The sequence below is a fragment of the Neobacillus terrae genome, assembly GCF_011393025.1.
Lineage (GTDB): Bacteria > Bacillota > Bacilli > Bacillales > Cytobacillaceae > Neobacillus_A > Neobacillus_A terrae.
This window is the reverse complement of the sequence record NZ_JAAOEO010000015.1, coordinates 57672-98304: the sequence shown is the minus strand read 5'-3', so window position 1 is coordinate 98304 and position 40633 is coordinate 57672. Positions and strand designations below refer to the sequence as shown.

Here is a 40633-nt window from a genome sequence, read left to right as displayed (position 1 = left end):
GCGTTCGTCCTGAGCCAGGATCAAACTCTCCGATAAAGAGTATGAGTTTAGCTCATAAAGTTACGTTGGCTGATGAAACAAGTTCATCATGTTATTGTTTGTTTGTTCACGCTTTGTTTGTTTAGTTTTCAAAGAGCAAGGCAACTTCTTTGATTCAACCTCTTTGCAGCCTTGCGACGAGCGGAACATATTCTTCATTGAATAAGCGCTGGCGCAGGAGCAATCATAAGGTAGCATCGCAAAGTATTTTATTTAGCCGCCCAAAAGCGACTTCCTAAATATATCATCCACCGAGCGAGTTGTCAACAATGTTTTTTACTTTTTTCTTGCTGGCTAACTTGCTTCCTGAGGACGAGATTAAATATAACACGGATAAATTATGTTTGCAATATAATTTTTAAAAAAACCTTAATAAATTTTACTCCTTATTTATTAACATGTTTTTACTAATAGTAGATAATAAAATTATTCACAATGTTATCCACATGAAGTTAATAACTCGTCCTTAATATAGTAGGGTATTAAGAGCTTATTAACAAATTGTGGACAAATCCTCATATATTATCCACAGGGTTTGCCCACTTATTCAATTATAAAAAGACCTTAACGTTCGAATAGTAATTTTTTAGAACATTTTATTTCAGCTCAATTTCTTCATAATACTGATTCACTATTATAATTTATTCTCTACTCACATATACCAGATTAAACGATTCAAATACAACTGTTCAAATATCCTATAAAAGTTTCCTGCAAAAACTAAATAAACAGCTCAAAACTCTTTTGCTGATTTCGCATTACCTTCCGGATTCTCATCTCTCTAACTCTCAACTGGACCTGTTTCTCTCTTTTTTAATTGTTCATCTATAACAAAGAGCAAAATACCTCCTATTACAATGAATCCCCCAATAAATTGTGTAGGAATTACTTTTTCATTTAATAAGAAATAAGCAAGTATAGTTGCACCAACCGGTTCAAACAGGATGGCCATAGATATCAATGATGTACTTAGCCACTTTAATGACCAATTAAAAAGTGTATGCCCAAGTAATGTTGGAATAAGTGCCAGGAGAATAAAATAGATCCAATCACTATTATGCCTAGGAACTATAGGTTCCCGATTCGCAGTAATGTATATAAATAATGTAATGGAACTGATCATATATACGATAAAGGTATAGGTAACAAGCGATAATCTTTTACGTACAGTTTGTCCTACCAGCAGATAAGCTGTTACAAGGCCACAGGCAATCAACGCAAGAATATCTCCCCATAATGCAGTACCGCTAATTTTAAAATCACCCCAGCTGATAATGACGCTCCCCGTAATTGCTATAACACCGCTTAAAATAGCTTTAGCTGACAATCTTTCTTTAAAAAAGAAATAGGTACCTATAAAGGCAAACAAGGGCTGAAGGGTTACAAGGACGGTAGAGCTTGCCACCGAGGTGAAGTTTAAAGACTCGAACCAGAGGATAAAATGAAACGCCAGAAATATACCTGATATTAAAGAAAAAAACCAGTCCTTTACTGTAATTAGTTTAAGTTCCGCTTTATACTTTCCTATAAATATAGGCACCATAATCAAAACTGAGAAAAAGAGGCGGTAAAAAGCAATAACAGCAGAAGGGGCATAACAATACTTTACAAAAATGGCTGATGCAGATACAGCTACTACTCCAACAATTAAAGCTGCATAAGGATTAATTTTTGGCTCCATGTGATTAACTCCTTAAAAACTCTTATGTAAAGCTATAATAGCTAATGTATAAATTAAATTATAAACATTAAAACATCTTTATGTTATTTTTTTGGCCTTATAAAAGTATTATTAAATCTAAAACGGACGTGAATGCAATGGACAATATGGAATTGGAAATTTTATTTAAATTAGGGCTTTCAGCTGTACTTGGTCTTGTGATCGGCCTAGAGAGAGAATTGAAACGAAAACCGGTAGGATTAAAAACAAGTCTTGTCATTTCTATTGTTAGCTGTTTATTAACAATAGTGTCTATACAATCTGCTTACACTTTTCCCCAACCCGGGAATGTTAATATACAAATGGACCCACTACGGCTCGCAGCACAAATTGTTTCAGGTATAGGTTTCCTAGGTGCAGGGGTAATTTTAAGGAGGGGAAACGACAGTATCTCCGGTCTTACCACAGCTGCTATGATTTGGGGAGCAGCTGGTATCGGAATTGCTGTTGGGGCTGGCTTTTATATAGAAGCTTTCGCTGGAGTAGCCCTTCTAATTTTAAGTGTAGAATTTGTTCCTTTTATAATGAAAGCAGTTGGCCCAAAACAATTGCGTGAAAAAGAGATTATGCTGAATTTAAACATAAGAGAAAAAGAACAAATTGAAAAAGTTGTAAACTTTATTATGGAGAAGAAATATAACATCAGAAGAATACGTATTAAAGATTTAGATAATGGAATGCATCATGTTCAAGTTCTAGTAACAGTTGATTTCCGTAATAAAACCACTGATGTATATTACATTATTTCAGAATTGCATGGAGTAGAAAGAGTAGATATAGAAAGCATTAGCTGAATTTTTTTTGAATATCTCTTGCAAGGAAGCAATCCACCCGTTATAATCATTCATGTACCACTATTCCGGGGGATTAGCTCAGCTGGGAGAGCGCTTGCATGGCATGCAAGAGGTCAGGGGTTCGAGCCCCCTATTCTCCATAAAAACACCTGCAAAATTGCAGGTGTTTTTTTATTGTGCTGTTATCACCTTGTTCTCGGATCCCTTCTTGGTCCTCTCGACCAAATTCGATAGGCTATACTGATTACTGCAGCTAAAGCAAAGGCTGCATAAAAGCCCATTCGAAAATCATGTACCTTCAAACTGATCACAAACAAAAATAGAATAGCAATAATCGAGCCGTAGGCTCCAGGCCTTCCCCAAATCAGCTTCGATTCATATGTTTCATTTTCACCTCTTCTTTTTTTCCATATTACATACACAATAAGGTTGATTGTCCAGTTTAAAAATGTAAAGTAAGAAGATGCAGATACCAAATAATTATAAAGTGTTGAAGGGAGCAAAAAGCTTATCCCCACCACAATAAGAACTCCAGCTGCAACTGCAATCCACGCATTACGATAAAAGCCGTTTCTAGAATGCTGAAGAAAAAAACGCGGCCCTTTTTTCACTACAGATAAAGAAACAATCATCTGAATGGAAGCATAGTAAGCAGCTGCCATGACGGAAAAAGCTGCAAGCAGGACAACTATATTTAAGGCCGCTGCACCCCATTCTAACCCTATAACATCAAAAGCATGAACAAAAGGACTTTTCTTAAGAGATACTGAATGCCATGGTGTAATCATTACTAATACGAGCATTGAAATTGCATACAGGCCTATAGAACCAAAAGACATGATCCTTGATGCCTCGGGAATTTCAATCCTTGGCCGGTTTACTTCTCTTGCAGCCATGGCTACTGCACCTATACCGGAATAAGAAAAGATCACCACCAGCATAGACTGAAGTATCCCTGAAACGCCCATAGGAAAAAAGGAATGCCATCCAGATAAGGGACTAGGGACCTGGGGAGCACCCCTTGTTACAAGCACATAGCATCCGACAATAATAAATGCTAGAAGGGCAAGAACTTTTACAGCTGCCATACCGGCTTCAATTCGTCCAAAAAAGCGCATATTCATCATATTAAGCAAAATAATAATGACCGTGAATGATGTAGCCAAAACTGGCAGAGGAAGGTGCGGAAGCCAAAGGTGAACAAAAACACCCATCGCAATCGCTTCCGATCCAATTCCCAGAATACTTGAGGTAAACATCACCCATCCAAGGAGAAAACCAGTATAAGGTCCGAGAAATTGTTCAGCATATACACGGAAAGAACCTGGCTGAAGCCGGTTAACATTTATACTAGCCATGGCACCAAGTACCTGCATCATGATTAGGCCGCCCAACAAAAATGCTAATGAGACTGCTGGGCCCGCTTCACGCACTGCGAGTCCCGATCCAAGAAAAAACCCTGCTCCAATTACTCCTCCAATACCAATACCGGAAAGACTAAAGGCATTTAATCCCCCTTTTGGTTCCTCTTCGATACGTTCCCTGCGAGGCAGGACGATACCCGTCCGTGCAGATTTTAAAATAACCAACACCCTCTTTCTGTATATTTATCTACCTTTTATAATGCCGGAAGCAGTTAAAAACGATTCAATAACTGCCAAAGTATTCACTGCAGAACGTATACCCTCCGTACCCAAATGCTTTTTTCTCAGCAAGTCCTATTCCCCTTTTCATTAGCATAGACTGTACAAGCTGATTATTTTGGAAAGTGGAGTGAAGTCTCATGAGCATGAGTCTCCTTTGCAGTTATATCTTTTTAGGATTAACGCTGGCAGCGCCTATTGGGCCAGTTAATTCAGCAAGGCTTGATAAGGGAATTAAAAATGGTTTTTGGCATGCATGGGTAGTTGGGGCTGGCTCGATGATTGCCGATGCCATTTTTATGCTGATGGTATATCTAGGTGTTGCACGTTTTGTCGATATACCAATTGTTCAGATATTTTTATGGGTGTTTGGGGGATTTGTTCTACTTTACTCCGGTGTCGAAGGAATCATCTCAGCAAAGGATATTACTTTAAATTTCAGCCGTTCAAAAGAATCCCTGCTGCGATGTTTTATAACGGGTTTTATGATGTCAATTACAAGTCCTCTATCCATTCTCTTTTGGCTGGGAATTTACGGATCTGTTTTAGCTAAGACCTCGCAAAACTATGGAACTGAACAGCTTCTGATATATAGCAGCATGATTTTTATCGGCCTATCCCTTTGGGATCTTTTTGTTGCTTCATTAACAACCGGTTTCCGCAGATTTTTGACAAATAAAAGCTTATTTGCAATATCGCTTATTTCCGGTCTTTCTTTAATCGGATTTGGAGTTTATTTTGGATATCAGGGTCTGAATGCTCTGTCTAAATACTCATAATTCTCCTTTTAAAAAAGTACTTTTCTTGCGGGAGGTACTTTTTTCGTTTTGATTCCATTAATTTAACATTATTACATTTCATAATTCCCCCCCTTCTACCAAATAATAATCCAATATAAAGGAGGTATTGGATTGGCAAAAGCAAATTGCAGTCCTGGCGGTAATAACCAAAACCAGGGAAACAGCAAAGGAAATATGAAGTGGTGGCAGCTTTCACTTGTAGGTGTTGGGTGTACCATAGGAACTGGATATTTTCTCGGATCCACTATTGGGATTGAAGTAACTGGTCCATCAATTGTCTTTTCTTTTATACTAGCAGCTATTGGAACCTATGTTGTTTTTAATCTGCTCGCTAAAATGACAGCCCAGGACCCTCAGGAAGGCTCTTTCTGCTACTATGCAAAAAAAGCATACGGCAAATGGGCAGGATTTAGCTGCGGATGGAATTACTGGTGCTCCAATATTCTAATAATGGGGAGCCAGCTAACCGCACTTTCCATTCTTTCAAGATTCTGGTTTCCGAAAGTCCCATTATGGATTTTTGCAGCAGGCTATGCTGTATTGGCTATTTTAGTTGTTCTGATGGGAACAAAGGGATTTGATAAAGTCGAAAACATTCTTGCGATTATAAAAACCGCTGCAATAGTTATGTTTATTATTCTTGCAGCCGCCGCTGTCTTTGGCTGGATACATGGTGATAACGGGCATATTAATTTTCCTGGTTCGATGGGAGAGATCTTTCCTAAAGGAGTAAAGGGATTTTGGACATCATTGATTTACGCCTTTTATGCATATGGAGGTATAGAGGTAATCGGCCTTATGGCCATGCAGCTTAAAAACAAGGATGATGCCCCGAAAGCAGGAAAAATTATGCTTTTCCTTCTCTTGACCATTTATGTACTATCCCTGGGATTTGCTGTAACAATGGCTTCCCTCCATGCATTTAACGAAAAGGAAAGCCCATTTGTAACTGCCTTAGAAAATCATCATTTACCGTTCTTCCCCCATGTATTTAATGGTGCCATAATTGTAGCAGGCTTTTCAACCATGACTGCCTCACTATTCGGAGTAACAACACTTCTGGTCACTCTTGCGAATGATGGAGATGCTCCCGCATTTTTTTCCAAAAAAATTAAAAAGTTTAAGGACTTGCCGCTGCCATCATTGGGACTTGGCGCTATTGGTTTATCCGCTTCCATTGTCACTGCTCTGCTGCTGCCTGGAAAAATATACGAGTATATAACAACAGCAGCAGGAATTTTACTGTTATTGAATTGGTCCTTTATTGTCCTTTCCGCCCTAAAGCTTCTTAAAGTAAAAGCAATTGATAAGACACTTGCAATAATTGGACTTGTCCTAATCGCAGCCGCTATATCAGGTACGGTTATGGAAAAAAATATAAGTTACGGGCTTTTAGTAAGCCTGCTTTTTGTGGCAATAATCGGGATAGTCGCTTATATTATGCAGAAAAAGGTCTGGTCAAAGAGCGAAAATAAATTTGGATAAAAGTTGTTTAAAACCCATCTTATTCGTATATAGCAATCAAGAAAAATGGGGTGGTACTAATTCAATACCTTGATGTAGTGAAAGCAGTTAGGGAAAAGGCTCTGAAATTAACTGATTACCATGATCTTGATTCTATCGTGGATGCAATTGGAAATTCAAAATACGTTCTTATTGGCGAGGCAACTCACGGCACATCAGAGTTTTATACCATTAGGGCGGAATTATCCAAAAAGTTAATTCAGAAAAAAGGATTCTCCTTTGTAGCAGTAGAAGGTGACTGGCCTTCATGCTACAGTGTTAATCGATATTGTAAAGGCTACAGTGATGCTAAAACGGATATCTCCTCCCTTTTAAAAAACAATTTTAAACGCTGGCCGACATGGATGTGGTCGAACACGGTTGTGGAGCAGTTTATAAAATGGCTCAGGGATTATAATACGACCGTCGAAAAAAAGGTTGGTTTTTACGGAATTGATATGTACAGCCTGTTTGAATCGATGGAGGAAATAATTAATTATTTGGAAAAAACGGGTTCAGATGAAGTAGTTGCAGCTAAAAAGGCTTTTTCCTGTTTTAATCCATTTGAAAAAGATGAACAGGACTATGAATGGCTGCGGCCTACTTGTCAGAAAGCTGTGAAGAAGAAGTTCTAAAGCTGCTGATGGACATTCAATCAAAACGGATTATAGAAACAACTGACGAAGAGGAATCTTTAAGTCTCGAACTTAATGCACTAGTCGCCGCAAGTGCTGAGCTTTATTATCGTTCCATGATAAAAGGTGATGCGGAAACTTGGAATATAAGGGACCGTCATATGGCAGAAACCATCGAAAGGCTGTCTGGGTTTTATGGACCTGATGCTAAAGTAATTGTATGGGAACATAACACGCATATTGGAGATGCACGCGCCACAGACATGGCTCAAGAAGGGATGGTCAATGTCGGCCAGCTCATGCGCGAAAAGCATGGATTAGAAGTATTTGCAGTAGGATTTGGAACCTCCGAGGGAACAGTCATTGCCGGATCTTCATGGGGATCACCATTAGAAACACTGCAGGTTCCTCCAGCCAGCAAGAAAACCTGGGAAGAGGTTCTTCATAGGGCTGGTCACTTTGACCAAATTTTGCTTCCAGACCTGCTCCACACACCACTTTTTGATACGATTGCCGGCCACCGTGCCATAGGGGTCGTTTATGACCCCGCCTATGAACATTACGGAAATTATGTACCCACTAATCTGGCTAAAAGATATGACTGTTTTGTTTTTATAGACAAAACCAGCGCTTTGACTCCTATTTAAGCATTAATCCCGCCTTCCCGCGGGATTTATTTTGTAAAAAACCGTTTTCGAGCATAATTTAACTAGAAATTTCTGAGGCGGAAAAGATGGCTGGTAATAAGTAAAATGAATTCAATCAGACAATAAAAATTTATTTTAATGATTTTTTTATCATTATGAACAGCCATAAATCATCCCAGTTATATTTACGTTTTAATGCATATCTTTAAAAAATGGCCGCTTCTTGAGGAAGAGGCCATTTTCCACTTATGCAGCCACATCCCGCTTTTTGAAAACAGCGAAGGCCAAAACCTGAAACATGATAAAATAGGAAACCAGCATTGCTAAAGAAAAGTGAAAAGTCATTCCTTCAACCATAGGTACCCCATCAAAATATTGTGACAGATCTGTATTCGCGAACAGTATATACTTTGCCCAGTGGAACTTTGAAGCCAGGAGCATGGTGAGTTCGCTGCCAGTAAACATAAGGAAAATGGAAATTCCTATTGCAAGTGAGCTGTTTCTGAATACAGCGGATATCATAAAGGCCATTGTAGAAAGCATCAGCATGGTTACTGATCTCATACCATAAAAAACGACCAGATGAGAGATCATACTTTGTTCGGCTACTTTTCCATTCACATATTTCAAATACGGTACTACAGTTTCTGGGGTACCGAATAAAAGATACCCAGTAATTAGAGAGAAGATAAATAAAATAACCAGCATGGTCAGAGCAAACAAAATGGTGGTTATATATTTCGATAGAAGCAATCTTCCCCTGCTAATTGGCCGGATCAATAATAGCTTAATTGTCCCCCAGTTGAATTCCTGGGCCACAATTCCAGCCGCAATAATAATCGTGAAAAGACCTGCAAGCTGAATTAGCCCTGAACCATCAGAAACAAAATCCCACATCGAATACTTTTGATTAGGATTTAAATTATGCTTAATTTGATACTGATTTAGTGCAATACTTCTTTTTATAGATGGAACCCTAACCTTTGAAACCTTTTCCAGCTGCTGCTTCGATTGATCCACCTGTTGTTGAAGGTCTGCCTTCCAGTTAATCTGCTTTTGGACAGTGGTCTGATTTTGCTGATATTTGATAACAGAGCCTGTTATCATCACCATTAATAGAAGTAATCCCACCATTACCAGTGTTCCAGGTCTCCTGAAAATTTTCATCCATTCATTTTGTATCAGCATAAGCATATAAAGCTTCCCCCTTTTTCTCGGTAACCTCAAGGAACCGGTCTTCTAGTGTTCTTGATTGCTCCCTTACATTAAAAATATCTATGTTTGCTATCACCATTTCTCTGACTAATAACGGAACCTGTTCTTTGCTTAACGGGATAATGATTCCCTTCTCCCTTACCTGAACTTTTATCTCTGGAAAATGATGTTTTAATAATTTTATTGCAGCTTCTCTCGGGGAAACTTTTATCTCAATAAATTTTTCCGGGCCATTTACAAAATCGTTCACCAGCTGAACGTCTATAAGCTTTCCACGCTGAATAATTCCAATCCTGTCACACATCATTTCCATTTCGGATAATAAATGGCTTGAAACTATTACTGCCATATCCCTTTCTTTTGCAAGCATTCTTAAATGGTCCCTCATTTCACGAATACCAGCTGGGTCAAGCCCATTTGTTGGTTCATCCAAAATAAGGACCTTAGGATCATGAAGCAGTGCCTGCGCAAGGCCAAGCCTTTGCCTCATACCGAGAGAATAAGTTTTTACCTTATCATGAATTCTTTCTGATAAACCGACAAGCCGGACTGCCTCCTGAATTTGTGTTTGCTTGATTCCCTTTGACATCCTTGCATAATGCAAAAGATTTTGGTAGCCTGTAAGGAATTTATACATTTCCGGATTCTCAACTATACCTCCCACCTGGCTTATTGCTTTTTCAAAATCTTTTTTTATACTGTAGCCTGAAATCTTAATATCCCCTGATGTGATGCTAATAAGGCCAACCATCATTCGAATAGTAGTGGTCTTGCCTGCTCCATTTGGACCCAGGAAGCCAAACACCTCTCCTTTTTTTACATTAAAATTTAAAGAGTCAATAATGGTTTTACCCTTGATCTTCTTTGTAACATTTTGAATCTCAACAACTGCTGACATATCATTTCTCCTTTCTCTTTCTATTAAAATGATATCGCTGGCAGCTATTTTGAAAAACAATCCTGGGATTTATTTCAAAATAAGACCTGAGGCTTAGAGAGCAAAAGACTTATATTAGAAAAACTTGGCATTCGCCAAGTCCATTTGGCGGATGACCTAGTTTTTCTTATACGTTCAGAATTTACAGATATAAATTCTGATTAGCTAAAAAAAAACCCCGGGTCTAGAAGCCCGAAGTTCTTACTGATCTTTTATTCAGGATCAGTTTCCTGACCGGTTTTTAAATCTATTACTTTGACAGTATCCTTAGGAGATGGCACAAACTTACTTTGAGGCGCCTGTTTCTTATTCTCTACCCAATCAACCATTAAATCAAATGCCTGATGGGCATAAGGCAGCAGCGGCTGAAGTGTTTGATCAGCATCAGATCCTTTGCTCCAAACAAGGCTATCAACGTGGTTACCATTATTAATTGTGTAAAGGCGGTGAAGGTCACCTTTTCCTGCTTCTTTTACAAGCTTATCGTAGCCATCAGCATGAATACTCGGGAAGATCAGGGAATCCAGAGAACCAGTCAAGCTGATTAAAGGAACGTCAATATTGCCAGTATTGGATATTTCTTTGATTTTGTCCTTAACGCTCTTTGGTCGTGTAACATATTTATAATCCTCAAAAATATTATCATATTGGCGGTCTCTTACACCATTTACGAAGTTAAGATAGTTAGGCCATTGAATCCTGCCTGGTGCGTTAGGGTCAAAATGATCACGATATATATTCAAAGAAATAAACCAATAAACCTGATCATGGTAAGGCCAAAGCTTCTCGGACCCTTTTGGCAGTCCAGCCTTATACATCTCTTTAACTGCCTTTTCCTTCTCCTTACCGCTTCCGTAAATTGCCTGTTCTGCATTATTGACAACTGGAGTCAAAGAACTAATCAGGTTTGGAGTTTTTTCTGTCCATAAAACACCTTCCCAATCCACGCCTCCATCAAAAAGACGTGGCTCCCCTGTCTTTTTCTTTCCATCGTGTTCCAATGCAAAACGAACCACATATCCACCATTTGAAATACCCATAGCGTATGTAGGAACTTGATGATTTTTCTTAACTAAATCCCTAGCGGGATTAGCAGAATCGGATGATTTAATTAGCTTATCAGCATAATTTTCAACCAGATAGTTTTGTGCTGCTTTAGTTACCTGGCGGAAGCGCATATTCCATTCAGCTACACTGTCATCTTCATGAACTAAAGCATCTTTGACTTTTGCAAAAGGATCCCCAGGTGCTTCGCTTGCGTCACCCTGTGTTCCTTTATCGATAGCAGCAAACGCATAGCCTTTAGCAAGGACAAAGTCACTGAATAAAAGGTCCGTAGAAGTTTCATTACGGGTAGCTGGAATTCCGGAAACAACGAGTTTACCATTCCAATTATCAGGAACCCTGATTAAAAACTGAGCATCGTTAAAAACTCCGTTAACCTGCGTTCCTGTAATTCCTGCAGGCTTATTCATCTGGTACCAGCCTGTCCCAGCAGTTGCATCTCCCCAGTTGTAAGGTGTAAGACCGATATTACCGAAGAGTGTTGCCTGCTGATATTGCTGCGGGTTTTTAGTGGTAAGCCAGTTGCTGTTTTCACCATTATAATAGGTTACTTTTACATCGTGTGCCCCTGGTATTACTGCTGCAGCCTCAGCAGCTTTTGTATGATTCTGCATTCCCGTTCCTAAATAGTATGGTAGTAACAAAGATGAGGTTAGTGTAAGCGCTAACAGTTTTTTCTTCAGATCAATCACTCCCTTTTAAGAATATTCAAACATACTAATCTTACCCTTTTTCCTGTTAACTAACATGGTGCTTTTAGCATATTTTCCCTTTGAGATTCTTCACCGTTTAATTTTGTATACACATAAAAACCGGTTTAAAAGTCGAAAATACATTTTAAATGTAGGAGGATTATGGAGATAAAGCATCATCCGCAGTTGACTGCCTCTGAACTGTCTGTCCTATGGAATACATATATGGCGAATACTATAGGCTTATGATACTTCAGCATTTCAACCATACAAGCTGAGGACGAAAAAACGAAGAGTATTTTAGAGTTTGCACTTCAAACAGCCGTGGACCATATCACAACTATTACTGAATTAATTAACAAGGAATCTTTGCCTATTACAAAGGTTTTGGTAATGATGATGTGAATCTGGACGCTCCCCGTCTATTTTCCGATACTTTTTACCTGCGCTATCTTGAGCATATGGGACGTACCGGTTTAACTACCTATGCCTAGCAAAAAGTGATTTCCACTCGAAAAGATAGTCGAAACCTTTTTAGTAGGTGGTATTCGCAAACAGAACAATTATTTGATCTTGCAAGTGATTTGGCTTTGGAAAATGGAACATATGTTAGGCCCCCATATATCGATACCGCAAGGACTGAAAAGTGCAGGATATAAACAGAAAAAAGCGCAGAAGAACATCCTCTGCGCCTTTTTCTGTTTATACTATTATTTTGCAAATTTATGGTTGCCAATTTTTACTGTTGTATGACGTGAAAAGATCCATTTGCTTGTTGAAATTCTAGGGTTATAAAAATATAATGATCCGTTTCCTTTACCGCTAAAAGCAAGTGCCTCATTTACTGCCTTTCTTGATGCTGCATCGGCAGGCTTATTGATCTGTCCATTTTGAACTGGTGTAAATGCATAGTGGCCTTTAGTATTTTGATAAACTACACCTTTTACAGTGTTTGGGAACTTAGTGCTTTTTACCCTGTTTAAAATAACTGTTGCTACTGCAACCTTTCCTGCATAAGGCTCACCTTTCGCTTCTGCATGTACAAGGCGTGCAATCAGTTCCTTTTCTGAATTTGAAATAGCTGAATAAGGTACTGCCATTCTTTGGCCTGGATAAAGCATGCTGCCATTTCTATTATTAATAGACTTTATCTGATTTACAGGTACACCGTACTTAATAGCAATTTTCCAATATGTCTCACCCTTGCCCACATTATGAGTTCTAGTGGCTGCTTCGGATTGCTTTCCAAAAAAGAATGGTGACATTGAAATTAATAAAGCCGATGCAATTACTAGTTTTTTAATTTTTTTCATTCTATAACCTCCTAGTAGTTTTGCTCGTTTCTCTACTACTAGGCTAGCAGTTGTAATACTTTTATTCATGGACCAATATATCCCAGCTAGCAGGCTAGCTGCCTCTTCCTATGGGACTATAGGCCTCATCTTAAACGCGGAATTTTTAACCAAACAAATTTCATCTCCTTTAATAACCTATAAAGGAGAATTTAGGATGAAATTTTACACTATATTTCAATTATGTAACAGAACGCTTAGCCTTACTTTTCAAAATTAATTTAAAAAACCACTTTAGCATTGGGGGAACAACAAAAAAGATAAAAAACAGGCGAAATAATTGATATCCAGCCACAATAGACAAGTCAGCATCTACCTCATGGGCAATGATTCCCATTTGATCCATTCCGCCCGGTGCAAGACTCAGCGCGCTTGTAGCAAAAGAAAAACCATGTGTTGTTTTTAACAGGGTGCTTAAACCAAAGGAGCCTAGCAGCAAACATATCCCGCTTACCAAGGCAAAGGAGAATAACTTCCTTTTATTATTCAAATTCTCGGTCTTTAGGAGAAGACCTACATAGGAACCAATCATAAATTGAGAAAGGTCCATAACCACTGACGGAAGGCGAGGGCCGGCAAATCCCGCTAAAATTAAAACAGTAGTTCCTAGAATGGGGCCAACCAAATAGGCTGTCGGAAGCTTAATTTTTCTCCCGACAATTGCACAAACAACCGAAACGGCAGCAAACAAAAGGATATCAGGAAAAAGAGTATTCCATTCTGAATTCCCTGCATGAACAAGCTGTGAGTTAACACTGCTTTTGTCTATACCAAAAAACGGATTAAAGATAATCAAAGGTACAAATACAACAATCATCATTAGGCGGGTAACCTGCATGAATGTAACAATTGTTATATCAATAGAAGGGATTTCTTCTGCAAGGGTAATCATTTGGGAAAGTCCTCCCGGAATGCTCCCTGTCAGAATCGTTGGAAAATCAATTCCTGTCCATTTGGCTATAAAAAAAGCGATTATGGAGCAGAAAAGAATTAGAAGAACGGTCATTAAAAAAATCGATGGGAGCTGGACCAGGATTTCAGCTACTGCTTTTCTTGTGAAGGATAAACCAATTGAATACCCAACAATAATTAAAGCGATATCCCGAATTCTCACCGGCCAATATAATTTACCTGTTTTCTTAGATCTGGAGGCTGCAAATACAGCAAACATCGGACCTAACAGCCAGGGAATTGGGAGATGGACCAAACTAAATACACTACCGCCGATTAAGGCTATGATAGCTGTCTTCAAGATTTGAGGCAGCCTTGAATTTTGCGTTTCAGAAGTCATATTTTTGCCTAACCTTCTTTTTAAAAATTTAATTTCTAAAATCAGTATGATATTGTCATTTTCCTTTTTCCAGCACTATGCTTTAAAACTTCATTTTGGTAATTTTGAAATAACAAGAGTATTATAATTCTTACTTAGACTAAAAGGAGAATATTGGATGACTTCAATCAGGAGAATGGCACAGGCTGCCTTCTTTATTATATTGTTTAACGCACTACTATTCTATATTGGCTGGAATGGCTGGGAATGGTTAAATGTAGGATTTGGGTTTAAACATCCTATTTTTTACACGGTTGTATTACTGATCCTTTCCTATTCCTTTATTTTAAGCAGAGTTTCCAAATTCTTTTCTGCTTACAGAACTGTCGGGTATGTATGGTTTGCTATTATACAGTACTGCCTTCTGCTACTGCCGCTTGCAAATATTATTTTACTAATCCTAAAGATGGCATCTGTGGACCTTTCTGCTTCTGCTTTTCGTCTTTCCGGGTTTATTGTAATAGCTCTTTTAACTATTATCCTTTTATACGGATTATATAATGCATATAGTCCGGTTGTTAGAAAGTACGAAATTACCGTGCCTAAAAAGAAGGGAAAAAGATCCTCATTAAGAATTGCAATGGCATCAGATATGCATTTCGGGAGATTATCCGGAGTATCGCATGCGAAGAGATTGAAGGAGAAAATCAATGAGTTAACCCCTGATATAATTCTTTTGCCGGGAGATATAATTGATGATGAACCTGGGCCGTTTGTTGAAAAAAATATGGGTGATATTCTCGGACAATTAAAGGCTCCACTTGGCATCTTTGGCGTATTGGGAAATCATGAATACTACGGTGGTCAGATACCTCAATTTATTGAAGAAATGAATAGAATAAATATAAAGATCTTGATGGATGAGGTCCTTACTATTGATGAAAGCTTTTATTTAGCCGGCCGGAAGGACAAAACCGATAAAAGAAGACAAAGCTTTACAGAACTGTTGGAGGGAATAGACGAAACATACCCTATTATTGCAATGGACCATCAGCCCTTTGAGCTAAAACAGGCTCAGGAAAATAGTGTGGATGTATTATTGTCCGGCCATACACACCGCGGTCAGATGGCTCCAAATCATTTAATTACCAAAAGAATGTATGAACTGGATTGGGGTTATTTGCAAAAACAGCAAATGCATGCCTTTGTCTCTTCTGGTTATGGATTTTGGGGGCCTCCCTTCCGAATTGGAAGCAGATCGGAAATACTCCAAATTGATATAAAGTTTATTTGATTTTATAAAGGCTGACTGGAAATCTACTCATATAGAGCTTCCAGCCAGCTCCTTAAGAATGAAATCACTATTATTTTGATAATTTTCAACTAGCTGGGCAAGTTTTTCCCATGCTCCAATCTCCTCCAAAAACTGTTTTCTTTCAGTAGGTACACCGTGGGATTCTATAAAGATTTCTGCATTAAATTGATGCATTATCGACATCAACTTTAAAAAACCTGAAGAGGTATATTTCCGCGGACCTCCATAAACGGATGGGGCCAATGCATCCCCCAGAAATAGAACACTGTCCTCGTTAACATATACAAAGCAGGAATCTGATGCATGGTCTCCTCCAACATGAAGTACCTCACATGTTACTCCTCCTAATTCGATCAACAGATTATTTTGAAAAAGAACATCAGGAACTGCAATCTCAATACTGCTTGGGTCCCCGTATTCTTTTAATATGTGGCCCATAGATTCATCATTAATAATTTCATCTTTAGAAAGAAATTCTAATGCAGCAACTGTCCATTCTATTTTCTTCAAGTCAGTAAGAACCTTTGCGGTTTCTGAATGTGAAATTATCGGAATATTCCAGGCGTGCACTCCAATAGAATGGTCCCAGTGCCAATGTGTTAGAACAACAAGATCTGGCAGTCTGACTCCTTGAGCCACTAGATATTCTTTAAACTGCTGGGCATGTAATGCTGAATTCCCACCATCCAACATCAATGTCCGCCTTTCTCCTGCAATAGCAGCAATTATCGGTCGATCTGTATCATGTTCAGCATGCATGATCCAAATATGCTCACTGATTTTTTCAAATTGCCCCACACTCATCCCACCTTTTAACCTTGTTTAAAATCGGTTTCCGCAAATATTAAGAGATGAAAAAAAGATTTTTTCTAATTCAATGGTTTCAAGATACCTTCCAAAACCATTTCTTCCTTTAAGTGATCCGGATACAGTTTAACCAATTCTTTATATTGGCTGATTCTCCTGAAAGAGGAATCCAAGCCCGAATAGAAGTATGGACGTTGCTTTTCAATATGTATGTTACCTTCCTCGATGATTTGCCTGATAAATTTCTCCATTATTGTCTTTAAAAAACTGCTTACTTTTATTTTAATACTATTTATTTCGTAATCTTCTGCCCCTTCCTCAAAAGGATGATAAGACCCTACGATTATTATCTGTTGGAGGTGTATCCCGAAACACATACAATTCAATATCCGAATTGGCGTCGTTTTTCTTTCTGGCAAGCTATCCTGCCAGCATAACAGTATTCGACTTTTATTTTCTCCGAGTATATTGAAGCAACTTCTTTTAGGAGAGAAGAAGACCTTGTGTTTATTGTGTTAAGAGGGGGTGCGGGAGTTACTTCCTGGGAGTTTAGTTTTTGGCACTCGAAACAGGCAAAGTATCCAGTTAGCAACAATTGATAAATTAAGTGCAGTTAATTACCACCATTGCAGCCTATTATCTTTTTTGGAGAAAAACTCAGCCTCTTAAAATGAATAGGATGAGTTTTAATTACAATAGGATTTTTTTAAACTGCTAACTAGATTTTCTTTGAAGTCTCCAATTTGGAGGCTTTTTCCTTTTATTTATAAATTTTAAGCGTTTTCATATTATTCAACTATAATATTCCATAAGTAGAATAATTTACTAGTCGTGTAATCTAATAGTAATATTCTAGTTATATTAATGTTAAGTTTTTATAGTAAAGTAGGTTTATCAACATGACGTAGGGGGAAAACAACAATGTTAAAGAAAATTTTAGCTTTCACAATTCTTGCCACTTCCATCGCCACTTCTGCCGTTTTGCCACATAAAAGTGAAGCAGCTTATTATCATACAAAAGCAGTTTCTGTTGCTAAATCATACTTAGGTGTTCATTATAGATGGGGCGGAATGACTCCTTCAGGCTTCGACTGCTCCGGTCTTGTAAAGTATTCTTACGGAAGAGCAGGTAAAGTTCTGCCAAGAACAGCTTCACAAATGTATTACACAAAAGGTTATAAAGTAAGATCTCTAGCATTCGGTGACCTAATGTTCTTTGCTCCAAACAAAGCTTCAAGACCAACTCATGTATCTATCTATATTGGCGGCGGTAAAATGATCCAGGCTGCTACTTCAAAAGGTGTATCAATTGCATCTACAAGCAACTCTTACTGGAAGCCACGTTTCGTCGGCGCTAAAAGAATATAAATCAATTAATATAAAAAACGAGCATCCCAGAGGGATGCTCGTTTTTTATGTAATCATTCCCCGCCTTTAATGTGACCATCATGGAAATCTTATTAATTTTCTTCCGACTCAATGCCTTAGAAAGTTCATAAGTAAGATATATGATCATAGACCCTATTAATACCTAGGAATACTTTATGGTTCCCGAAAAGGCAAAGTTCATACTGTCTGCCAATGAATTAAACATTGCTTTTTAAAATAAGCATTCTGCATCTCATTCTAGGAAGCACCCAACATGAACTGAGAAGTCCTTTGTCTCCTTTTCCAGGAGATTATTGAGAAGCTTTGACCGCCCCGCTCCTATATCCGTTTTTTCTCAAGATGCTTATTGAGAACTTTTAGAGCCGGTTTCCATTAATTAATTCCCAAGAGGGGAGATTACAAGATTCTCCGCATAAAAAAAACGGTCCCACTTTTGAGACCGGTTAATCATTTTTATCTTAGAAAAACTGCACCATAGCCCAAGGCGACCAGGATAACGAGCGCAGGATGTACTTTTATTTTCTCCATCAGAATATAGCTGGCGGCTGCTAAAAATAATGTCTGCCATAAACCAATATCCAATGAGGAATCCCTTAAAAATTGATAGGCAATGACTCCCAGCATAACTGCTATTGCGGGTCTTACGTAGGTAGTCATCTTTTTAACCCTCGGAGAATCCTTATATTTGTACAACAGACTCAAAAGGGCAATCATTAAAATAAGGGAAGGGGCAACTGAAGCAAACACACCAACAATTGCTCCCAGAATTCCACCCTCCTGATAACCGATATAGCCAGCCATCTTTGTAGCAATCGGTCCTGGGAGCGAGTTAGCAAGAGCTAAAACCTCACTAAACCCTTTGGTCGAAAGCCAGCCATAACGGTCCACAACCTCATTTTCAATAAGAGGAATGGAAGATGGACCGCCACCGTACCCAAGGATCCCCGGAATGAAAAAAGCGAGAAATATTTTCCAATAAAGCATTACTATACCGCCTTCCCTTTCGATCCAGCAGCTTCTTTAATCTGAACCTTTTGCTTTTTTTTTTCAGGTCCTGCCACTGCAAGAATCAGCAAGGCAGCAATCAAAATCCCTGGATGAATATTTAGAAATTTCATGACAATCAGACTTACCGCCACGAGAAGAAGGTTTCCTTTCCATCCCATAGCTTTCCGTCCGTTTTGATAAAACTGCCAGGTTAACACTGCCAGCATTACTCCTACAACTGGGACTACCGCTTTGGTCATCCCCAGAACCCAAGGCTGTTCCTTTGAAGATGTTAGTGTTGTCATGAATAAAATCATTAACAATATTGTTGGTAAAACCGATGCCAGTACGGCATTTATTAACCCTATTGGTCCGCCAATACGGTATCCTATATATCCGGCAAGTTTTGTGGCAATCGGTCCTGGAAGCATATTTGCTAATGCCAGTACATCTCCAAACTCCTCATCGCTCATCCATTTGTATTTTCCCACAACTTCCTTATGGACAAGCGGTATAGAGGAAGGTCCTCCCCCATACCCAAGTATGCCCGGCCTAAAAAATGCCAGAAAAAGATGCCATTGTTTCATTTCTATCAGATCCTTTTATTGACGTCATTTTCTTCTTACCAGGATGCTATCGATCCGTCTGTTCTTGGTTCTGTTCCTCCGTAAAGGACTCCTGTTTCCGGGTCGCGCCAGATGATTTGACCACGTCCGAAGCCTCCAGAATCCACTGTAACCTTGATGTCATGTCCTCTTCTGGCAAGCGCCTCTGCAATATGAGCTGGAAGTGATCTTTCTACTTCAACTGTTTTCCCTGCCACCCATTGCCATCTTGGCGCATCAAGAGCTGATTGAGGATTCAAATGGAAATCTACTGTGTTCATCACAACCTGTACATGGCCCTGCGGCTGCATATATCCGCCCATTACTCCAAATGGCCCCACAGGCTGGTCGCCTTTAGTCAGGAAGCCCGGTATGATGGTATGATATGTCTTTTTGCCTGGTTCAAGTCTGTTTGCATCCTCTGGATTAAGGGAGAAATCATGGCCACGATTTTGCAGCCCGATTCCTGTACCAGGAACGACAATACCAGAACCAAATCCCATATAGTTTGATTGAATAAAGGAAACCATATTTCCTTCTCCGTCTGCAGTAGCGAGATAAACGGTACCTCCTGATGGCGGAGTTCCCGGTTCCGGAATAAGTGCTTCTTCACCAATCAGATTGCCGCGGAGTTTTCCATATTCACTGTTAAGAAGCTGTTCGGTATCTACAGCCATTTTGTCTCTTTGTGTAATGTACTTCTTTCCATCAGCAAAGGCAAGTTTCATCGCTTCGATTTGTTTATGATATGTATCTGCGGAATCCTTCTCAGCAAAATCGAAGTTCTTAAGGGTATTTAATGCCATTAGGGCAACAAGTCCCTGACCATTCGGCGGAATTTCCCATACATCGTATCCACGGTAATTCACACGGATAGGTTTTACCCACTCTGGACGGAAAGCAGCCAGATCTTCTTTGCGTAAAAATCCTCCATGCTGGCGTGAGAACTCATCTATTTTATTAGCAAGGCTTCCGCGGTAAAAGGATTCTGCACCAGTTTCCCCGATTTCTCGAAGAGTAGCCGCATGTTCAGGAGAACTCCACATCTCCCCGATTTCCGGAGCTTTTCCTTCTTTTGTAAATGTTTTAAACCAATTCTCAAATTCTTCCCCTTTAAGACGAGTCTTAAAGATTTGCGCAGCTCTTTTCCAATACTTGCCCAGTATCGGAGAAATAGGGTAACCATTTTCAGCATACTGAATAGCAGGTTCAAGAACTTCTCTAAGTGGCAGCTTACCAAACCGTTCAGACAGAGCAGCCCATGCGCTTGGTGCACCTGGCACGGTAACTGGAAGCCACCCAAAAGTAGGCATGGATTCATGTCCAAGTTCTTTAACCGCTTCAATGTTAAGTCCCTGTGGAGCAGGCCCGCTTGCATTTAATCCATGTAATTCACCTTTTGTCCAAACTAAAGCAAATGCATCGCCGCCTATACCATTAGAAGTTGGCTCTACTACTGTTAGACAAGCAGCAGTTGCAATAGCTGCGTCAATGGCATTTCCGCCCTTTTTTAAAATATCCAGCCCTGCCTGGGCAGCAAGTGGCTGTGATGTTGCTACCATTCCTTTTCTTGCAATAGACATCATACGCTGAGAAGCATACGGATAAGTTAGTGCATCAAAATTTGGCATAGTCGTCTCCTCGTCTCAATTCTATTTTTCTTTTTAACCAGGATACATATAATAGAAGATTCACGGTATTTCTTCCCCAGAACCTTCGACTTCCGTATAATATTTATTTTAGCGGTCAAATGTCCTTCTGCATAGAAGTCCATATTGCAAATTTTCTTTTTTATTAAAAAATTATATGGCAGGCAATAAAGTGTCATGTTTATTTTGCCTCCACTCCTGCTTTTTCTAATGTAACGCGTTCAGATGCAATAGGACAGCGGGTGTGGAAAGGACAGCCGGCCGGTGGATCAGCCGGACTTGGCAAATTACCCTGCTGACAGATTCTATCTTTATTTCCCTTTTCAACAAGTAATTACTTTTAAAATATATTAATAGGACAATCCCCTTAACTCCCACTCCTTTCCAACTGTTGGAACCACATCGTTATAACTTACGTTTGTTAAGCTTAATTTACATTGACATTAACAAACGTAATAATTATTAAATTATTTTTGATTTTAATTTAAATTCTGATAATTGTCTAGATATTTTATATATAATTTAATCTAAATTGGTAGGTTGCTTAACTACAAAAAAAAAATCCCCTTAAAGAATATAGTCTCCCAGGGATTTAGAATCGTTTATTTATAGCTTTAGTCCTGTCCGGCTTTTGAATCTTCTCAGCATGATTTGGCTTTCGACCCGATCGATGCCTTCAACTGCATATAACTCATTATTAATAAATTTTTCAAGCGAAGCAAAATCCTCCACCAGAACATGCATATGGAGAGTACTAGGCCCCGTCATTTGATAACAGCTTGCAACATTTGGGTTGTTTGCCAGACTCTCAGCAACTGAGACAAGGTATTGGGGCTCACAGTCCACTTCAAAAAAAGCCGAAACATTTTTACCCACTGCCTCTGAATTAATAACCACACTAAACTTTTCTATTATCCCGCTTTCTTCCATTCGATTTACTCTCTCACGAACAGCTACACGAGATAAATTTAGTTCTTTCCCAATATCGGCAAAGGAAATTCTCCCATTTTCAGTGAGAAGGTTAAGTATTTTTCTGTCAGTATCATCCATTTTCAAAAAAAAATCACCACGCATCTCTTTTATCTCTGTAAATCATATTCTAACGATATTAAGATAAGTGTTCAATACTATTTACTTTATAGTACCTTTACCTAGTAGTTTATTCCTATTAAAAAAGTCTCTATCCTGAAATAACTGCGGATAACTGTTATTTCATTCATTTATGTACAATTTTTTTGCCATGCTATCGGTTAAAGCCCATTGTTGATCTTTCCTTAATTTGATTGAAGCAAAAGGCGCGAGACTCCTCGGAAACGCTATCGCATTTCCTTCGTGCGTGGGCGATTTCAAGGGAGCTATTCAATGTCCTGCGGGAATAGCAGTCCAAGGGAGACCCCGCAGGTGCATAGCGCCGAGGAGGCTCCCGGACCGCCCGCGGAAAGCGAGCGCCGGGATCGGAAATCAACATGCAAGATTAACAAAGCCTAAAAAAAAACCAGTCCTTTTTAGCAGGACTGGTTTCGGGTAATAAGTCTTATAACCCCTTGTAAGCAAGGCGGTAGATCTCAGCAAGTTCTGTTACAAGAGGCAATTTCGGATTAGCCGTTGTGCATTGGTCTTCAAAGGCACGTTCAGCCAAGAATTCGACTCTGCTTTCAAATAATGAATTTTCAACTCCATTTGATTCAATGCTCATAGGAATATCAAGTTCTTTGGCTAACTTTATAATGGCTTGAACTAGGCTCTCTACTCCTTCTTCAGCTGTTGCTGCCGGAAGGCCCAGTACTTTTGCAATTTCAGCATAACGCTTATCCGCAACAAAATGATTGTATTTTGGGAATGCGGTAAACTTCTTTGGTTTAGAAGCATTATAACGGATGACATGCGGCAAAAGAATAGAATTTGCACGTCCGTGCGCGATATGGAATTCCGACCCAAGCTTATGTGCAAGGCTGTGGTTAATTCCAAGGAAAGCATTTGCAAACGCCATTCCCGCAATAGTTGATGCATTATGAAGCTTTTCGCGTGCCAATTCATCATTACCATTTTTATAAGCTCATGGCAGATATTCAAACACTAGTTGGATAGCTTTCATTGCCAGCCCATCTGTAAAATCATTGGCCATACAGGACACGTAGGCCTCAATTGCGTGAGTTAGTACATCCATACCTGTATCAGCGGTGATATGTTTAGGAACTGTCATAACAAACTGTGGATCGATAATTGCTACATCCGGTGTTAGTTCATAATCTGCCAGAGGATATTTTATGTTTGCTTCCTTATCGGTAATAACTGAGAATGACGTGACTTCTGAACCAGTGCCAGAAGTTGTCGGTATAGCAACGAACTGAGCCTTTTCTCCCAAGTGCGGATACTTCACAATTCGTTTTCTAATATCCAAAAACTTCTGCTTCAAACCGAAGAATTCAGAATCCGGATACTCGTAAAATAGCCACATTCCTTTAGCAGCATCTATTGCAGATCCGCCGCCAAGAGCAATAATGACATCTGGCTGGAATTTGTCCATCATCTCGGCACCCTTACGAACCGTTTCTATAGATGGATCAGGTTCTACGTCAGAGAAAACTTCACAATGCACATAGTCCGGGCGTTTGCGCAAATAGTAAAGAATACGATCAACATAACCCAATTTCACCATGCCAGGGTCTGTTACAATAAAGGCTTTAGAGATATTTGGCATCTTCGCGAGATATTGAGTGGAATTTTTCTCAAAATAAATCTTGGAAGGAACTTTAAACCACTGCATGTTAACATTCCTTTTTGCTACTTTTTTTACGTTAATCAAGTGGATAGCACCTACGTTTGTTGAAACAGAGTTCCCTCCATACGTACCACAGCCAAGTGTCAAAGAAGGCATATAGGCATTATAAATATCTCCGATTGCTCCCTGGGATGACGGAGCGTTGACTATAATTCGTCCTGCTTTCATTCTGAGACCGAATGCCTCTATTGCTTTATCATCTTTTGTATGGATTACAGCTGAATGGCCCAAACCGCCAAACTCCAGCATTTCTTCCGCTCTCTTTAGTCCTTCTTCAAGTCCGTTAACCTTATAACAGGCGAGAACAGGGCTAAGCTTTTCCCTGGAAAGAGGATATTGAGGTCCAACACCTTTTAATTCAGCTACCAAAATTTTAGTGGATTCAGGTACTGTTACACCTGCCATCTCTGCAATTTTCCAAGCTGGCATACCAACAATCTCTGCATTAACTGCACATGATTGCTCATCAATAACAAGCCTTTCAACAAGCTGCTTTTCTTCTTCCTTTAAGAAATAGCAGCTATTGCTGCTCATTTCTTTTTTTACCTCTGTATAAATCTCCTTATCTATGATAACAGCCTGTTCGGAAGCACAAATCATTCCGTTATCAAACGTACTAGAAAGGATTAAATCGTTTACCGCCTCCTGAAGGTTAGCCGATTTTTCGATATAACAAGGAACATTTCCGGGACCTACCCCGAGGGCTGGCTTTCCAGAACTGTATGCTGATTTAACCATTCCAGCTCCCCCAGTAGCCAAGATAAGCGATATCCTTGAATGGTTCATTAGGGCCTGTGTTGCTTCAAGGGAAGGCTTTTCAATCCATTGGATACAATTTTTGGGCGCTCCGGCTTTAACCGCTGCGTCTCTCAGAACTCTTGCTGCTTCGCTGCTGCATTTCTGGGCAGAGGGGTGGAAAGCAAAAATAATCGGGTTTCTGGTTTTTATGGCTATGAGTGCCTTGAACATTGTGGTGGATGTTGGATTTGTTACAGGAGTCACTCCTGCTACAACCCCTACAGGCTCTGCAATTTCAAGTATCCCTTCGTGTTCATTTTCATTGATTATGCCAACTGTCTTATTGTATTTGATATTATGGTATACATATTCTGTTGCGAACATATTTTTGATAATCTTATCCTCATATACGCCCCGCTTGGTTTCCTCAACGGCCAGCTTAGCCAAAGGCATATGCTGATCAAGTCCTGCTAATGCCATCTGCTGAACAATTTCATCAATCATTTCCTGATCAAACTCACGGAATTCACTCAATACTTTTAGACCATTATCTACTAACCTATCAACCATCTCAGAAACATTTTCTTTTCTTATTGTTGTTATTGGGGCAGCTATTATAAACCCTCCATAAAAATTATTTGTGAATGCTTTCACATGATAATTTAGAAAAAAAGTTCATTTTTCTTTTTCATCAACTATACTATTCGCAGACTGGATTACGAGGTATTTTTTCAAAATAAATATCGGTAAACACTTTTGAGCATCTCTTTACAATAACCACAAAATTTACGGTCCAGATGTAGGCTGGAATTTCTTCACTTTCTTTAAACATCATCGCCTCAAATTCATCACCAATTACATCTTCAAAGGTATCAAGTGTAAATATCTCAGAGTCAGTGCTAAAGGTTTTCCATTCACAAAGCATCATTTAAATCACTCCTTGTTCCTTTATGGTTTCATCATATCACGGTTAAGGAATAATTGATTGTGAAATATTGAACAAACAATGAAATGTTATATAAACTTATAAATCAAATTAAAGCCAATAAAATAAGCGTTTTTATTTATTTGAAAAACACACATCCACGACCAAAGAAAACGTTTACAAACTTAGAGTTATATTGATATAACGATTCACCTGCGTTTCTTAATGTAGAAGGATCTATCCTGCTCTATTAAGATTTTTCGAGTAAAGAATCGCTGCCCAGGAAACAATAATTTAAAGCCATTTGAAAGAAGGTTAGTATATTGACTGGTATTTTATTAGCCCTAATACCCGCTGTTTGCTGGGGAAGTATTGTTTTGGTAAGTGTTAAGCTGGGTGGCGATGCATACAGTCAAACATTCGGAATTACGATTGGGGCCCTTATTTTTTCTGTTGTTTTGTATCTTTTTGTCCATCCTCATCTATCAGCATCAATCATGATAGTTGGTTTTCTTTCAGGAATTTTCTGGGCTGTAGGACAACGGAACCAGCTTGGGGCTGTAAAGTATCTGGGTGTTTCCAAAACGGTTCCGCTTTCAACAGGAATGCAGCTTGTCGCTACAACTCTCTTTGGAGTTTTAGTATTTAAAGAATGGACAACTAAGACTGTTATTATTTTAGGGATTATCGCCATTCTTCTGATCATTACTGGAGTTATCTTTACTGCGATAAGGGATAAGGATAATGCTAAAGAAAATAAAGGCAATACGAAAAAGGGAATCGTGGTACTCCTCATTTCCACAGCCGGTTTCCTTGCATATGTCTTAATAATCCGTTGGTTTAATTTTAACGGGTGGGCTGTTCTCCTTCCTCAGGCAACAGGAATGATGGTTGGAGCCTTTGTATTAACCTACCGCCACAAACCTTTTAATAAGTATGCGGTTCGCAATATTATTACGGGATTAATATGGGGAGCAGGAAATTTGGGACTCCTGCTTTCGCTTCCCAGGATTGGAGTAGCAACAAGCTTTTCACTTTCCCAGACAGGGATTATTATTTCTACTCTTGGCGGTATCTTTTTACTTCATGAAAAGAAATCCAAAAGACAAATCATCTTTGTCATCATCGGCTGCATTCTCGTTATTTTAGGTGGCGTTTTACTTGGATTCACGAAAAAATAAGGAGGTTGTTTTTATATGTACCCTGAACTAAAAGATAAAGTGGTTATCATAACCGGAGCCTCAACTGGACTTGGAAAAGCAATGGCTATTCGGTTCGGAAAAGAAAAATCTAAAATTGTCATCAATTATTTTAAAAAGGATGATCCTGCAGTTGAAGGAATCATTCAACAGATCAACGAACTTGGAGGAGATGCAATAGCAGTCCAAGGTGATGTAACAAAGGAACAAGATGTAAAAAAACTAGTCCAGGAAGCTGTTTCAAAGTTTGGACGATTAGATGTCATGATTAATAATGCTGGAATGGAAAACGAAGTTCCTTCCGAAGATTTAACCTTAGATGATTGGAATAAAGTCATTGCAACCAATTTAACCGGAGCTTTTCTGGGATGCAGAGAAGCAATTGATTATATGATTGCAAATGATATTAAAGGATCTGTCATTAATATGTCGAGTGTTCATGAAATGATCCCATGGCCACATTTTGTGCATTATGCTGCCAGTAAAGGTGGAATCAAACTTATGTCTGAAACCCTGGCTCTTGAATTTGCTCCAAAAGGTATAAGAGTAAATAGTATTGGCCCAGGGGCAATTGATACACCGATTAACGCGGAAAAATTTGCAGATCCTAAACTCAAGGCAGGCGTAGAAGAACTTATTCCGATGGGTTACATCGGCAAGCCGGAACAAATAGCAGCTGCTGCTGCCTGGCTGGCATCAGATGAAGCCAGTTATGTTACCGGAATTACCCTTTTTGCAGATGGCGGAATGACCAAATACCCAGGCTTTCAGGCAGGCAGGGGCTAATAAAAATCTAAAGGCTGTAGACATTTTTGCGGCCCTTTTAATTTTAATGAAGAAAACTAAAGAAACTTAAGCTTTCTTTAGTAAAACAAATCACTGATGGAATTAATGTAGTTCGCTCCGCTGGAGATGCATTTTCAAAAATTCAGGATGTTGTACATGCTGTTGAAGCGCAAATTACAGAAGTAAATAGTTCTGTAGGAGAAATGGCCGAGAATGCAGTTCAGATTTTAACCTCGGTTGATTCCATCAAAAACGTTGCTGAGGAAACAGCTGCTGCCACTCAAAAAGTCTCGGCGTCCAGGGAAGAACAGTTAGCTTCTCTTGAGGAAGTAACAGCAAATGCTGAAGTTTTAGCCAGTACAGCTGAACATCTGGAACAGCTTCTCAAAAAATTCTCTCTATAAAACAACAAAGGCTGCCTATCCTGGCAGCCTTTTGTTATTTCTTTATTTCACATCAAACATAATAACATTATGCTCGTGCAGTTCTCCCTTTTTTACATGGACTTGCACATGGAACATTCCTGTATTGGAAAAAGTCTTGTTAATGCTGTATTTACCATTTCCGTCCTCTTTGGCATCGATCCATTCATGCTTCTGTTCTTCTCCGCGCCAAACTTCAAATGTAATATTTGCACCTGTTAATGGTACATCCTTTTGCTTAATTAAGGCGGTCATAGTTACTTCCTTATTTAAAGGGAATACCTTGTTTCCCTCAAGTGCAATAGAAATGTCGGTGTCCGAATGATGGTCATGGTCATCATGGTGCTCTGCTTCTTCGCCACTCGTCATTCCCACTGTAACCTGCTTGGTAGGCATGGAGTGCATATCACGCGCTGTAACATGAGAGGTGATGGAATAAGTTCCACTTTCTTTAAAGGTATAAGCCGCAGAATAGACACCTTTACCCTCATTTTTTCCTGAAGTCATGGTATGGTTTTCAGTACCATTTTTCCAAATTTCAAACTTAACTTCTTTGGCGTCATCTACCTTATCCTTTCCTTGGGTAACTTCAGCCTTTATTTGAACCTCTTCATTTGGACTTATTTTATCCGGTGTAATAACAGTAACTTCAATTGGCTCTAAAGGTTTGGTATTTCCGTTTTTTTCCTGTTCGTTACCTCCGGCACATCCTGCAAGCATTCCGGCGACAAGAGCTAGTCCAAGAAATATCTTTTTCAAATAACTCACTTCTTCCATTTTTATATTAATTTGTTAAATCAACCTCATTGTAAACTTTTTTTAAAATAAATAAAATCTCTTATCCCTATTTCCTTAATTTAAGAATCTTTTAAAAATTTATTTGACTAGGTCCTTTATACTGTATAACATAGTAATATGAACCTATATCCCATGTGCCTGGAGTGTTAATTTTGAAAATTGAAAGTATGATTCTTCTTGCTAATCGCATGTCCGTACAGCGAAAATTTCCCGAACTTCGCCAATTGATCCTAAGGGAATGGGAACGAATAATCGAGACGAAAAACTATCAAATGCTAAATGATAATGCGAAACAATTTGTTAAGATTATTCAACAGGAAAAAGAAACAGGTATAGGCATTAATAATACCCTTACAAACACTGAAAAGAAGATCATTCAGTTAATCAACGAATCGATAAATGAAGTTAAGCTCCCCTTTGCCAAGCGTTTGTTTCTCCAGCATAGAAGCCTCTTTGAAAAACAGGAAGCCCAATACTGGCTAACCGCAAATTCCAAATTTGTTTGTAATGCATGGTGCCATGAAGAGCCCGCGGACCAGGAACAAGAGTCTTTTTCGGAAAACGAAGCTGAATTAATTTAATTAACATTAGAAAAACTAGGAATCCGCCAAGTTCTTTTTGGCGGATTCCTAAGTTTTGCTTATGCTTTCAGAATTTATGGATATAAATTCTGATTAAGCCAAAATAAACCGGCTTTTTACGGCGGGTTTTTGGTTTACTTATTCCTTGCAACCAGAAGTTCTGGTTTTCCTACATGAGCAGGTTTTTTTTCCTTTTTGGAATATAAATCCGTTTGTATGGCGTATTTCGGCCTGCCTTTTACTTCACTAAAAATTTTACCGATGTATTCCCCAATTACGCCAATACCTATTAATTGTAAACCTCCAATGAGCCAGATGGATATGATTAGGGATGTCCATCCGGATTCTGTATGTCCTAATATTTTTTCAATGATAGCATAGCATCCTGCCATAATACTAAATAGGAATACACCAAAGCCAATCAGAGTAACGATGCGTATAGGAGCAACACTAAAGGATGTAATTCCATCAAGCGCAAAGGCAAGCATCTTCTTTAAGGGATATTTCGATTCCCCGGCCAATCTCTCCTTGCGGTCATAATAAACTTCAGCAGAAGAAAATCCAATTAGTGGAATAATACCCCTTAAAAATAAATTTTTTTCCTGGTATTTCTCCAATTCTTCAAGCGCCCTCTTGCTCATCAGGCGGAAATCGGCATGATTTGGCACAAGGTTAATTCCTAATTTTTTCATAAACCTGTAATATCCCAAAGCCGTATTCCTTTTAAAAAATGTATCTGTATCTCTTTTATCACGTACTCCATACACAATATCGTTTCCTTGCCAGTATTTCTCTACAAATGTCCGTATAACAGAGATGTCATCCTGCAGGTCAGCATCGATCGATACTGTACAGTCGGATTGTTCCTTTGCAGCCATTAAACCCGCAAGCAATGCATTCTGATGACCAGCATTTCTTGCAAGATTCAATCCTTTAACATAACTATTTTTTTGATTTTCAGTTTCGATAATCTCCCAAGTTCTGTCCCGGCTGCCGTCATCTACAAAAAGAAGGCTGCTTTTATAGGATACGAGTTTATCTTCAATTAAATCTTGTAACAACTGAGATAGCTGTTTTATTGTCTCTGGTAAAACTTCCTCTTCGTTATAGCATGGAACTACAATTGTTAATACTGGTCTAGTTTTATCTATCATTTGCTTTCAACCCTTTTTTACAGAATAGAGATAGATTTTCCATGCAGAGTCCTTATCGTTAAAAGTCCTCACAAGCACCAAATTATTATCTCTGCTGTTTAAAATAGGAACAGCGGAAAAAATATATCTTCCACCCATCTTTTTAAATTGATTAATATTTAACTGAAGATGCTTAATTGTTTTTCTTGAGCCTTTTTCAAAGTCATAGATTTCCCCAAGTTCATTAACAAAAAAATAGCATCTGCCTCCCCAATCATCAAAATAAGTCTTCAAGTCTGCGTTTTTGTCTAATTCTTTGCTTATGATTTTTCTAAACTTGCGTTTGTAGCTCAAAAGATAATAATTGTTGTATGTATCAAGGGTGTAAAAAACCATTATATTGTGCAATGGCTGGATGCAATCCTATGGATGCTACACGATAGGAAGACTGTGGTTTTCCAATGAAATTCTTGATCTCTTCAAATTGATGAACAGCATAAAACTCCTAAAATGATGGAGTTCCTGCTATACGATAATAGATTTCAGGGTTACAGCCAAATAAGATTAATAGCTGCAGAACCAGGAACCACTTTACAGCCTTCCTCCATCCCTGCCCCAACTGATAAAGAATAAATGCCCCGTCAGCAAATAACAGATAAATAATCATTGGGCTGAGAAAGTGAAAACGTGAAAAGTTAAAAGTTCTTAGTATAGAAACCTGCTCTTTAATAGGTTCCCAGCCTTTATAAAACCAAAAAGCATACCAACCCGATAAAATAAAGTTCAATATAAAAAGTGGTACAAAGTAACTGTTTTTCACTTCCCGTTTGGAACTACAGAACTTCCACAAAGCTATGAAGCTCAATGGGACAATGACAAAGGTATGCACTGTCATAACATGGGTGTGTCCCCAAAAATAGTTTTTAAAAACAAGGAGAAAAGTCTCAACTAAATTGTTCTTGGATTCTCTAAAATCGTCTCTGCTTGTCGGTTCTTCAGGAATCACAAGTGAGTATACCAGCCGATATTCAATTATTAAATACATAAGAATCATTAGCCCAATGCTCAATAAGAATGGCCAATTCCACTTTTTTCTGACAAGCAGGTCCCTAAGCCACAGAAGCCCCATCCCTGTCAAAAATAAGAAAAATCCCAATACAAAGCTTGAATAAAGCGGGAGAAGAAGGAGAGTTAGCCATTCTTTCTTGCTTGCCCTGGCCATTCCTTATATTTAAAAAAGCCCAAAGCGCAAGCGGCATTCCTAAAGTGCTTAACATTCCGGATGGCCAGAAAGGGGTTATAGCAAAAGCAAGTGATACCCAGACACGAATTAGGTATGCGTCCGATTCTTTGATAAAATGTTTTTTTAACAGTACATACATACCAATGAAGGCAAATACTCTTGTAATTGCCTGGCTGATTGAGTATGCAAGCATCGAAGGGAAAATTTCATGCAGCCACTCGATTCCGCTGAATTCGGTTCCGAACTCATTGGCGGAAGACCATTAACAATTTGCGGGAGAGTACTGTTCATAGGAGAAAATAACTCCCCTGTATCCTTAAGAACTTTATACCAGGCAATATTAGAGTCGAGATTGTCATGTACTCTAATGTGGGAATTTTCCCCAAGAATAAACATAGGAGAAAGATAAACTGCTAATAGGACCCAAGCGATCCACAAATGCTTTTTTTCCTTGTTAAGACTTCTCCCATACACCATACTCATACACCTTTAACTTCCACCATTATGAAATAAGTAATTACTCTACTGCTGCCCTACTATACCCATTAATTATTAATTCAATATTAAAATTCCATTAATTTTTTTCTGAAATAGGATTACTAACAGTATGAGGGTCATATCTCATTGAGGACAAACTGATAGAAAAAGAGATTGGGTTTGTCTTTAATGCGCCCATTTGAGGACAATCTCATAGAATGATTGCGATTGAATGTCTTTAAGCACTCAAAACTAATAGTAAAAAAGTGTAATTTGATCTTTATTTAACCTTGTTGAAGACAAACAAAAAGAAAAAAAGCCCCTATATGTCTTTAATAAGCCTTCTTAAGGACAAATTGAAAAGAAACAGGTGGGTAATTGTCTTTAATAAAGTTTGAAGCAGGATCAGTTTATAATTCAAATTCCATATTGGTCCCAAGTTTCTACAGAAAAAATAACCGGCTGGAAATCTTCCCAGCCGATTATTGATTATTCATATCGTAATGCTTGAATCGGATTTAATTTTGAAGCTTTATTGGCTGGAAAGACACCAAAGACGACCCCAACAATAAGTGAAAACAGGAACGAGAACATCACGACTGAGCTTGAGAAGGTAACAGTCATTTGCAATGTAGAGCCTAATATCTTTCCAACACCAAGGCCTAATAAAATACCGATAATGCCTCCCATTGCACTTAAGACTACAGATTCAATTAAAAATTGAAGCAGAATATCACGCCTTTTTGCACCAATCGCTTTCCGGATGCCAATCTCTTTTGTCCTTTCGGAAACAGATACAAGCATGATATTCATGATGCCAATGCCGCCTACTAACAGGGAGATACTTGCAATTCCGCCAAGCATCATGGTCATTGTGTTGGAAACAGAGCTCATCGTATTCATTAAATCCTGCTGGTTCATGATACTATAGCTGTCCGTTTTATTAGGATACATGTTTGCCATCGCATTTTGTACCTCAGCCATAACAAGATTCATATCCTGCTTTTCTTTTCCCTGAAGATAGACTTGATTAATGCTTGTTGTCTTGGTCAAACGTTCAGCAGTGCTTAACGGAACGATGACAACATCATCACCGCTTTGCCCCATTGAGCTTCCTTTAGAAGCAAGGACACCAACCACCTTAAAGGATGTTCCATTTACCTGAATGTATTGCCCTACCGGGTTATCTGATCCAAAGAAGGTTTCAGCAGTTGTTGCCCCAAGTACTGCTATTTTTTGTCTGTATTCGTTATCTAAATCGGTAAGAAATCTTCCTTGGCTAACATTTGTATTACGGACCGTTCCATATGCGGAATTAGTTCCAGTGAGTGTAGTCTGGGCTGAAGTTTTCTCTTTTTTCACTGTTACCCGACCTGACACAACAGGTGATAAAGCCTTCACACCATCTAATTTTCCCAGTTTGTCAATCTTGTCTTCGGTTAAGGAAAGTTCTGTACCAAAAGTGTTGAGGGTTATTAGGTTTGTGCCCAAATTATTGATTTGGCTTGTCACATTTGAAGTCGAACCCTGGGCAATTGAAATAAGAACAATCACAGAGGAAACACCGATAATAATACCAAGCATTGTCAGGGCTGAACGTAGTTTATTACCCTTTATACTGCGAAGGGCCATTTTAATAGATTGCAAAATTGCCAATTTGTTCACCCTCATTCTCAAACAGTTGTCCATCCTGGATGCGAACCATTCTTTTTGCCTGCTTTGCAATGGACAAATCATGCGTGATTAATATAATGGTATGACCCAATTCATTCAGGCCCTGCATCAGCTGAAGTATTTCTGCGCTTGTTTTACTATCAAGTGCTCCAGTCGGTTCATCGGCCAATAGTATAGAAGGATTTCCGACTAGTGCCCTGGCAATTGCCACCCGCTGCTGCTGTCCGCCTGAAAGCTGGGTGGGCAAATGGCCTGACCTGTCTTTCAAACCCACTTTCGTTAATGATTGTAGTGCCATCTCCCGCCGCTCTTTTGCAGATACCCCGCTGTAGATAAGCGGCAGTTCAACATTCTCAAGAGCTGTAAGCTTAGTCAGCAAATTAAAGTTTTGAAAAATAAAACCAATTTTTTGGTTGCGAATTGTCGCTAGATCATTATCGTTCATCTTTCCGATTGCTTTCCCGTCAAGAAGATACTCTCCTGAATCTGGGCGGTCAAGACAGCCAATCATATTCATCAGGGTAGACTTTCCAGATCCCGACGGACCAATAATAGCTAAAAACTCACCTTTATCAATGTTAAGTGAGACATTGTTCAAAGCATGAACAGTCTCTCCCCCAAGTTTATAGGATTTCATTAGACTGGAAATCTGGATCAGGGGCGTGCTCATTAATTACCACTCCTTCCACCTGAATTTCCTCCTCCACTACGATTGCGGTTACCCATGCCGCCACCAAAACCACTCCGATTCATGCCGCCCATACCGCCAAACATCATTCCTCTTCCGCTTCCAAATTGACCGGATGTGCTGCTGGACGCGAGATTCGGCAGGCGGACAGTTTGCCCTTCTGTTAAACCCTGGGTAATTTCTACATAGTCCTCATTTGCCAGGCCGGTTTTAACCATAACTCGATTTCTGGAGAAGTTTTGTCCCGTTCCCTGATTATTTGATTGAGTCTGATCAGGATTTTCTGCAGCCAACATTACAAATTTCTGCCCATTTACTGTATGTACGGCATCAAGAGGTACATAGAGAGCATCATTTTTACTGGCTGTTAAAATACTTGTTTCCGTACTCATGCCCACTTTTAAATTTTTAGGATTATCAATTGAGACGGTGACATCAAAGCTGGAAACACCATTTGTTGATGTCCCTTCATTGGCAATCGCAGTAACTTTCCCTGTAAAAGTTTGATCAGGAAGGGCATTTACTTTTATTGTTGCAGGTTGGCCTGCCTGAACTTTTGGAATATCAAGCTCATCAATGGAAGCTATTGTTTTCAAAAAGTTATAGTTTGTCAGATGGGCAACAACTTGTCCTGACTGGACCCGTTCCCCATTTGAGACTGCAATGGTAGTAATGACCCCATCTGCCGGTGCAGTAATCGGGTCACTTCCGTCTGTGAAAGTAATTAATTCCTCACCGCTTTTTACAGATTCGCCAGCTGAAACTAAAACTTCGTCAATTTCATTATTGTTAATGGCTGACTTAATATCTTCAGATGTAACCGGCTGAATTGTACCTGTACCACTCACTTTCACCTCAAACTTCCCTTTTTGAACGTTTGTTGTTCTGTTTTGTATCATCGTCTGCTGCTGGTTGTTACTCGATTTGGAAGCATAATATTTGTAACCTCCATAACCGATAATAAGAATAACAACAATAATAAAAATCCACTTTTTCATCTTCTCTGCTCCTTTGTCTCCATGGATTCCATATCCACAATGTTGGGATAAGCAGATTATGATGATGTTTCCTTAACTTTTCCTTAATTAATTCTTTAAAAATGAAGTCCAGAGTCTGTTCCCTTTCCGCATGAGTTTTAGAATCATAGAAAAAGCCGGCCGCATTGCTGCCGACTTTCTGCTATTAACTAATATCTGTTGCTTCTTGCTCAGGTATGGCCTTAAAGACAAACCATCTTTGTCCTAAATAATTTAATATTGTATATAAACCGGTTCCTGAGAGCACAGCCAATTCTTTTATATATGAGGAGTGCAAGCCAAGCACGGATTCGAGTAACCATGAAGAAATTCTTAGACCAATCGAGTAGGATATGAAATAACATATTCCAATTACTAACATAAATCGAAATAAACTTCCTAAAACAGAGTTCGAGCTTTTAAAGGTAAATTTTCGATTTAATAAATAACTTACTCCTGCTCCTATTGTATTCCCTGTGAAAGTAGATACCCAATAAGAATTTGTAATGTAGAGAATAAGATACATAACACTTAATCCAACACATGTATTTATAACTCCTACGATTAAAAATCTAAAAAAAGAGTTTTGCATGTTCTGCTTCCTTTACTAAATAATTTTTCTTTTTTTCATTCACCATTATTATGACCGTTACTTTTTCGTTTATTATTATAAATATACTTTATTAGAGTCCTTAAGGGAAAATTAAGAATAACATCAGATAATGATATTACTATTAAAACCAGTTAATCGAGGAGATAAATCATGCGCTTATTAGTTGTTGAAGATCATTTGCCCCTTTTAAAATCTATTGTTGAATTATTATCAGACGAGTTTACAGTAGACCAGGCTGAGAACGGTGATGATGGTTTATTTTTTGCACGCCAAAACATATATGATGCTATTATTTTGGATGTCATGATGCCGGGAATGGATGGTTTCGAGGTTCTTAAGGCTTTAAGAAAAGAGGATATTAAGACTCCAGTTTTATTTTTAACTGCAAAAGATTCTCTTGAAGACCGAGTCAAGGGACTGGACTCAGGAGGCGATGATTATATCACTAAACCCTTCCAGGCAGCAGAATTAAAGGCGAGAATCCGCGCCCTTTTGCGCAGAAGCGGCAGTTTGACAATGAATCAAACCCTCCAGTACAGAGGAATTGAAATGCTTGGAAAAGATCGTGATATTATTGTGGACGGAAAGCCTATGAAATTAACTCTAAAACAGTATGAATTACTAGAGTACCTTATTCAAAACCGTGGTGCCATTTTGACCAAGGAACAAATTTATGACAGAGTTTGGGGATTTGACTCAGACACGACTATTGCAATAGTGGAAGTATTCATGCATCATTTAAGAAAAAAACTTGAGCCTTCCGGTTATCATTCAGATATCAAAACCGTTCGAGGGGTAGGTTATATTTTGAAAGAAGCATAAGGAGAACACTATGTTTCGTAAAACTTTATTCAGGCTAACTGTAATGAATTCCATAGTTTTTGCCATTTTAATCAGCTCTTTGGGAAGTATTCTTTATTTCTATACAGAGCATCGATTGTACGAGGATGTAAACAGGTCTCTGCTTGAAGCTGCAGGGCGAAAAGATTTTCCGCACGAAAGAACCAGAGATGATGATAGAAGGCACAGAGAAATGGGTTTTACGGATCCTCGTATCATTGTTTTACAATGGAATGAGAAAAATAAATTGTCTTCCGATCAAAACCCTGAAGCCGAAAGGTTCCAAGAGCTTGAAAAGAACGTTCGTCCCAAGAATTTAAATAAACTAGACGACGTTACTATCGGAGATTTTACCTTTCGCTACTATGCAGTAAAAGCCGAAGTGCCATTTGAAGGTACGTTGACCTTTCAGTTTTTGCGAAATATAAATTCGGAAAAAGAGTTCTTGGGGAAATTGCTGCTTATTATCACAACTGGATGTGGAATTGCAATGGCGGCAGCAATCTTTTTCAGCTACTTTTTAGCAAACCGTTCCCTGATCCCAATTCAGAAGGCTTGGAATAAACAACAGCAATTTGTTTCGGATGCATCACATGAATTGCGAACACCGCTTGCAGTTATTCAGACCAAAACGGATTTGTTGTTTCGCTCTCCTTCCGCAACAATAGAAGATAGAATTCTTGATATTTCAGCTATTTCCAATGAATCTAGAAGGTTATCAAAGTTAGTAACGAATTTGCTTACACTGGCTAGGTCCGACTCCAATCAAATAGAGGTATTAAAACAGCCTTTTCAGCTTGACCGGCTGCTTAAAGAGCTTGCCAGCCATTATGAAGAAATTATTTCTTATCAGGAAAAAGAACTGCTGCTGGATATACCGGAGCCTGTTACTTTTACAGGTGATAAGGAGAGGATTCACCAGCTCATTGTCATCCTTTTAGATAATGCGATGAAATTTACAGGTGAGGGCGGAATTATCAGCCTTTCCTGCCGGCAGTCACATTCTTCGATTGAATTAATGGTTGAGGATAATGGTATTGGAATTATTGAAGATGACATTCCTAAAATATTCGACCGTTTTTATCAAAGTGATAAAGCGAGGACCTTATCAGAGGGCACAGGTCTTGGACTTTCCATTGCCCAATGGATTATTGAAAAACACAATGGAAAAATAAATGTTACAAGCAAACTTGAAAAAGGTACCAAGCTCGGAATTACATTCCCTAAAAATCAAAAGACGTAATTTAAGAAAAAGTTAAGGAAACCGACAATTTCCTAATGGGTTTCAAGGCCGGGGTTTTAGAAATGGGCAATTTAGAGGAGAAAGAAATAATAACTCTTTGATGGGTATTATTAGAGGGCTTCATGAAGGCCGGCTTGGCTATATGGATATAGGCTGGGTTATCGATCTCGCCGCTATCGGCATGATTTTCCTGTCAGGTTCCGGAATATACCTTTCCATAAAAATATTAGGTGCTGAAAAGAAGCGAAAACAAGGAAATAACACCAAAATTGAAGTATAACAAAAGAAGCACAGATGCCTGACATCTGTGCTTCTTTTGTTATGAATATTAGTTAAAGCTGTTTCGATAAACATATGGGTCTTTTGGTTTGCTAATAGTTTTATAATTGGTCACCTTTAAAACAGGAACCTTTGATTTAAAAGGCTGATAATAGACAGTCTCCAATTTTCCTGTTACCTGATACCACTGATCATTAGGTATTTGTACGTCATTTGGGAATTGAACCATCATACCAAATGCACCAGAATCCGCTATACAGTGAATAATTCCAAACCGCAGTAAAAAGATTTGATTTTTGTTTAGGTTAGGTCCGTTATAAGAAAAACCATTAATGGTGATTTTTTTTCCTGTAAAATCTCCCTGGTAATTATAAATAACCTCCAACCCTTTTAAATAATCCTCATCTGTCAGGGTTATATGCTCTTTTGGTTTATAGGATTTAGATTCTTTCGTAACCAAATCCAAAAAGGCATCCTTCCCCATAAACTGGCTCATATCAGGATTAAGAACCTGATGCATGCCATACTTATCATTTCCATCCTCTAAGGCAGGGAATTGAAAACCTTTAGCATCTACCAGTTTTGAATCAAGTGTGGCAACAGGTAAAAGAACGCCCGATAAAGCAGGTATTATAACTATAGCGTAAGATAAGCATCTTTTAACCTTTTTTCCCTTGGGTTTTTTATTTTTATCTGATTGATGATCATGGTGGCAATGGCCGGAATCGCAGCCACAGTCATCCTGTTCATCATGTTTCTTTTTATCAGAAAAATACCACCGTATTCCTTCAGCAATTGTTAAAAAGAATAAAACGAAGATCATGCTGTATGAAAGGAAGGAATATTTCATGTTTATATATTTTGAAATGTCTCCAGTGGAGTGCAGCATAAAAAATAAGTTCGTAAAAAGCAGTAAAATAATGATTCGAAACATTATCAATCATCCTTTACAAAAGAAGTGAACCAATGAATACCAACGTTGAAATCAGAGATATTAATAGAATAACAAATTTCGGTTTAAATGAACCAAACATCATTAAAAGATTCTTTATGTCTACCATTGCCCCGAACACTAAAAAAGCTACGATTGAGCTTTGAGCAAAACTACTTCTAAACGAAGAAGCTACAAAAGCATCCGCTTCTGAACAGATGGACAAAATAAAAGCTAAAGCCATCATGATTAATGAAGCTGTTATTTTGGTATGCCCCAATGTGACAAGAATCTTAGTTGGGATATAAACCTGCATAGCAGAAGCAATGAGTGATCCCATGACAAGAAATTTTCCTACACTTAAAAACTCGTCAATTGTATGGGTAACAACACTAATCAATTTTTGTTTGGTATTTTGATGCGAATGATCGTGTACATGCTCATTGTGATTGACCTTTATTGGGTTTTCTTTACTGAAAAAAGATAGAATGATACCGACTAATATCGAAACAGCTATTGCCAGACCTGCCCGATACCATACCATCGTCCAGCTGTCTCCAAAAGCAATAAAAGTAGCGAACAGAACAATGGGATTAATAATAGGACCTGATAGCATGAAGGCTACAGCCGAATATGGAGCCATTCCTTTTTTTATAAGACGAGCAGTGATCGGAACAATACCGCATTCACAGCCAGGGAATAAAGCCCCTATTAAACTAGCAGTAATGACAGATAAAATGCGGTTTTTAGGCATGATTCGGATAATCGTGTTTTCAGAAACGAATACTTCTATTAGCGCAGAAACAAATGCACCAATTATAATAAAAGGGATTGCTTCAATCACAATACTGATAAAAATTGTATTTAATTGTAACAATCTATCCATGGAAGTTCCTCCTCAGGTGAAACATAAGAAAAGCGCAAGCGCCCGTGCAGCGAAGCAACTGCTTGAGTAAACTTCCTGTTTTTTCTCCTCTGATTTGACAACATGCAGCTTTGCGACGAGCTGAACATAGCTGCCTTGAATATGCTATGGCGCAGGAGCACTTTAAAAGTCAATGTTGACTTATCGCAGGGAGAAGCGGGATGGACACTAGCTGCACCAAGTATCACCTAAAGGTCATACTTGATGCAAGATACTCAAGGAAGCTTTACAGAGATGAAAACTCGCTGGGCGCTGGAGCTAGACAATTTAAAAGGT

The 40633-nt window shown here is 38.7% G+C and carries 36 protein-coding genes, 1 tRNA gene and 4 pseudogenes; 15 read left to right on the top strand and 26 right to left on the bottom strand.

Annotated elements, in window-relative coordinates; translation table 11 throughout:
• Positions 1 to 820: 820 nt before the first annotated feature.
• Positions 821 to 1720: a DMT family transporter gene (locus G8761_RS18945; RefSeq protein ID WP_166029529.1), complete on the bottom strand. Its 900-nt coding sequence runs from the start codon at positions 1718 to 1720 to the stop codon at positions 821 to 823.
• A 146-nt stretch (positions 1721 to 1866) separates the two neighbouring features.
• Here G8761_RS18945 and G8761_RS18940 point away from each other — a divergent pair, with 146 nt between their 5' ends.
• Entirely contained in the window at positions 1867 to 2553 is a 687-nt protein-coding gene (locus tag G8761_RS18940; protein ID WP_420800272.1) for an MgtC/SapB family protein, read from the top strand.
• A gap of 67 nt (positions 2554 to 2620) precedes the next feature.
• Positions 2621 to 2693: transfer RNA gene (locus G8761_RS18935), tRNA-Ala, on the top strand.
• Positions 2694 to 2738: 45 nt separating this feature from the next.
• Here the strand turns inward: G8761_RS18935 and G8761_RS18930 are convergent.
• The gene (locus G8761_RS18930) at positions 2739 to 4145 is read right to left on the bottom strand and encodes an amino acid permease (protein ID WP_338000995.1); all 1407 of its coding nucleotides are present in this window, start codon (positions 4143 to 4145) and stop codon (positions 2739 to 2741) included.
• Between the two features lie 55 nt (positions 4146 to 4200).
• The gene (locus G8761_RS18925) at positions 4201 to 4338 is read right to left on the bottom strand and encodes a hypothetical protein (RefSeq protein ID WP_166029527.1); all 138 of its coding nucleotides are present in this window, start codon (positions 4336 to 4338) and stop codon (positions 4201 to 4203) included.
• On the opposite strand from G8761_RS18925, the gene G8761_RS18920 reads away from it, so the two are divergent.
• The 3 genes and pseudogenes from G8761_RS18920 (at position 4337) to G8761_RS28155 (ending at position 7781) form a co-directional block, all read left to right on the top strand.
• Complete coding sequence (locus G8761_RS18920) at positions 4337 to 4975, top strand: LysE family transporter (RefSeq protein WP_166029526.1); 639 nt, start codon at positions 4337 to 4339, stop codon at positions 4973 to 4975. The two genes, G8761_RS18925 and G8761_RS18920, sit on opposite strands and share 2 nt — an antisense overlap.
• Positions 4976 to 5170: 195 nt before the next feature.
• Positions 5171 to 6481: an amino acid permease gene (locus G8761_RS18915; protein ID WP_166029534.1), complete on the top strand. Its 1311-nt coding sequence runs from the start codon at positions 5171 to 5173 to the stop codon at positions 6479 to 6481.
• A 50-nt stretch (positions 6482 to 6531) separates the two neighbouring features.
• Positions 6532 to 7781 (top strand): annotated as a pseudogene (locus tag G8761_RS28155) (erythromycin esterase family protein).
• 246 nt (positions 7782 to 8027) lie between these two features.
• Here the strand turns inward: G8761_RS28155 and G8761_RS18905 are convergent.
• From G8761_RS18905 to G8761_RS18895, 3 genes are all read right to left on the bottom strand, one after another.
• The gene (locus G8761_RS18905) at positions 8028 to 8975 is read right to left on the bottom strand and encodes an ABC transporter permease (RefSeq protein WP_166029525.1); all 948 of its coding nucleotides are present in this window, start codon (positions 8973 to 8975) and stop codon (positions 8028 to 8030) included.
• Positions 8953 to 9894 (bottom strand): ABC transporter ATP-binding protein, encoded by a 942-nt coding sequence (locus tag G8761_RS18900; RefSeq protein WP_166029524.1) that lies wholly within the window; start codon positions 9892 to 9894, stop codon positions 8953 to 8955. The genes G8761_RS18905 and G8761_RS18900 overlap by 23 nt, the downstream gene beginning before the upstream one ends.
• A 251-nt stretch (positions 9895 to 10145) precedes the next feature.
• Entirely contained in the window at positions 10146 to 11681 is a 1536-nt protein-coding gene (locus G8761_RS18895) for an alpha/beta hydrolase (protein ID WP_166029533.1), read from the bottom strand.
• A 374-nt stretch (positions 11682 to 12055) separates the two neighbouring features.
• On the opposite strand from G8761_RS18895, the gene G8761_RS28150 reads away from it, so the two are divergent.
• Positions 12056 to 12184: a DUF3231 family protein gene (locus G8761_RS28150; protein ID WP_420800271.1), complete on the top strand. Its 129-nt coding sequence runs from the start codon at positions 12056 to 12058 to the stop codon at positions 12182 to 12184.
• A 216-nt stretch (positions 12185 to 12400) separates the two neighbouring features.
• Here the strand turns inward: G8761_RS28150 and G8761_RS18885 are convergent, their stop codons facing one another.
• Positions 12401 to 13003, bottom strand: a complete 603-nt coding sequence (locus G8761_RS18885; protein ID WP_166029522.1) for a cell wall hydrolase — start codon at positions 13001 to 13003, stop codon at positions 12401 to 12403.
• Positions 13004 to 13223: 220 nt separating this feature from the next.
• Positions 13224 to 14333: an AbrB family transcriptional regulator gene (locus G8761_RS18880; protein WP_166029520.1), complete on the bottom strand. Its 1110-nt coding sequence runs from the start codon at positions 14331 to 14333 to the stop codon at positions 13224 to 13226.
• A gap of 157 nt (positions 14334 to 14490) precedes the next feature.
• Here G8761_RS18880 and G8761_RS18875 point away from each other — a divergent pair, with 157 nt between their 5' ends.
• On the top strand, positions 14491 to 15606 hold the full coding sequence (locus G8761_RS18875; RefSeq protein ID WP_243450084.1) for a metallophosphoesterase: 1116 nt from the start codon (positions 14491 to 14493) through the stop codon (positions 15604 to 15606).
• A gap of 27 nt (positions 15607 to 15633) precedes the next feature.
• Here G8761_RS18875 and G8761_RS18870 read toward each other — a convergent pair whose 3' ends face one another.
• On the bottom strand, positions 15634 to 16425 hold the full coding sequence (locus G8761_RS18870) for an MBL fold metallo-hydrolase (protein ID WP_166029518.1): 792 nt from the start codon (positions 16423 to 16425) through the stop codon (positions 15634 to 15636).
• A 71-nt stretch (positions 16426 to 16496) separates the two neighbouring features.
• A complete protein-coding gene (locus G8761_RS18865) occupies positions 16497 to 16853 on the bottom strand; it encodes a hypothetical protein (RefSeq protein ID WP_166029515.1) in 357 nt (118 codons plus the stop codon).
• Between the two features lie 502 nt (positions 16854 to 17355).
• Here G8761_RS18865 and G8761_RS18860 point away from each other — a divergent pair.
• Entirely contained in the window at positions 17356 to 17802 is a 447-nt protein-coding gene (locus tag G8761_RS18860; protein WP_166029513.1) for a C40 family peptidase, read from the top strand.
• Between the two features lie 474 nt (positions 17803 to 18276).
• Here the strand turns inward: G8761_RS18860 and G8761_RS18855 are convergent, their stop codons facing one another.
• From G8761_RS18855 to G8761_RS18830, 7 genes and pseudogenes are all read right to left on the bottom strand, one after another.
• Positions 18277 to 18807: a chromate transporter gene (locus G8761_RS18855; protein WP_166029511.1), complete on the bottom strand. Its 531-nt coding sequence runs from the start codon at positions 18805 to 18807 to the stop codon at positions 18277 to 18279.
• Between the two features lie 2 nt (positions 18808 to 18809).
• Positions 18810 to 19397: a chromate transporter gene (locus tag G8761_RS18850; RefSeq protein ID WP_166029509.1), complete on the bottom strand. Its 588-nt coding sequence runs from the start codon at positions 19395 to 19397 to the stop codon at positions 18810 to 18812.
• Between the two features lie 35 nt (positions 19398 to 19432).
• Positions 19433 to 21046, bottom strand: a complete 1614-nt coding sequence (ggt, locus tag G8761_RS18845; RefSeq protein WP_166029507.1) for a gamma-glutamyltransferase — start codon at positions 21044 to 21046, stop codon at positions 19433 to 19435.
• Positions 21047 to 21245: 199 nt separating this feature from the next.
• Positions 21246 to 21392 (bottom strand): annotated as a pseudogene (locus tag G8761_RS27355) (ABC transporter ATP-binding protein); the annotation flags it as partial.
• 278 nt (positions 21393 to 21670) lie between these two features.
• Positions 21671 to 22120 carry an Lrp/AsnC family transcriptional regulator gene (locus G8761_RS18840; RefSeq protein ID WP_166029505.1) on the bottom strand — a complete coding sequence of 150 codons (450 nt, stop codon included), beginning with the start codon at positions 22118 to 22120 and terminating at the stop codon, positions 21671 to 21673.
• Positions 22121 to 22598: 478 nt separating this feature from the next.
• Positions 22599 to 25199: pseudogene (adhE, locus tag G8761_RS18835) on the bottom strand (bifunctional acetaldehyde-CoA/alcohol dehydrogenase).
• Positions 25200 to 25284: 85 nt separating this feature from the next.
• Positions 25285 to 25512 carry a hypothetical protein gene (locus G8761_RS18830; protein WP_166029503.1) on the bottom strand — a complete coding sequence of 76 codons (228 nt, stop codon included), beginning with the start codon at positions 25510 to 25512 and terminating at the stop codon, positions 25285 to 25287.
• 320 nt (positions 25513 to 25832) lie between these two features.
• Between G8761_RS18830 and G8761_RS18825 the strand changes: the two genes are divergently transcribed.
• The 3 genes from G8761_RS18825 to G8761_RS18815 all read left to right on the top strand — a co-directional run bounded on the left by G8761_RS18825 (position 25833) and on the right by G8761_RS18815 (position 27898).
• Positions 25833 to 26690 (top strand): GRP family sugar transporter, encoded by an 858-nt coding sequence (locus G8761_RS18825; protein WP_166029501.1) that lies wholly within the window; start codon positions 25833 to 25835, stop codon positions 26688 to 26690.
• Positions 26691 to 26705: 15 nt separating this feature from the next.
• Positions 26706 to 27494, top strand: a complete 789-nt coding sequence (locus G8761_RS18820) for a glucose-1-dehydrogenase (RefSeq protein WP_166029499.1) — start codon at positions 26706 to 26708, stop codon at positions 27492 to 27494.
• Positions 27495 to 27697: 203 nt separating this feature from the next.
• Entirely contained in the window at positions 27698 to 27898 is a 201-nt protein-coding gene (locus G8761_RS18815; RefSeq protein ID WP_166029497.1) for a hypothetical protein, read from the top strand.
• A gap of 42 nt (positions 27899 to 27940) precedes the next feature.
• On the opposite strand, the gene G8761_RS18810 is transcribed toward G8761_RS18815, so the two are convergent.
• Positions 27941 to 28675, bottom strand: a complete 735-nt coding sequence (locus G8761_RS18810; RefSeq protein WP_166029495.1) for a FixH family protein — start codon at positions 28673 to 28675, stop codon at positions 27941 to 27943.
• Positions 28676 to 28866: 191 nt separating this feature from the next.
• Between G8761_RS18810 and G8761_RS18805 the strand changes: the two genes are divergently transcribed.
• Positions 28867 to 29295 carry a hypothetical protein gene (locus G8761_RS18805; protein WP_166029493.1) on the top strand — a complete coding sequence of 143 codons (429 nt, stop codon included), beginning with the start codon at positions 28867 to 28869 and terminating at the stop codon, positions 29293 to 29295.
• A 134-nt stretch (positions 29296 to 29429) separates the two neighbouring features.
• On the opposite strand, the gene G8761_RS18800 is transcribed toward G8761_RS18805, so the two are convergent.
• The 6 genes and pseudogenes from G8761_RS18800 to G8761_RS18775 form a co-directional block, all read right to left on the bottom strand.
• Positions 29430 to 30449: a glycosyltransferase family 2 protein gene (locus G8761_RS18800; RefSeq protein WP_166029491.1), complete on the bottom strand. Its 1020-nt coding sequence runs from the start codon at positions 30447 to 30449 to the stop codon at positions 29430 to 29432.
• Positions 30450 to 30455: 6 nt separating this feature from the next.
• Positions 30456 to 32148 (bottom strand): annotated as a pseudogene (locus G8761_RS18795) (DUF6044 family protein).
• A 489-nt stretch (positions 32149 to 32637) separates the two neighbouring features.
• A complete protein-coding gene (locus G8761_RS18790; RefSeq protein ID WP_338000996.1) occupies positions 32638 to 33813 on the bottom strand; it encodes an ABC transporter permease in 1176 nt (391 codons plus the stop codon).
• A complete protein-coding gene (locus G8761_RS18785; RefSeq protein WP_275940722.1) occupies positions 33782 to 34492 on the bottom strand; it encodes an ABC transporter ATP-binding protein in 711 nt (236 codons plus the stop codon). Before G8761_RS18785 ends, G8761_RS18790 begins: the two co-directional genes overlap by 32 nt.
• Positions 34492 to 35508, bottom strand: a complete 1017-nt coding sequence (locus G8761_RS18780; protein WP_166029489.1) for an efflux RND transporter periplasmic adaptor subunit — start codon at positions 35506 to 35508, stop codon at positions 34492 to 34494. The genes G8761_RS18785 and G8761_RS18780 overlap by 1 nt, the downstream gene beginning before the upstream one ends.
• 184 nt (positions 35509 to 35692) lie before the next feature.
• Positions 35693 to 36118: a GtrA family protein gene (locus G8761_RS18775; RefSeq protein WP_166029487.1), complete on the bottom strand. Its 426-nt coding sequence runs from the start codon at positions 36116 to 36118 to the stop codon at positions 35693 to 35695.
• Between the two features lie 171 nt (positions 36119 to 36289).
• Here G8761_RS18775 and G8761_RS18770 point away from each other — a divergent pair, with 171 nt between their 5' ends.
• The 3 genes from G8761_RS18770 (at position 36290) to G8761_RS18760 (ending at position 38502) form a co-directional block, all read left to right on the top strand.
• Positions 36290 to 36961, top strand: a complete 672-nt coding sequence (locus G8761_RS18770; protein WP_166029485.1) for a response regulator transcription factor — start codon at positions 36290 to 36292, stop codon at positions 36959 to 36961.
• Positions 36962 to 36971: 10 nt separating this feature from the next.
• Positions 36972 to 38222 carry a sensor histidine kinase gene (locus G8761_RS18765; RefSeq protein WP_166029483.1) on the top strand — a complete coding sequence of 417 codons (1251 nt, stop codon included), beginning with the start codon at positions 36972 to 36974 and terminating at the stop codon, positions 38220 to 38222.
• A gap of 97 nt (positions 38223 to 38319) precedes the next feature.
• Positions 38320 to 38502, top strand: coding sequence for a PepSY domain-containing protein (locus G8761_RS18760; RefSeq protein WP_166029481.1), 183 nt, complete (start codon positions 38320 to 38322; stop codon positions 38500 to 38502).
• 48 nt (positions 38503 to 38550) lie between these two features.
• Here G8761_RS18760 and G8761_RS18755 read toward each other — a convergent pair whose 3' ends face one another.
• Both G8761_RS18755 and G8761_RS18750 read right to left on the bottom strand, forming a co-directional pair.
• Positions 38551 to 39435 (bottom strand): TIGR03943 family putative permease subunit, encoded by an 885-nt coding sequence (locus G8761_RS18755; RefSeq protein WP_166029479.1) that lies wholly within the window; start codon positions 39433 to 39435, stop codon positions 38551 to 38553.
• A 13-nt stretch (positions 39436 to 39448) separates the two neighbouring features.
• The gene (locus tag G8761_RS18750; protein ID WP_166029477.1) at positions 39449 to 40318 is read right to left on the bottom strand and encodes a permease; all 870 of its coding nucleotides are present in this window, start codon (positions 40316 to 40318) and stop codon (positions 39449 to 39451) included.
• Positions 40319 to 40633: the final 315 nt, after the last annotated feature.

Excerpts from the sequence above, each read along its gene's own strand:
- G8761_RS18945 (WP_166029529.1), bottom strand. The coding sequence starts at position 1,720 with ATGGAGCCAAAAATTAATCCTTATGCAGCTTTAATTGTTGGAGTAGTA.
- G8761_RS18940 (WP_420800272.1), top strand. The coding sequence starts at position 1,867 with ATGGAATTGGAAATTTTATTTAAATTAGGGCTTTCAGCTGTACTTGGT.
- G8761_RS18920 (WP_166029526.1), top strand. The coding sequence starts at position 4,337 with ATGAGCATGAGTCTCCTTTGCAGTTATATCTTTTTAGGATTAACGCTG.
- G8761_RS18925 (WP_166029527.1), bottom strand. The coding sequence starts at position 4,338 with ATGAGACTTCACTCCACTTTCCAAAATAATCAGCTTGTACAGTCTATG.
- G8761_RS18915 (WP_166029534.1), top strand. The coding sequence starts at position 5,171 with ATGAAGTGGTGGCAGCTTTCACTTGTAGGTGTTGGGTGTACCATAGGA.
- G8761_RS18905 (WP_166029525.1), bottom strand. The coding sequence starts at position 8,975 with ATGCTTATGCTGATACAAAATGAATGGATGAAAATTTTCAGGAGACCT.
- G8761_RS18900 (WP_166029524.1), bottom strand. The coding sequence starts at position 9,894 with ATGTCAGCAGTTGTTGAGATTCAAAATGTTACAAAGAAGATCAAGGGT.
- G8761_RS18885 (WP_166029522.1), bottom strand. The coding sequence starts at position 13,003 with ATGAAAAAAATTAAAAAACTAGTAATTGCATCGGCTTTATTAATTTCA.
- G8761_RS18880 (WP_166029520.1), bottom strand. The coding sequence starts at position 14,333 with ATGACTTCTGAAACGCAAAATTCAAGGCTGCCTCAAATCTTGAAGACA.
- G8761_RS18875 (WP_243450084.1), top strand. The coding sequence starts at position 14,491 with ATGACTTCAATCAGGAGAATGGCACAGGCTGCCTTCTTTATTATATTG.
- G8761_RS18860 (WP_166029513.1), top strand. The coding sequence starts at position 17,356 with ATGTTAAAGAAAATTTTAGCTTTCACAATTCTTGCCACTTCCATCGCC.
- G8761_RS18855 (WP_166029511.1), bottom strand. The coding sequence starts at position 18,807 with ATGCTTTATTGGAAAATATTTCTCGCTTTTTTCATTCCGGGGATCCTT.
- G8761_RS18850 (WP_166029509.1), bottom strand. The coding sequence starts at position 19,397 with ATGAAACAATGGCATCTTTTTCTGGCATTTTTTAGGCCGGGCATACTT.
- ggt (WP_166029507.1), bottom strand. The coding sequence starts at position 21,046 with ATGCCAAATTTTGATGCACTAACTTATCCGTATGCTTCTCAGCGTATG.
- G8761_RS18830 (WP_166029503.1), bottom strand. The coding sequence starts at position 25,512 with ATGATGCTTTGTGAATGGAAAACCTTTAGCACTGACTCTGAGATATTT.
- G8761_RS18820 (WP_166029499.1), top strand. The coding sequence starts at position 26,706 with ATGTACCCTGAACTAAAAGATAAAGTGGTTATCATAACCGGAGCCTCA.
- G8761_RS18815 (WP_166029497.1), top strand. The coding sequence starts at position 27,698 with ATGGCCGAGAATGCAGTTCAGATTTTAACCTCGGTTGATTCCATCAAA.
- G8761_RS18800 (WP_166029491.1), bottom strand. The coding sequence starts at position 30,449 with ATGATAGATAAAACTAGACCAGTATTAACAATTGTAGTTCCATGCTAT.
- G8761_RS18785 (WP_275940722.1), bottom strand. The coding sequence starts at position 34,492 with ATGAGCACGCCCCTGATCCAGATTTCCAGTCTAATGAAATCCTATAAA.
- G8761_RS18780 (WP_166029489.1), bottom strand. The coding sequence starts at position 35,508 with ATGAAAAAGTGGATTTTTATTATTGTTGTTATTCTTATTATCGGTTAT.
- G8761_RS18775 (WP_166029487.1), bottom strand. The coding sequence starts at position 36,118 with ATGCAAAACTCTTTTTTTAGATTTTTAATCGTAGGAGTTATAAATACA.
- G8761_RS18770 (WP_166029485.1), top strand. The coding sequence starts at position 36,290 with ATGCGCTTATTAGTTGTTGAAGATCATTTGCCCCTTTTAAAATCTATT.
- G8761_RS18765 (WP_166029483.1), top strand. The coding sequence starts at position 36,972 with ATGTTTCGTAAAACTTTATTCAGGCTAACTGTAATGAATTCCATAGTT.
- G8761_RS18755 (WP_166029479.1), bottom strand. The coding sequence starts at position 39,435 with ATGTTTCGAATCATTATTTTACTGCTTTTTACGAACTTATTTTTTATG.
- G8761_RS18750 (WP_166029477.1), bottom strand. The coding sequence starts at position 40,318 with ATGGATAGATTGTTACAATTAAATACAATTTTTATCAGTATTGTGATT.